Origin of the sequence: Flavobacterium pygoscelis, from assembly GCF_023162025.1 — a bacterium.
Classification (GTDB): domain Bacteria; phylum Bacteroidota; class Bacteroidia; order Flavobacteriales; family Flavobacteriaceae; genus Flavobacterium; species Flavobacterium pygoscelis.
The window spans coordinates 1-57,671 of sequence record NZ_JALNUB010000005.1 but is presented as its reverse complement, the minus strand read 5'-3'; the positions used below and the strand labels follow the sequence as shown (position 1 = coordinate 57,671).

54 protein-coding genes, 2 tRNA genes and 1 riboswitch (1 of these 57 running past the window's edge) are annotated in these 57,671 nt (G+C 31.9%); of the genes, 26 read left to right on the top strand and 30 right to left on the bottom strand.

Annotated elements, in window-relative coordinates; all coding sequences use genetic code 11:
• Positions 1-655, bottom strand: partial view of a DMT family transporter gene (locus MW871_RS09065; protein ID WP_248428316.1) — the 5' portion only. Its footprint begins 212 nt before the window's first position; only the first 655 of its 867 coding nucleotides appear in the window; the start codon lies at positions 653-655; its stop codon lies off the left edge, out of view.
• Positions 656-762: 107 nt separating this feature from the next.
• Between MW871_RS09065 and MW871_RS09060 the strand changes: the two genes are divergently transcribed.
• Positions 763-1,149, top strand: a complete 387-nt coding sequence (locus tag MW871_RS09060) for a heavy-metal-associated domain-containing protein (RefSeq protein WP_248428315.1) — start codon at positions 763-765, stop codon at positions 1,147-1,149.
• Between the two features lie 89 nt (positions 1,150-1,238).
• Here the strand turns inward: MW871_RS09060 and gldD are convergent, their stop codons facing one another.
• The 4 genes from gldD to mutY all read right to left on the bottom strand — a co-directional run bounded on the left by gldD (position 1,239) and on the right by mutY (position 4,689).
• Positions 1,239-1,778, bottom strand: a complete 540-nt coding sequence (gene gldD / locus MW871_RS09055) for a gliding motility lipoprotein GldD (RefSeq protein WP_449536177.1) — start codon at positions 1,776-1,778, stop codon at positions 1,239-1,241.
• Positions 1,779-1,842: 64 nt separating this feature from the next.
• The gene (gene gldE / locus MW871_RS09050) at positions 1,843-3,138 is read right to left on the bottom strand and encodes a gliding motility-associated protein GldE (protein ID WP_248428314.1); all 1,296 of its coding nucleotides are present in this window, start codon (positions 3,136-3,138) and stop codon (positions 1,843-1,845) included.
• 23 nt (positions 3,139-3,161) lie between these two features.
• The gene (locus MW871_RS09045) at positions 3,162-3,602 is read right to left on the bottom strand and encodes a single-stranded DNA-binding protein (protein ID WP_188048759.1); all 441 of its coding nucleotides are present in this window, start codon (positions 3,600-3,602) and stop codon (positions 3,162-3,164) included.
• 46 nt (positions 3,603-3,648) lie between these two features.
• Positions 3,649-4,689 (bottom strand): A/G-specific adenine glycosylase, encoded by a 1,041-nt coding sequence (gene mutY, locus MW871_RS09040; RefSeq protein ID WP_248428313.1) that lies wholly within the window; start codon positions 4,687-4,689, stop codon positions 3,649-3,651.
• Positions 4,690-4,792: 103 nt separating this feature from the next.
• Between mutY and MW871_RS09035 the strand changes: the two genes are divergently transcribed.
• On the top strand, positions 4,793-5,113 hold the full coding sequence (locus MW871_RS09035) for an HU family DNA-binding protein (protein ID WP_262487700.1): 321 nt from the start codon (positions 4,793-4,795) through the stop codon (positions 5,111-5,113).
• A 417-nt stretch (positions 5,114-5,530) separates the two neighbouring features.
• Positions 5,531-7,075, top strand: a complete 1,545-nt coding sequence (locus MW871_RS09030) for an Rne/Rng family ribonuclease (RefSeq protein ID WP_188048757.1) — start codon at positions 5,531-5,533, stop codon at positions 7,073-7,075.
• A gap of 179 nt (positions 7,076-7,254) precedes the next feature.
• Here MW871_RS09030 and rpe read toward each other — a convergent pair whose 3' ends face one another.
• The 7 genes from rpe to MW871_RS09000 all read right to left on the bottom strand — a co-directional run bounded on the left by rpe (position 7,255) and on the right by MW871_RS09000 (position 14,497).
• Positions 7,255-7,917 carry a ribulose-phosphate 3-epimerase gene (rpe, locus tag MW871_RS09025; protein ID WP_248428312.1) on the bottom strand — a complete coding sequence of 221 codons (663 nt, stop codon included), beginning with the start codon at positions 7,915-7,917 and terminating at the stop codon, positions 7,255-7,257.
• Positions 7,918-8,380: 463 nt separating this feature from the next.
• The gene (locus tag MW871_RS09020; protein ID WP_007137700.1) at positions 8,381-9,244 is read right to left on the bottom strand and encodes a sigma-70 family RNA polymerase sigma factor; all 864 of its coding nucleotides are present in this window, start codon (positions 9,242-9,244) and stop codon (positions 8,381-8,383) included.
• Between the two features lie 801 nt (positions 9,245-10,045).
• Positions 10,046-10,177 (bottom strand): hypothetical protein, encoded by a 132-nt coding sequence (locus MW871_RS16330; RefSeq protein WP_282454602.1) that lies wholly within the window; start codon positions 10,175-10,177, stop codon positions 10,046-10,048.
• Between the two features lie 114 nt (positions 10,178-10,291).
• The gene (locus MW871_RS09015; protein ID WP_188048755.1) at positions 10,292-12,433 is read right to left on the bottom strand and encodes a polyribonucleotide nucleotidyltransferase; all 2,142 of its coding nucleotides are present in this window, start codon (positions 12,431-12,433) and stop codon (positions 10,292-10,294) included.
• Positions 12,434-12,672: 239 nt separating this feature from the next.
• Positions 12,673-12,939, bottom strand: coding sequence for a 30S ribosomal protein S15 (gene rpsO, locus MW871_RS09010; RefSeq protein ID WP_188048754.1), 267 nt, complete (start codon positions 12,937-12,939; stop codon positions 12,673-12,675).
• 114 nt (positions 12,940-13,053) lie between these two features.
• Positions 13,054-14,013, bottom strand: a complete 960-nt coding sequence (locus MW871_RS09005; RefSeq protein WP_248428311.1) for an energy transducer TonB — start codon at positions 14,011-14,013, stop codon at positions 13,054-13,056.
• Between the two features lie 28 nt (positions 14,014-14,041).
• Positions 14,042-14,497: a GAF domain-containing protein gene (locus MW871_RS09000; protein ID WP_248428310.1), complete on the bottom strand. Its 456-nt coding sequence runs from the start codon at positions 14,495-14,497 to the stop codon at positions 14,042-14,044.
• Between the two features lie 76 nt (positions 14,498-14,573).
• On the opposite strand from MW871_RS09000, the gene xrtF reads away from it, so the two are divergent.
• From xrtF to MW871_RS08960, 8 genes are all read left to right on the top strand, one after another.
• Complete coding sequence (gene xrtF, locus MW871_RS08995; RefSeq protein ID WP_188048751.1) at positions 14,574-15,110, top strand: exosortase family protein XrtF; 537 nt, start codon at positions 14,574-14,576, stop codon at positions 15,108-15,110.
• Positions 15,100-15,540 carry an exosortase F system-associated membrane protein gene (locus MW871_RS08990; protein WP_248428309.1) on the top strand — a complete coding sequence of 147 codons (441 nt, stop codon included), beginning with the start codon at positions 15,100-15,102 and terminating at the stop codon, positions 15,538-15,540. Before xrtF ends, MW871_RS08990 begins: the two co-directional genes overlap by 11 nt.
• Positions 15,541-15,601: 61 nt before the next feature.
• Positions 15,602-16,432, top strand: coding sequence for a restriction endonuclease (locus tag MW871_RS08985; protein WP_248428308.1), 831 nt, complete (start codon positions 15,602-15,604; stop codon positions 16,430-16,432).
• A 39-nt stretch (positions 16,433-16,471) separates the two neighbouring features.
• A complete protein-coding gene (locus MW871_RS08980; RefSeq protein WP_188048748.1) occupies positions 16,472-17,827 on the top strand; it encodes an MBL fold metallo-hydrolase in 1,356 nt (451 codons plus the stop codon).
• A 52-nt stretch (positions 17,828-17,879) separates the two neighbouring features.
• Entirely contained in the window at positions 17,880-18,281 is a 402-nt protein-coding gene (locus MW871_RS08975) for an HYC_CC_PP family protein (protein ID WP_248428307.1), read from the top strand.
• Between the two features lie 77 nt (positions 18,282-18,358).
• On the top strand, positions 18,359-20,368 hold the full coding sequence (locus MW871_RS08970) for a TonB-dependent receptor plug domain-containing protein (RefSeq protein WP_248428306.1): 2,010 nt from the start codon (positions 18,359-18,361) through the stop codon (positions 20,366-20,368).
• Between the two features lie 29 nt (positions 20,369-20,397).
• A complete protein-coding gene (locus MW871_RS08965; RefSeq protein WP_248428305.1) occupies positions 20,398-20,739 on the top strand; it encodes a heavy-metal-associated domain-containing protein in 342 nt (113 codons plus the stop codon).
• Positions 20,740-20,882: 143 nt separating this feature from the next.
• Entirely contained in the window at positions 20,883-21,563 is a 681-nt protein-coding gene (locus tag MW871_RS08960; RefSeq protein ID WP_188048744.1) for a DedA family protein, read from the top strand.
• 153 nt (positions 21,564-21,716) lie between these two features.
• Here MW871_RS08960 and groL read toward each other — a convergent pair whose 3' ends face one another.
• From groL to miaB, 8 genes are all read right to left on the bottom strand, one after another.
• The gene (gene groL, locus MW871_RS08955; protein WP_188048743.1) at positions 21,717-23,345 is read right to left on the bottom strand and encodes a chaperonin GroEL; all 1,629 of its coding nucleotides are present in this window, start codon (positions 23,343-23,345) and stop codon (positions 21,717-21,719) included.
• Between the two features lie 84 nt (positions 23,346-23,429).
• The gene (locus MW871_RS08950; protein WP_007137725.1) at positions 23,430-23,705 is read right to left on the bottom strand and encodes a co-chaperone GroES; all 276 of its coding nucleotides are present in this window, start codon (positions 23,703-23,705) and stop codon (positions 23,430-23,432) included.
• Positions 23,706-23,843: 138 nt separating this feature from the next.
• Positions 23,844-24,173 carry a preprotein translocase subunit SecG gene (gene secG / locus MW871_RS08945; protein WP_188048741.1) on the bottom strand — a complete coding sequence of 110 codons (330 nt, stop codon included), beginning with the start codon at positions 24,171-24,173 and terminating at the stop codon, positions 23,844-23,846.
• A gap of 3 nt (positions 24,174-24,176) precedes the next feature.
• On the bottom strand, positions 24,177-25,037 hold the full coding sequence (locus tag MW871_RS08940; protein WP_248428304.1) for a tetratricopeptide repeat protein: 861 nt from the start codon (positions 25,035-25,037) through the stop codon (positions 24,177-24,179).
• Between the two features lie 61 nt (positions 25,038-25,098).
• Entirely contained in the window at positions 25,099-25,602 is a 504-nt protein-coding gene (locus tag MW871_RS08935) for an LptE family protein (RefSeq protein WP_248428303.1), read from the bottom strand.
• Positions 25,603-25,662: 60 nt separating this feature from the next.
• The gene (locus MW871_RS08930; protein WP_188048738.1) at positions 25,663-26,919 is read right to left on the bottom strand and encodes a sigma-54 interaction domain-containing protein; all 1,257 of its coding nucleotides are present in this window, start codon (positions 26,917-26,919) and stop codon (positions 25,663-25,665) included.
• A 70-nt stretch (positions 26,920-26,989) separates the two neighbouring features.
• Positions 26,990-27,361, bottom strand: a complete 372-nt coding sequence (locus MW871_RS08925) for a GxxExxY protein (RefSeq protein ID WP_210644447.1) — start codon at positions 27,359-27,361, stop codon at positions 26,990-26,992.
• Positions 27,362-27,513: 152 nt separating this feature from the next.
• Positions 27,514-28,959 (bottom strand): tRNA (N6-isopentenyl adenosine(37)-C2)-methylthiotransferase MiaB, encoded by a 1,446-nt coding sequence (gene miaB / locus MW871_RS08920; RefSeq protein ID WP_210644444.1) that lies wholly within the window; start codon positions 28,957-28,959, stop codon positions 27,514-27,516.
• A gap of 376 nt (positions 28,960-29,335) precedes the next feature.
• Between miaB and topA the strand changes: the two genes are divergently transcribed.
• The 7 genes from topA (at position 29,336) to MW871_RS08885 (ending at position 38,982) form a co-directional block, all read left to right on the top strand.
• On the top strand, positions 29,336-31,867 hold the full coding sequence (gene topA / locus MW871_RS08915; protein WP_248428302.1) for a type I DNA topoisomerase: 2,532 nt from the start codon (positions 29,336-29,338) through the stop codon (positions 31,865-31,867).
• Between the two features lie 73 nt (positions 31,868-31,940).
• The gene (locus MW871_RS08910) at positions 31,941-33,092 is read left to right on the top strand and encodes a formimidoylglutamase (RefSeq protein ID WP_248428301.1); all 1,152 of its coding nucleotides are present in this window, start codon (positions 31,941-31,943) and stop codon (positions 33,090-33,092) included.
• Between the two features lie 127 nt (positions 33,093-33,219).
• The gene (gene porK, locus MW871_RS08905; protein ID WP_188048734.1) at positions 33,220-34,617 is read left to right on the top strand and encodes a T9SS ring complex lipoprotein PorK/GldK; all 1,398 of its coding nucleotides are present in this window, start codon (positions 33,220-33,222) and stop codon (positions 34,615-34,617) included.
• 39 nt (positions 34,618-34,656) lie between these two features.
• Positions 34,657-35,304: a type IX secretion system motor protein PorL/GldL gene (gene porL / locus MW871_RS08900; RefSeq protein ID WP_188048733.1), complete on the top strand. Its 648-nt coding sequence runs from the start codon at positions 34,657-34,659 to the stop codon at positions 35,302-35,304.
• Between the two features lie 46 nt (positions 35,305-35,350).
• The gene (gene porM / locus MW871_RS08895) at positions 35,351-36,892 is read left to right on the top strand and encodes a type IX secretion system motor protein PorM/GldM (protein WP_248428300.1); all 1,542 of its coding nucleotides are present in this window, start codon (positions 35,351-35,353) and stop codon (positions 36,890-36,892) included.
• 46 nt (positions 36,893-36,938) lie between these two features.
• On the top strand, positions 36,939-37,829 hold the full coding sequence (gene porN, locus MW871_RS08890; RefSeq protein ID WP_188048731.1) for a type IX secretion system ring subunit PorN/GldN: 891 nt from the start codon (positions 36,939-36,941) through the stop codon (positions 37,827-37,829).
• 100 nt (positions 37,830-37,929) lie between these two features.
• Positions 37,930-38,982, top strand: coding sequence for an NAD(P)/FAD-dependent oxidoreductase (locus tag MW871_RS08885; RefSeq protein WP_248428299.1), 1,053 nt, complete (start codon positions 37,930-37,932; stop codon positions 38,980-38,982).
• A gap of 2 nt (positions 38,983-38,984) precedes the next feature.
• On the opposite strand, the gene MW871_RS08880 is transcribed toward MW871_RS08885, so the two are convergent.
• Entirely contained in the window at positions 38,985-39,368 is a 384-nt protein-coding gene (locus MW871_RS08880) for a DUF983 domain-containing protein (RefSeq protein WP_188048729.1), read from the bottom strand.
• A 73-nt stretch (positions 39,369-39,441) separates the two neighbouring features.
• Between MW871_RS08880 and MW871_RS08875 the strand changes: the two genes are divergently transcribed.
• The gene (locus MW871_RS08875) at positions 39,442-41,349 is read left to right on the top strand and encodes an ABC-F family ATP-binding cassette domain-containing protein (protein ID WP_188048728.1); all 1,908 of its coding nucleotides are present in this window, start codon (positions 39,442-39,444) and stop codon (positions 41,347-41,349) included.
• 32 nt (positions 41,350-41,381) lie between these two features.
• On the opposite strand, the gene MW871_RS08870 is transcribed toward MW871_RS08875, so the two are convergent.
• Positions 41,382-42,350 carry an App1 family protein phosphatidate phosphatase gene (locus MW871_RS08870; RefSeq protein ID WP_248428298.1) on the bottom strand — a complete coding sequence of 323 codons (969 nt, stop codon included), beginning with the start codon at positions 42,348-42,350 and terminating at the stop codon, positions 41,382-41,384.
• 64 nt (positions 42,351-42,414) lie between these two features.
• Here MW871_RS08870 and MW871_RS08865 point away from each other — a divergent pair, with 64 nt between their 5' ends.
• A complete protein-coding gene (locus MW871_RS08865; protein ID WP_248428297.1) occupies positions 42,415-43,290 on the top strand; it encodes a diacylglycerol/lipid kinase family protein in 876 nt (291 codons plus the stop codon).
• 6 nt (positions 43,291-43,296) lie between these two features.
• Here MW871_RS08865 and MW871_RS08860 read toward each other — a convergent pair whose 3' ends face one another.
• Complete coding sequence (locus MW871_RS08860; RefSeq protein ID WP_248428296.1) at positions 43,297-44,445, bottom strand: peptidogalycan biosysnthesis protein; 1,149 nt, start codon at positions 44,443-44,445, stop codon at positions 43,297-43,299.
• A gap of 96 nt (positions 44,446-44,541) precedes the next feature.
• On the opposite strand from MW871_RS08860, the gene MW871_RS08855 reads away from it, so the two are divergent.
• Both MW871_RS08855 and MW871_RS08850 read left to right on the top strand, forming a co-directional pair.
• The gene (locus tag MW871_RS08855; protein ID WP_210644424.1) at positions 44,542-44,820 is read left to right on the top strand and encodes a 4a-hydroxytetrahydrobiopterin dehydratase; all 279 of its coding nucleotides are present in this window, start codon (positions 44,542-44,544) and stop codon (positions 44,818-44,820) included.
• A gap of 314 nt (positions 44,821-45,134) precedes the next feature.
• The gene (locus MW871_RS08850) at positions 45,135-45,989 is read left to right on the top strand and encodes a leucine-rich repeat domain-containing protein (RefSeq protein ID WP_188048723.1); all 855 of its coding nucleotides are present in this window, start codon (positions 45,135-45,137) and stop codon (positions 45,987-45,989) included.
• A 214-nt stretch (positions 45,990-46,203) separates the two neighbouring features.
• On the opposite strand, the gene MW871_RS08845 is transcribed toward MW871_RS08850, so the two are convergent.
• From MW871_RS08845 to MW871_RS08830, 4 genes are all read right to left on the bottom strand, one after another.
• Complete coding sequence (locus MW871_RS08845; RefSeq protein WP_248428295.1) at positions 46,204-47,316, bottom strand: PKD-like domain-containing protein; 1,113 nt, start codon at positions 47,314-47,316, stop codon at positions 46,204-46,206.
• A 30-nt stretch (positions 47,317-47,346) separates the two neighbouring features.
• The gene (locus MW871_RS08840; protein WP_248428294.1) at positions 47,347-48,492 is read right to left on the bottom strand and encodes a YncE family protein; all 1,146 of its coding nucleotides are present in this window, start codon (positions 48,490-48,492) and stop codon (positions 47,347-47,349) included.
• Positions 48,493-48,516: 24 nt separating this feature from the next.
• Entirely contained in the window at positions 48,517-50,568 is a 2,052-nt protein-coding gene (locus MW871_RS08835) for a TonB-dependent receptor plug domain-containing protein (protein WP_248428293.1), read from the bottom strand.
• Positions 50,569-50,666: 98 nt separating this feature from the next.
• Positions 50,667-50,895, bottom strand: a riboswitch (cobalamin riboswitch).
• A gap of 253 nt (positions 50,896-51,148) precedes the next feature.
• Positions 51,149-51,847, bottom strand: a complete 699-nt coding sequence (locus MW871_RS08830; RefSeq protein ID WP_248428292.1) for a pseudouridine synthase — start codon at positions 51,845-51,847, stop codon at positions 51,149-51,151.
• A 552-nt stretch (positions 51,848-52,399) separates the two neighbouring features.
• Here MW871_RS08830 and MW871_RS08825 point away from each other — a divergent pair.
• From MW871_RS08825 to MW871_RS08810, 4 genes are all read left to right on the top strand, one after another.
• Positions 52,400-52,567, top strand: coding sequence for a hypothetical protein (locus tag MW871_RS08825; RefSeq protein WP_188048718.1), 168 nt, complete (start codon positions 52,400-52,402; stop codon positions 52,565-52,567).
• A gap of 198 nt (positions 52,568-52,765) precedes the next feature.
• Positions 52,766-53,278, top strand: coding sequence for a PRC-barrel domain-containing protein (locus tag MW871_RS08820; RefSeq protein WP_188048717.1), 513 nt, complete (start codon positions 52,766-52,768; stop codon positions 53,276-53,278).
• A gap of 381 nt (positions 53,279-53,659) precedes the next feature.
• Positions 53,660-55,672: a M13 family metallopeptidase gene (locus MW871_RS08815; RefSeq protein WP_248428291.1), complete on the top strand. Its 2,013-nt coding sequence runs from the start codon at positions 53,660-53,662 to the stop codon at positions 55,670-55,672.
• Between the two features lie 315 nt (positions 55,673-55,987).
• Positions 55,988-56,617: a hypothetical protein gene (locus MW871_RS08810; protein ID WP_248428290.1), complete on the top strand. Its 630-nt coding sequence runs from the start codon at positions 55,988-55,990 to the stop codon at positions 56,615-56,617.
• Between the two features lie 340 nt (positions 56,618-56,957).
• Here MW871_RS08810 and MW871_RS08805 read toward each other — a convergent pair.
• The 3 genes from MW871_RS08805 to MW871_RS08795 form a co-directional block, all read right to left on the bottom strand.
• Positions 56,958-57,030: transfer RNA gene (locus MW871_RS08805), tRNA-Met, on the bottom strand.
• 34 nt (positions 57,031-57,064) lie between these two features.
• Positions 57,065-57,137: transfer RNA gene (locus tag MW871_RS08800), tRNA-Met, on the bottom strand.
• A gap of 153 nt (positions 57,138-57,290) precedes the next feature.
• Positions 57,291-57,545, bottom strand: a complete 255-nt coding sequence (locus MW871_RS08795; protein ID WP_248428289.1) for a GIY-YIG nuclease family protein — start codon at positions 57,543-57,545, stop codon at positions 57,291-57,293.
• Between the last annotated feature and the right edge of the window lie 126 nt (positions 57,546-57,671).

Sequence of the window (57,671 nt, the reverse complement as noted above, 5' to 3'; positions counted from 1 at the left end):
TAATAAAAAGTACAGACTGTTGTACTTTGATTTCCTGAACCACTTCAAAGAAACCAGAGAAAAATAATAGGATAAAAGCTGGAATGAACAATATTGTAAAATTACCAGTTGTTATACTCAATGGGCTTAAATCGTGTAAATGTTTTTTTATTATATTAACGTTTAATGCATAACAAATTGAAGCAATTAAGACCAAAATAGCGTAATAATAATTTTGTTCAGGGTGATTAAGAGCGCCATTAAAAACCAATAAAATGCTTCCGGTTAGGCCAATTAATATTCCTAAAATTTGATTTCTTTTAAAATGCAATCCGAAAAAAAAGGCGCCTAAAAGTAAAGTGTTTAAAGGTGTAAGGGAGTTTAAAATAGAACTAACAGAACTTTCAATTTCTGTTTGAGCAATAGCAAATAAATAAACAGGCAAAAAAGTTCCGACTAATGAAGTCAAGGCAATATATTTCCATTTTCGAGCAGGAATTTTTGATAAATTTTTAAAACCAATTAGGAATAAAAAAAGAGCAGCAAAAATAATGCGTAGTGATCCCAATTGTAAAGCTGTTAAACCAATGAGTCCTTTTTTTATTAATATAAAAGAACTTCCCCAAACTAGGGCTAGAAGTGTTAAGTAGAGCCATTTTAACTGCTTTGATTTCATAAATCTGATTTTGCCCCAAAATTGTAATTATTTTATGAAATATTCCTTCTTTTTTTGATTAATTTTGAAGTATTAAATGAACTCTTAATCTCTAAAATTATAATATAATGAATTTCAAAAAATCAATGTTGACCTTCGCTCTTGCTAGTGTCTTATTTGTTGGATGTAAAGATAAAACCAATGAAAAAGATTTGAAAGGAACTGCGGAAGCTACTGAAAGTACTGTTCCAAAAGTAAAAAAAGAAATTGCAGCTGAAAATCTTCAGACGGCAAGTTTTGCTATAGAAGGAATGACTTGCGCTATAGGATGTGCTAAAACAATACAAGAAGACTTAAGTGGACTGGATGGTGTACGAGATGTTAAAGTAGATTTTGACACAAAGTTGGCTACAGTTACTTTTGACAAAACAGTTCAAGATCAAGCAAAATTGACTAAAGTGGTAGAAGCTGCTGCAGATGGTAAGACATACAAAGTTAAAGAGGTAAAAATCTAATATTTTTAAATTTCGCATAAAAAAAGCTTCTCAATTGAGAAGCTTTTTTTATAAATATGTTTCTTTAAAACAGTAATACTTTTAAAATATTATTTCCATTTTAAAGTTTCCATTAATCGTTGCATGTCATTTTTGATATAACTTGCCGCTGGCATTATAGAGTCGTAATTTGGTTTGGCATAAAAATAAATAGAAGCCGTTACAAAATGTTTAGTACTATCTGTAGCGTAAAATTGTGCGTTAGTAGCTGCGTTGCCTTCCACTTGATAAAACATACCGTAAACTTTTTTATCCGGATTCAAATAAGGTTGTTCTAAAATATCATCTGCTTTTATAACGTGTTCGTACGTCAATTTCTGTGCGTCACGTAACAGTTTGTCAATATTATTTATAACAGGTTTATAGGTCAAGTAAATAGTGGCCTTCATTTTAGGATAGGTAATTGTATAGTCACAATTCTTTTCCTTTTTTATGATAGCATCCGAATTCATTTCGAAAGCATAAGGACATTCATTTTCAAAACCAACATATTTTGCTTCGGGATAATCCAGTCGTAAGTAACTAGAAGGTTTAGGTAAAACCTCGTCTTTACAACTGTAATTTAATAGTGAAATTAGGATTAGTATCATGCAGGCAATAGTTCTTTTTGTCATTTTTTGTTCTTTTTATCTATTTCCAATCTTACGGAAAGATTTATTCTAGAGTCACTTTTATCTGTTTTACCCTTTTTTGATCTACTGTTTCTACTGTAAACAGACAGTTTTCAAAAGCTATTTTTTGATTTTTCTTTGGAAAATTTCCTAAAATTTCAAGAATAAATCCGGCTAATGTTTCTGCTTCTCCTTTTTTATTTTCGAATAATTCTTCATCCACATCAATAATTCTGTAAAAATCTTTCAAATTTATTTTTCCTTCAAATAGATAATTTTTGTCATCAATTTGAGAAAAGTTAATGTGTTCGTCATCAAACTCATCGCTAATATCACCTACAATTTCTTCGATAACATCTTCTAGCGAAACAAGTCCAGAAGTACCGCCATATTCATCTACAACAATGGCGAGATGGCTTTTCATACTTTGAAAATCTTTTAATAAGTTGTCTAGTTTTTTATTTTCAGGCACAAAAAACGGTTCTCTTAATAATGATTTCCAGTCGTATTCGTTTGTATTTATATGTGGTAATAAATCCTTAACATAAAGAACACCTTCTATTTGATCGATGTTGTCGCGATATACAGGAATTCTAGAGAATCCTTTTTCAATAATTTTAGGACAAATTTCAATAAATGGTTCTGTGATTTCCAATGCAAAGATATCAATTCTAGGACTCATCACTTGTTTTGTATCTGTGTTTCCAAAGCTAACTATTCCTTCTAGAATTTTTTGTTCCTCAGAAGAAGTGTCCTCAGAGGTTGTCATTTCTAGTGCTTGAGACAATTGATCGACAGAAAAATTTGTTTTCTGTTTGCCTAATTTGTTGTGCAAATAAATAGTGAATGCACGTAATGGTAAGCTGATTGGCGATAATAATTTATCTAAAAAAGCAATTGGAAATACAATATTTTTAGCAAATTTCACGTGATTTCTACTTGCATAAACTTTTGGTAATACTTCTGCAAAAAGTAAAATTAAAAATGCAATTATAATTATTTCGACGGTTAACTTTAAAAACGGATTGGAAATTGCTTCAAAAATATTTTCTCCAATAAATGCAAAAAATAAAATTATAGAGATATTAAGAAAGTTATTGGCAATCATAAGAGTTGCTAATAATTTTTTTGGTTTTTCTAAAAGTTTAGCAATAATTTTCCCCTTAGAATTATTTTCTTGAGATAAGCAATCAACTTCTTTTTGAGAAAGAGACAATAATGCTACTCCTGCACCGGAAATTAATGCGGAGAAAAATAACAAAACAACTATCGCTAAAAGACCCAATATTAAATGGGTATCGATAGTGTTAATAAAAGACAAACTGGGCTCTGGGTCCAAATTAGTAAAGATTAGTTAAACAATCAAAATGGCAAGTCGTTAATAGGCAAGTCATTTTTTTCTGAGGCAAAATTAGTGTTTTTTGCAATATCTGTTGCAGGAAATTGTTTGTTACTTTCGCTATCTTTTTTGGTTGTTAGAAAAGTAAATTCGGTCACTTGAATTTCGCTGGTGTGTTTAGTACTTCCGTCTTCAGCTTGCCATTGGCGCGATTTGATTCGGCCTTCGACGTATATTTTGTCTCCTTTTGAAAGGTATTTTTCACAAAGTTCGGCGGCTTTATTTCGTACAACCAAGTTGTGCCACTCTGTAGAGGTGATTTTTTCGTTTGTGGTTTTGTTTATATAGACTTCGTTCGTGGCGAGTTGAAATCTACCAATGCAGTTTCCTCCATCAAAATAGTGCATTTTGATGTCATCGCCAAGAAAACCAATTAGCATAACCTTATTTAATGTTCCGTTCATCGTAGATTGTGGTATTTATACCAAAGATACATTTTTTTAGAAATATTTAATTTAATTCCTTTTCAATAAAATTATGAATCACAATCGGGAAAGGGAATGACCTTAATGTGTCTTGATCTATTCCTTCCTTAATAGTACCGTTTATAATGACTTTCCAAAACTTAATATGCAAATGCTGGTGTGATAGTTTATGTACAATACTTTTGTTATTGTTTTCTGAGATACTCGAAATCTTATTTTCTTTAAAATATTCGTTTTGTATTTGTTCGGAAACAAAACTAAAATCTTCCTCTTTTTCTGTTTCTAATAAAGGAAATTCATATAAGTTGTGCCAAATTCCTTTATCAGTTCGTTTTTGTATGATCGTGTTTTGGTTCTCATCTGATGCTACTATATAATTAAAGTATCGGTTTCTAACTTTTATTTTTTTAGACTTTACGGGTAATTGGTCTACTTTCTTCTTTTGTAAAGCGGCACAACTTTCGTTAAAAATACAAATACTGCAATTAGGACTTTTAGGAACGCATTGCAAAGCGCCAAATTCCATTATTGCTTGATTGAAAAGAGCAGGATTGTCTTTAGGTATTAATTCAAAAGCCAAAGCAGTAAACTCTTTTTTGGCGGAAGCCTGCGCAATATCAGTTTCTACATCAAAATAACGAGATAATACTCGGAAAACGTTTCCGTCAACAACAGGTACTACTTCATTATGAGAAAAAGAAGCAATCGCGGCGGCTGTATATTCTCCAATTCCTTTTAGTTTTAGTAAGTCATTATAGTTATCAGGAAATATACCGTTTAAATCAGAAGCTATATATTGAGCGGTTTTATGTAAATTTCGAGCTCTAGAATAGTACCCTAAACCTTGCCAAAGTTTAAGTACTTGTTCTTCACTTGCTGCGGCGAGATCAAAAATGGTTGGAAAAGCGGTTGTAAAAGATAAAAAATAAGGTGTTCCTTGCGCTACTCGGGTCTGTTGTAACATGATTTCCGAGAGCCAAATAGGGTAGGGATCTGTGGTGTTTCGCCAAGGTAAATCACGTTTATTTTGTAAGTACCATTTTATCAATAAGTTAGAAAAATTCATGTTTAAATATTAGACTGCAAAAGTAAAAGTTTATGTGATTAAAATTTAATGAATTAGGTTGATTAATTGTTTTTTAAATTCATATATTTGCAACCTCAAAAAAATAGTACAACATAATATAATAGGAAAGAAAATGACGAAAGCAGATATCGTAGCAAAAATTTCAGAGAAACTAGGTCTTGAAAAGGGAGATGTTCAGGCAACTGTAGAGACTTTTATGAATGAAGTAAAAAATTCATTAGAGACTGGTGACAATGTATACTTAAGAGGTTTTGGAAGTTTTATTGTAAAAACTAGAGCTGAGAAGACAGGTAGAAATATCTCAAAAAATACAACAATAAAAATTCCTGCTCACAATATCCCTGCATTTAAACCTGCAAAAGTTTTTGTAGAAGGAGTTAAGATAAATAACGAAGCAAAATAATAATATTAATTAATCATAAAATCGATACGATATGCCAAGTGGTAAAAAAAGAAAGAGACATAAGGTAGCAACTCACAAACGTAAAAAAAGAGCGAGAGCTAACCGTCACAAAAAGAAAAAGTAGTTTATAACTACTTTTTTCTTTTTAAAAGTTCATTGAAATCGAAACGGAATGATTTAAGAATTAAGATTAACGATTGTAGACTTCAGATTTTATTAAAATCAGAAATCAGAAATCAAGAATCAGAAATTGAGAATCTAAAATCTATAAGTTTCCCCGGGTACAATACCTGTTAAAATATTGTTTAATCCATCCTTACAATTCAGTTATGAGTTTTATGATATAAGTTCTTAAGCCTTGGTTTGAGGGCTAAAATTTTAAACTTGTTACTAAAAGTTCGGATAAAAATTTACAGTGTGAATAAAGAATTAATCATCCGATCGAGTTCTGAAGCCGTAGATTTTGCCTTATTAAAAGATGGAAAACTAATTGAATTACACAAAGAAGAAGAAGAAAGCAACTTCCAGGTTGGTGATATTTTTATCGCCAAAATAAGGAAGCCAGTTGCTGGACTTAATGCAGCTTTTGTAAATGTTGGCTTCGAAAAAGACGCCTTTTTACATTATCATGATTTAGGTCCTAATTTAGCTTCCCAACTGAAATTCATAAAACTTGTAAGCGCAGGTAAATTAAAAGATTTCTCCCTAAAAACCTTTCAGTTTGAAAAAGAAATAGACAAAGATGGTACCATTACTGATGTATTGAGTGCCAATCAATCTGTTTTAGTACAAGTTGTCAAAGAACCTATATCTACCAAAGGACCGAGAATTAGCGCTGAGCTTTCTCTAGCTGGAAGATTTATAGTTTTAGTTCCATTTTCTGACCGCGTTTCTATTTCACAAAAAATAGAAGACAAAAAAGAAAAAGAACGCTTGAAACGATTAGTACAATCCATCAAACCAAAAGGATTTGGTGTTATTGTTCGCACAGTAGCCGAAGGCAAAAATACAGCCGAATTAGAAAAAGATTTGCAGAACCTGCTCAGCAGATGGACTGCAATGTGTAAAAAATTACCAACTGCTCATCATCCGTCCAAAGTATTAGGAGAACTCAACAGAGCTTCTTCAATACTAAGAGATGTGTTTAATGATACCTTTAGTGGTATTCAAATTGATGATGAAGAGTTGTACAACCAAACAAAGGATTATTTGCAAGAAATTGCACCATCCAAACAATCAATCGTTAAGTTTTATCAATCTAAGGACACTCCAATTTTTGAGAAATATAACATAGAGAGACAAATCAAAACTTCTTTTGGAAAAACAGTATCCATGAGTAAAGGAGCATATCTTATTATTGAACATACTGAAGCGTTACATGTTATCGACGTGAACAGCGGAAACCGTTCTAATAAGGCCACCAACCAAGAAGATACCGCCATGGAAGTCAATATGATTGCTGCTGCCGAAATTGCTAGACAATTGCGTCTACGTGATATGGGCGGAATCATAGTCATTGATTTTATTGATATGTCTAATCCCGAAAATCGTAAAGTCTTGTTCGATTTCTTGAAAGAGGAAATGAGCGATGATAAAGCAAAACACAAGATCTTACCTCCGAGCAAATTTGGATTAGTTCAAATTACTAGACAAAGAGTAAGACCAGAAGTTAATATTAAAACTAGAGAGGAAGATCCTAATAATGAAAGTGGCGAAATTGAAGCGCCAATACAAATCATTGACAAGATTACTTTTGATCTAGAAAGAGTATTAAAAAACCACAAAGATGTTGTGCTTAATGTACATCCATTTGTGGCTGCATACCTTACCAAAGGTTTTCCATCATTACGTTCAAAATGGTTTCTTGAACATAAAAAGTGGGTGAAAATCATACCTCGTGATGCTTACACGTATTTAGAATATCATTTCTATGACAAAAAAGAAAATGCTGTCATAGATTAAAATAAAAACCGCCTTTCGAAAGATTGGCGGTTTTTTTGTGCCTTTTTGTTATCTTTTTTTTATAAAGCTTCTAGCCTTTTGAAGGCTGGAAGCTTTGTGTTAGTTTGTAATAGAGCCGGAAACTTTGAATTATATAGGAAGCTATTATTAATAAAAAATGGCGCTAAAGGCGCCATTTTCTAGAAACTTGTTAGCTTCTTTAAATCGTGTATGGTTTGTACTGGATTTTCAGCTTTAAAAACAAAACTTCCAGCAACTAGAACATCTGCTCCAGCTTCAACAAGTTGTTTTGCATTTTTGTTCGTAACGCCACCGTCAACTTCTATTAGTGTTGTAGCTCCCGTTCTATTAATTAATGCTTTTAACTTTTTAACTTTTGCGTAAGTGTTCTCTATAAAAGATTGACCTCCAAAACCTGGATTTACACTCATGACACAAACCAAGTCAATATCATTTATTACATCTTCTAATAAATCAATATTAGTATGTGGATTAATTGCTACTCCAGCTTTCATCCCTTCAGCTTTTATAGCTTGTAAAGTTCTATGCAAGTGGGTACAGGCTTCATAATGTACGCTAAGTATATTGGCGCCTAATTCAGCAAATGTTTTGATGTAACGATCAGGATCGATAATCATTAAGTGAACGTCTACTGTTTTTTTTGCGTGCTTTGTAATTGCTTCTAAAACGGGCATTCCGTAAGAGATATTAGGAACAAAAACACCATCCATAATATCAATATGAAACCAATCCGCTTCCGAATTGTTAATCATTTCGATGTCGCGTTGTAAATTTCCAAAATCAGCTGCTAATACTGAGGGTGCAATAAGTGTATTTTTCATTTGTGTTGTTGTTTAATCTAAATCTGGTTTAGACTATTATGTTGTAGTTTCTGCAAAATTAGTTTATTTAATATGATTGCGAAAGTTTTTTTATGAAGACAATTGGTGAGTTTTTAATTCCGCTTTGCGTGAGGGAGTGAAGTGGAAATCCTTTTTTATTTTATGTAGCGTAGCACAATAAAATAAAAAAGATTGTAACGAAAAGCCCGGCCCGAAGTTTTTACGAAGGGACACGCCCAAATCAATTGCAATGTCTAAAAGCAGTATTTTTATAATTCCCCCTTTGGGGGTTAGGGGGATAAAAAAGCAAAACTCCGGAAACCCGAGCTTTTGCGAACAGACCGGATTTTTGCTGAAAAAGCAAAACTCCGGTAATCAGCCGGAGTTTCAATCATCAATCAAAAAACGAACAGTCAATCAAACTGTTGTTTACTGTTCAATTCCTATCAGTGGAATTTATATTTTATCCTAAATAAGTTTTAAGGATTTTACTTCTTGAAGTGTGTTTTAATCTGCGAATTGCTTTTTCTTTAATCTGACGCACACGCTCACGAGTTAGGTCAAAAGTTTCTCCAATTTCTTCAAGAGTCATTGGGTGTTGATCGCCTAAACCAAAGTACAAGCGTACAACATCAGCTTCTCTTGGAGTTAATGTCTCCAATGAACGCTCAATTTCAGTACGTAATGATTCGTGTATTAATTCTCTATCTGGATTTGGAGATTCACCCGAACGTAAAACGTCATAAAGGTTAGAATCTTCTCCTTCTACAAGCGGTGCATCCATTGATAAGTGACGACCAGAGTTTTTCATAGACTCTTTTACATCATTCACAGTCATGTCTAGTTCTTTTGCAATTTCCTCAGCAGATGGTGGACGTTCATTAGATTGCTCTAATAAAGCGTACATTTTGTTGATTTTATTGATAGAACCAATTTTGTTCAAAGGCAAACGAACGATACGAGATTGTTCAGCAAGAGCTTGAAGAATCGATTGACGAATCCACCAAACTGCATACGAAATGAATTTGAAACCACGCGTTTCATCAAAACGTTGTGCTGCTTTAATCAATCCTAAGTTTCCTTCGTTAATTAAATCAGGAAGCGTTAATCCTTGATTTTGGTATTGTTTAGCCACCGAAACAACGAAACGTAAATTAGCTTTTGTCAATTTTTCTAGGGCTTTTTGATCCCCAGCCTTAATTTTTTGAGCCAATTCTACTTCCTCGTCTGCTGTAATAAGATCAACTTTTCCAATTTCTTGTAAATATTTGTCTAATGATGCAGTTTCACGATTCGTTACCTGCTTGGTGATTTTAAGTTGTCTCATGTTTTTGTCTCCTCAGTTTTAAGTGTACAAATAGTTATACGTAGCGAGTTACAAAAAAGTTACAATAATTTGAAAAGATTTTTTAAATTACATACATACTGAATTTAAATTGTGGCATTCCCTGCGGTCGGGCTATTCGCACTCGCTTTATTGTTTCGCTTTACTTCACAATAAGAGCTCAAACAATTGCTACTATCCCTAATGCAGTTTATTGCTCAAAAGATTTTTTAAATTAATAATTCGTAAAACTAACATTTTCTCAGAGGTTTCTAATAGAAGCAAATTCAGAATGAATTAAATAAGCTCTATTTTAGAAAGCATTGTTTTCTTATTTCTTTGTGATACGCTGCATTGTCTTTTGGTATTACCCCATTAAATAACTAGTTTATATCAAGACTATTATTAATTGCGGTTCGTATTAAGAACGTGTTATTAAAAATGAATTTTCCCAATCTTGCAAGATAATTTCTGAATTCAATTAAATAATTCTTCATCAATAGCTTTCATTAAAATCATAATTTTAAATACTCTTACAATAACGTAAATGCAAAAAGGATATGCTTATGCATAGCTGTTTTTTCATTTTTTTTGTTGTTTAATTGTAATAGTTCGTTCAGCATTTTTAGATTAAGAATTATCTCGCCATATTTATCTTTATTTACTTTTTATAAGTTCTGTAATGTCACCACTTACATATCGTGTATTTTGTAATGAATAACCTATTGAGTAAAAACGGTTTGTGATTTGTTTAATTTTTTTACTCAATAACAACTCGAAAGTTGCTCTTTTTTCTTCAATATTTTAGGTGTCTACAAGTTCAAAATACAATCTATTAGTAAGGTCCAGACCTATTTTTAAAAGTCTAAAGATTAATTTATCTTTCTCGGCACTTGGTAGTTCTTGCAATGCTTTTTTGAATTCTTTAGAGAACATGCTTTTTTATTGTAGTAATCAAACATAATATTTCTTGATTAAAACGAAAACCCCAATTCAACTAAATGAATTGGGGTTTTCTATAAATAAACCTTTAGTAAACTTAAGATCTGATTACTCTTTTCTTTCCTCACGTGGAGGTCTTGGTAAAAGTGCTTTTCTTGACACTTTTTCTTTTCTAGTTTTTGGATCCATACCTAAGTATTTCACTTCAAAAATATCGCCCATGTTTACTACATCAGCAACATTTTCAGTACGTTCCCAAGCTAACTCAGATACGTGTAATAAAACTTCGTTTCCTGGAGCGGATGTATATTCTACAACTGCACCAAAATCTAGCATTTTAATTACTTTCACTTCGTAAGACTCATTCATTTGAGGTTTGAAAGTGATTGACTTAATTTTAGCTAATACTGCTTCAATTCCAGCAGGATCAGTACCTAAGATTTCAATAACTCCTTCTTCAGTAATAGGATCTTCATTAATAACAATTGTAGTTCCAGTAGCTTTTTGTAATTCTTGAATTACTTTTCCACCAGGTCCGATTAAGGCACCAATGAATGCGTTAGGAATTCTTCTTGTAATGATTTTTGGAGCATACGCTTTAACATCTGCTTTCGGAGCTGCTAAAGTTTCGATTAATTTTCCAAGGATATGCAAACGACCATCTCTAGCTTGAGCTAGCGCCGCTTCCATAATCTCGTATTTCAAACCGTCAATTTTGATGTCCATCTGACAAGCTGTAATTCCTTCAGAAGTTCCAGTTACTTTAAAGTCCATGTCTCCTAAATGATCTTCATCACCTAAAATATCAGACAATACAGCATAACGATCTCCGTCAGTAATTAATCCCATTGCAATTCCAGAAACAGGACGAATCATTTGAATACCAGCATCCATTAATGATAATGTTCCAGCACAAACTGTCGCCATAGAAGAAGAACCATTCGATTCTAAAACTTCAGAAACTACACGAATAGTGTAAGGACAATCAGCAGGAATCATATTTTTTAAGGCTCTTTGCGCTAAGTTTCCGTGACCAACTTCTCTTCTTGAAGTTCCTCTTAAAGGACGAGCTTCGCCAGTTGAGAAAGGAGGGAAGTTATAGTGCAAGTAGAATTTTTCTTCCCCTTGTTCAGATGGAGAATCAATTTGGTTTGCTTCTCTAGAAGTTCCTAAAGTTGCTGTTGCCAATGCTTGCGTTTCTCCACGAGTAAATAATGCAGATCCGTGAACTGATGGTAAATAATCTACTTCACACCAAATATCTCTAATCTCAGTAGTTTTTCTTCCGTCTAAACGTGTTCCTAAATCTAAGGTTACGTTACGAACTGCTTCTTTGTTTGTTTTTTTGAAGTATTTAGAAACTAAATCTCCGTTTTCTGCTAATTCTTCTTCAGTAAATAAAGTTTTTACTTCTTCTTTTACTTCTTCAAATGCTGCAGTACGTTCTTGTTTAGATGAACCTTTGCTTGCAATAGCATAAATTTTATCATAAGATGCTGCTTTTACTTTTGCATAAATAGCTTCGTCTTCTCTTTCTCCTTCGTAGGTACGAACTTCTTTTTTTCCAAAAGCAGCTTGCAAACGCAATTGAGCAGCAATTTGGTTTTTGATGTGTTCGTGTGCAAATTTGATTGCTTCAAGCATTTCTGCTTCTGAAATTTCTTTCATTTCTCCTTCTACCATTGCGATAGAATCCATAGAAGCTCCAATCATCATATCAATATCTGATAATGCTAATTGAGCACGAGATGGGTTAATGATGAATTTTCCATCAATACGACCAACTCTAGCTTCAGAAATTAAAGTTTCGAAAGGAATGTCAGATAGAGCAAGTGCTGCCGAAGCTGCTAAACCTGCTAATGCATCTGGCATAATATCTTCGTCATAAGACATTAACTGAATCATAACTTGCACTTCTGCATGGTAATCATCTGGGAAAAGTGGACGCAATACACGGTCAACTAAACGCATTGTTAATACTTCACTATCGCTTGGGCGTGCTTCTCTTTTGAAGAAACCTCCTGGAAAACGACCTGCTGCAGCAAATTTTTCGCGGTAATCTACCGTTAATGGTAAAAAGTCGATACCAGGACTTGCTTTTCTTGAGGAAACCACTGTACCTAAAATTACAGTTTTTCCAATTCTTACTACTACAGAACCGTCCGCTTGTTTTGCTAAACGACCTGTTTCGATTGTGATGTTTCTGCCATCACCTAAATCGATAGTTTCTACAAATAATTGTGGAATCATAAATTTAATTTTTTTAGTTAAACATGGGTTTTAGTTGTGTTGTAGTTGTTGTTTTGCGTAGTTAATGCCTAAAACCCAATGAAAAACCAAACTTTTTTTATTGTCGATTACTTTATGGTAGTAATCATTTTTTGGAGAAGTTTTAATTCTAATCCCTTTTGTGTCAGGACTGAAGTAGAATTTTTAAACTCTAAATTGTAAAATAAAAAAGAGGCACTTTCGCACCTCTTTTTTATTGATTATTTTCTGATATTCAATACTTTGATAATTTCACGGTATCTGTTGATTTCAGTCTTTTTCAAGTAGTCCAACAAAGATCTTCTTTTACCTACTAACAATACTAATGAACGCTCTGTATTATAATCGTGACGATTTTTTTTCAAGTGCTCCGTTAAGTGGGTAATTCTATACGTGAACAAAGCTATTTGAGCTTCTGATTTTCCAGTGTTTGTTTTTTCTCCGTGTTTAGCGAAGATTTCTTCTTTAATCTCTTTAGTTAAATACATTCCAATATTTGTTTAATGATTTTTATGTATGTCATACAGCTATTGTAAGACGGTTGCAAAAGTAATATAAAATTTTGAATTGACAAATACAATTCATTTGTTTTCTTTGATAAACTATTTATTTGATGGTAATGTAATTGGAATGCGATATTGAACTCTTACTGGCAGTCCTCTAGAATATCCGGGCAACCATTTATTATAGGTTTGTATTGTTCGTATTGCTTCCTGATCTAATTTTTCGTTTATTCCTTTTATTATAGCGATGTTATTTACGGTGGCATTTTTTTCTATGGTAAATTTTAAGTGTATTTTTCCAGAGGTATTCTGCCATTCGGTTTCATTTGGTCTTACAAAGTTATAACGTACATAATCGTAAAAATGTTTTAATCCTTTTTCTGGTTTTGCTTTTTCAAATAATAACGTATAAGGTATTTCGATACCGTTAGAATCTGTAGTGATACCAGAAATTAATTTTCCTTTTGCATAATTTTCGATAAATTTTATAGTGTTGGATTTATTGTATCCTTCCCATTTCCCTTCTCTAAGTCCGTTTGCAATTATGCCATTAACAATGTAATGCTCATTTTCAAATGATTCGAATTTGCCATTGCCATCAAATATCACTTGTTGGTTTTCTTTATTCCATGCTTGTAACACTTTGTAGTTTACTGCGAATTCGTCTTCGTTCTCTAGATATTCAATTTCTGATTGAATATTTCCGGTGTCGTAATAATTGAAAGACTTACCAGTTGTTTTTTTATTTTTATAATTTGAAATAGATTCTTTTTTCCCGTTTTCAAAATAGGTAATATAAGTCCCGTCTATCTCTAAATAGTCTTTATTTTTAGTGATTCCGGTGCTTTTTATGTTTCCAGATTTATAATATTCTGTAAATTCGTAACTTGTTCTGTCAGAAAAATAATTTTTAATAATTCTAGAGTATAAATGTTCCCCTTGTGATGTTTCAGTGTCTAATGAATCCAGAAAAATCATCCGACTAATAGGTTTGTTGGCCTGAGAATAGGAAAAAAACGTAACTAATATTGCAATAATTGTATATAATTTTATTTTCATTTAAGATAACGAATAAGAGTAATTTAGTTTAATAAAGTTTTGCAATTTCTAAATTTACAAATTCTAAAAAACGCTCGTCTTCCTCTGTAAAAGGATCAATTACATGGCTGTCAATATCAATTTGTCCTATGTTTTCTCCATTTACAAATAGTGGAACCACGATTTCGGATTTTACGGTAAAACTACAAGCAATATAATTGTCTTGAGCAGCAACATCAGGAACTACAAAATTATTGTTAGATACTGCTACTTGTCCACAAATTCCTTTTCCGAACGGAATGACAGTATGATCTGTTTCTGCTCCCACATACGGGCCTAAATGTAATGTTTGAGTTTCATGATTAGCAAAATAAAACCCTACCCAGTTGTAGTAGGAAATAGAATCGCTAAGTAGTTGACAAATTGTTAAAAGCTTTTCATCACGAGAAAGGCTAGTATTCAAAGTTATTTGAGTTACTTTTGGTTGTAGTTCTTGAAATGTCATCGTTTTGTTTTTATTTTGTAAAAGTATTTAAAGTAATTTCAAAAAATAAATTAATTTGTTTAAAAATATATAGATTTTGAAAAAATATTTTATTCAGTATAAACCTTTCTTAATTTTTTTGGCTAGTTTTTTTTTAACTTATTTCATTCTTACTTTTATTTATCAGCAATATTTAGGCAGTTTAGAAAAGAATAAAACGGATGCTGTTACAAAGTTTGTGAGTAAGAATACCGAACAGATTTTGCTATTTTTTGGTGAAGAAGTTTCGGTAGTAGAAAGCGATACAGGATCCTACATGAAATTATTTTTTCATAAGGAATATATTGCCCGCATCGTAGAGGGTTGCAATGCAATAAGCATTATAATTTTGTTTGTTTCGTTTGTAGTAGCTTTTTCAAGCAAATTAACACCAACTCTTCTCTTTATTTTTTGCGGAAGTATAATTATTTATCTCTTAAATGTTTTTAGGATAGCAGCATTAACTGTATTGCTGTTTTATTTTCCAAAACAAGAAGTGATATTGCATGAAGTTCTTTTTCCATTATTTATTTATAGTGTTGTTTTTTTATTATGGTTAATCTGGGTGCGTAAATTTTCAAAATATGTTTCGTAAAATAGTAAGTAATAAACTTATCATATTGCAAATTCTTTTTTTGGTTCTTTTTTTGGTTCTAATTCGTGCCTTTGAAAATGAATTATTCTATGATCCTTTTTTAGATTTTTTCAAGAAAGACTTTGCTAATTTGTCCTTGCCAGCTGTTAAGTTCTTTCCTCTAATTACAGGGTTGTTTTTCAGATATTCACTAAATACTTTTTTTTCTCTTTGTATTATTTATGTAGTCTTTAAGGAAATTTCACTCCTGAAATTTGCCGCTGCGTTGTATTGTTTTCTCTTCCTTCTTTTTATTTGTATCTTTATTTATATAGTGTTTTTTGCTGTTGGAAACTACAATTGGATACTCTTTTATATCCGAAGGTTCTTAATTCAGCCTCTTTTTTTATTGCTATTTGTTGCAGGATTTTATTATCAAAAACAAAAATAGAGTAGCTTTTAATGCGTATCTTTATTTAATATTATTGAGTTGGTATTAAAATTATTCAAGCATGAAGATAGTAAAACATTCGGGTCTTATCGTCGAGTTTAATCCTGTTAAACTGAAAAGTTCATTACTAAAGTCTGGAGCAAGTGTAACAGTTGTAGATGGAATTATGAAGCAAATTCAAAACGAAATTTACGAAGGTATTTCAACAAAAAAGATTTACAAAATGGCATTTGCATTGTTAAAGAAAACAGCTAATTCTCATGCAGCTCGTTATAATCTTAGAGAAGCTATTCGTTTATTGGGTCCTGCTGGCTTTTTCTTCGAAAAATATACTGCTCGTCTATTTGCATCAGAAGGATATAACGTAATTACTAATTTAACTTTATCAGGTAAGTGTGTTTCTCATGAAGTAGATGTGCTTATTAAGAAAAATGAAGTTATAGCAATGGTAGAGTGTAAATTTCATATGGGTAGAGAAGCAGCTTCAGATGTAAAAGTTCCTATGTATATTTTATCACGATTTAATGATTTAAAGGAAAGAAAACATCCTGTTTTTACAAAAGAAGATGTAATTTCAAAATGTTGGATTGTTACCAATAATCGCTTTACTAAGGACGCAATGGATTTTGCGAAATGTTCTGGAATCAATTTGATGAGTTGGGATTATCCTTCAAAAGATAATTTAAAGACCAAAAATGATGATAATGCACTGTATCCAATTACTTGTTTGACAACATTGACTCTTGCTGAAAAAGACAAACTATTGGTAATGGATGTGATTTTAGTTAAAGAAATAGTAAACAACACTACTGCTTTAGAAAAAATAGGAATCAGTTCCAATCGTATAAGAAATGTTTTAAAAGAAGCTGCAGAGCTGTGCGAATGTAATTAAAGAATAGAGGTTTTAATTAATTTTAAAAAAGCAATAAAGATGAAAGTTAAATTTATAGGAGGAGCGGGAACTGTAACTGGTTCTAAAACATTAGTTGAAAGTAATGGAGTGCGTATTTTGATTGATTGCGGATTGTTTCAGGGAATTAAACCGCTAAGAGAAATGAATTGGGATCCATTGCCAGTTTTGCCTTCTACAATAGACTATGTACTCTTGACTCATGGTCATTTAGATCATTGTGGCTGGTTACCAAGATTAGTAAGCCAAGGTTTTAATGGGAAAATTTATTGTACTGGTCCAACTAAAGAAATTACGAAATTAATTCTCCTTGACAGTGCTAAAATTCAAGAAGAAGAAGCTAATAAAGCCAATCAAGGAAAGTATTCTAAACACGAAATTGCTGAGCCTCTTTATACAGTAGAACAAGCGGAAAAAGTTTTTCCTCTTTTCAGTGTGGTTGGCATTGGTGAAGCTGTTTCTTTAAATGATTCAATTCAAGCTGTTTTTACTACTGCAGGACATATTTTAGGAGCCTGCACAATTGCCATAACCTTAGAAGATAAAACTTTGGTTTTCTCTGGCGATATTGGAAGAAATGATGATGTTTTAATGTTTCCGCCGACTAAACCTAAAAAGGCTGATTATGTTTTTTTAGAAAGTACTTATGGCAATAGGTTGCATCCACATTTAGATATTAAATCAGAGCTCGAAAAGTATGTGAATCATACAATTAATAGTGGTGGAACGGTTATTATTCCGAGTTTTGCCGTAGAACGAGCTCAAACTATTATGTATTTGTTATGGCAATTAAAACAAGAGAAAAGAATTCCTAATGTGCCGTATATTATTGATACACCAATGGGAATTAATGCCTTAAATATATTTCGAGAAAACCCAAAATGGCATAAATTATCGGTTGAGGAATGTGATAAAGTGAGTAAAATGTTCCTATTAGTTTCTGAACACAAGGAAACAAATGAGATAATTTTGGATAGTCGCCCAAAAGTAGTTATTGCTGCTAGCGGAATGATTACTGGAGGTCGAGTTTTGAGTTATTTAGAGCATTATATTGTGCAGCCAGAAACCACTATAATTATGGTTGGCTATCAAGCTGAAGGAACACGTGGCCGAAAAATGTTAGATGGAGCAAAAGAAATTAAGTTTTTTGGAAAATACTATCCTGTAAATGCAAAAATTGTAGAAATAGGAGGTCTATCAGCTCATGGTGATCAAAATGATTTAGTGAATTGGTTATCGGATCTACAAAATAAACCTACTAAAGTATTTTTAGTTCACGGAGAAAATCAGCCAGCGGATGAACTACGTATTAAAATTCAAGAAAAATATGGGTTTAATTGTAAAATTCCATTAATTGGTCAGGAATTCGAATTATAAGTTTTAACACTATTTTGATTTTAATGCTGTGTTTATTGTCTAATTTTGCAACATGAATTTAAAAAGATGCACTAGTATAATTTTAGCATTTCTACTATTGGTTTCCAATGTAGGGATGGCTTTTAATGTGCATTACTGTGGAGACGAAATTGCCTCTATTTCGGTAAATAGAATTGCTCCTCAACAAATTGAAAAAGGGTGTTGCGAAAAAACAGTAACTAAAAAAGACAGTTGTTGTAAAGATAAAGTAGTCAACTTTCAAAAAAAATCAGATAACACAATTCTTAAAGTGTTTTCTTTTTCTGCTCCTTATTATTTTGTTATTAAGCAAGTACAAACCATTTCTTTTTTTTCGATTGAAAATCTTAAAAGTATTGAAGTCACTTCTTATTTTTGCGAGGCAAATGCGCCACCACTCTTTAAATTGTACAGCCAATATATTTTCTACGCTTGATTTTAATGTTTTTTATAAAGTCAGATCACTTCTTTGTGGTTTGAGTCTACTTTTAATAAACATTAAATAAATTTATAATGAATAAAAAAGCAATACTTCTGATTGCTGTTTTTCTTTCGATTCCTATGTTATCTCAAGAGAATTTGAAAGAAGTAAAAATCACAAAAAAGCAAAAAGGAATTCAAAAATCATATACGGTTACAGGAAACACCACTATAATTACCAGCAAAGAATTACTTAAAGCAGCTTGTTGTAACCTGGCAGAAAGTTTTGAAACAAATCCATCAATTGATGTCAATTTTACAGATGCTTTGACGGGAACAAAACAAATCAAAATGCTTGGACTAACTAGTCCGTATTTGATGATAACCGAAGAAAATGTCCCTTCTGTTCGAGGTGCTTCTCAAGCCTATGGTTTGTCATTTACACCAGGGACTTGGGTAGAGAGTATTCAAATCACTAAAGGAGCAGGAAGCGTAGTGAATGGTTACGAGAGTATTTCGGGCCAAATAAATACGGAGTTAATTAAGCCGATTAATGATATTCCATTTTTCTTAAATGCTTACGGTTCTACCGATTCTCGTTTTGAATTAAATACCCATTTTAACACTAAACTCTCCGATAAATGGAGTAGTAGCTTGTTTTTGCATGGCAATGCAAGAGTTTCTAAAATGGATAAAAATAAAGATGGCTTTTTGGATAATCCGTTGGCAAAACAAATTAATGTTCTTAACAGATATCAGTATTATGATGAAGAAAAAGGTTTAGTGAGTTTTATCAATTTCAGATACATGAATGATAAAAAACAAACAGGACAATTAGATTTTAATACCAATAAAGACAAAGGGACAACTAATTTTTGGGGTTCAGAAATTAATACAGAACGTTTGGATATTTCTACAAAAATAGGTTATGTTTTTAAAGACATGCCTTATCAAAGTATTGGTTTTCAAAATGCATTTAATATTCATGATCAAAATTCTTATTTTGGTTTAAACCAATATAATATTAAACAAAGCAGCTATTATTCGAACTTGATTTTTAACTCGATTATCAGCAATACGATGAATAAATTTGCTACAGGTTTGAATTTTACTTACGACAAATACCAAGAATTTGTAAATATCAATGACTATAGTAGAGCAGATACTTCTATAGGTGCTTTTTTTGAATATACTTATGACAATGCAGATAATTTTAGTTTGATTCTAGGGGGTAGAATTGATAATCATAACCGTCTCGGAACATTCGTAACACCACGATTACATGCGAGGTATAATCCTTGGGATAAGGCAGTTTTGCGATTTTCAGCAGGAAGAGGAAAACGTTCTGCTAATATTTTTGCAGAAAATCAACCTTTATTTGCGAGTTCTAGAACTTTTGATATTTTAGATTCTAATGGAAAAATTTATGGATTAAATCCAGAAATTGCATGGAATTATGGAATAAGTTTTGCTCAAAAGTTCTCGCTCTTTGGCAAAAGTGCCGATGTTGGTTTTGATTTTTATAGAACTGATTTTCTAAATCAAGCGGTTGTCGATTTGATGCAAAGTCCACAACAAGTTTTGATTTATAACTTGAAAGGAAAATCCATTGCCAATACAATGCAGTTCGAATTTAACTATGAATTGGCGCAACATTTCAATTTGCGATCTGCTTATAAATTTTACGATGTTAAAACAGATTATCTTTCTGGAAACTACCAGAATCCGTTGCAAGCGAAGCACCGTTTTTTTGGTAATTTAGAATATGCAACACACATTGGTGAGAAAGGGAAACAATGGAAATTTGATTACACTTTCAATTGGATTGGTCAGCAACAATTACCTAATACGGTGTCAAATCCAGTAAATGATAGATTGACGGAATTTTCAAAATCTTATTCTGTGATGAATGCTCAAATTACTAGAACTTTTTCTTCTACTTTCGAAATGTATGTTGGAGGAGAAAATATTGGAAATTACAAACAAGATAAAGCAATTCTGGGAAGTGAGAATCCTTTTGGTCCCAATTTTGATGCGTCAATTGTTTATGCACCTGTTTTTGGACAAATGTATTATGCAGGATTGCGATTTAAAATAAAATAATTAGTTTAAAATAAAATAAAATAGAAAAAATGAAAAATTTAAGTATAGTTCTTTTACTTTTTTTAGTTGGCTTTGTAACTCAAGCACAAGAAAAAAAGAATAAAAATGCAAAATATGTTACAGAGGTAAATGGGAATTGCGAACAATGTCAAAAGCGCATTCAAAAAGCGGCATATTCGGTGCCTGGAGTAAAATCGGCTTCATGGGATGTTGCAACACATCAACTTAATTTGATAATTAACGAAGAAAAAACAAGTCCGTTAGCTGTAAAAAAAGCAATTGCAAAAGTAGGACACGATACAGATGACGTAAAGGCTACAGCCGAAGATTATGAAAGCCTACATCATTGCTGCTTATATGAAAGAAATTAGTTTTAAATTACATGGGAATTAGCATTTGATTTTTCTTTAATTTAATTAAGTTAATTAAACTTTAAAGTGGAGTTTTAAATTGTTGATGATATAAATTATTATTACTTTCACGAACTTATACACGTTAACAAAAAAAGACATTTATGAATAATTTTGACTGGACTCAATTGATCAACCCAGAGTTTTATATTACATTGAGTATTGGTGGAGTTCAAATAGGCTTGTACATTGTTTTATTCATAGTTTTTGCTGAAACAGGACTTTTTGCAGGTTTTTTTCTTCCAGGAGATAGTTTACTTTTTCTAGCTGGAATTTATAGCGGCGAGTTAATGGCCAATGTTATTCATATTCCTAATGATTTTATGAATGTCCTTTTGCTTTCACTTTCAGTCACAGCAATGGGTATTTTAGGAAACATGGTTGGGTATTGGTTTGGTGCTAAAAGCGGCTATTACTTATTTAAGAAAGAAGATACTTTTTGGTTTAAGAAAAAATACCTACTTCAATCAAAGGATTTCTTTGAAAAATATGGTGGAAAAGCTATTATTTTCGCCCGTTTTCTACCAATATTTAGAACGTTTGCTCCTATAATCGCAGGAATTGTATCGATGGATAAAAAGAAGTTTATGTTCTTTAATATATTAAGTTCATTCTTATGGTCTTTTATCTTAATTTTTGCAGGTCATTATCTTTACGGTATTTTCTTAAAGCAAGGCATTGATTTAAAACACCACATCGAATATATTATTATTATCATTGTCTTGATTTCTACTTTTCCAGTATTGATCAAGTTATTAAAGAAAAGACCAGCTGATAAAGAATAGCCTATATAAAAAATCCGAAAATTTAATTTTCGGATTTTTTTTTGTCTCTATTAAAAATATAGTTTGTCATTGCCATAATTTATAATTATTGCTATTAAATAAAAAATCCGTTTACTTTTGGTAAACGGATTTTTATTTTGTTTCGGATAGATATTACATCATTCCTGGCATACCACCACCCATTGGGTTTCCGCCACCATTTTCTTCTTTAATATCGATCAAAGCACATTCAGTAGTCAAGATCATTCCAGCAACCGAAGCTGCATTTTCTAAGGCTACACGAGTTACTTTTTTAGGATCAATAATCCCTGCTTTCAGCATATCAACATATTCGTCAGTTTTGGCATTGTATCCAAAGTCTCCAGTTCCTTCAGCTACTTTTGCAACCACAACAGAACCTTCAAGACCTGCATTTTCAACGATAGTTCTCAAAGGAGATTCTACGGCACGAGATACGATTTGGATTCCTGTAGCTTCGTCAGCATTATCAGCTTTCAAAGTACTTAATACATTTTTAGCTCTCAAAAGTGCTACACCACCACCAGCAACGATTCCTTCTTCAACTGCAGCACGAGTTGCGTGAAGTGCATCATCAACTCTATCTTTTTTCTCTTTCATTTCTACTTCAGAAGCAGCACCAACATAAAGAACAGCAACTCCACCAGCTAATTTAGCTAAACGTTCTTGCAATTTTTCTTTGTCATAATCAGAAGTTGTAGCTTCCATTTGACCTTTAATTTGGTTCACACGATTTTTGATCATGTCAGCTTCACCAGCACCACTTACAATTGTAGTATTGTCTTTATCGATAGTTACTTTCTTAGCAGTTCCTAACATCTCTAAAGTTGTGTTTTCTAACGTATATCCTCTTTCTTCAGAGATAACAGTTCCACCGGTTAAGATAGCGATATCTTCTAGCATTGCTTTTCTTCTGTCTCCAAAACCAGGTGCTTTTACAGCAGCGATTTTCAAGGCTCCACGTAATTTATTTACAACCAATGTTGATAATGCTTCACCATCAACATCTTCAGCAATAATTAATAATGGTTTTCCAGATTGAGCAACTGGCTCAAGTACTGGTAATAATTCTTTTAGTGAAGATACTTTTTTGTCATACAAAAGGATGTAAGGACTTTCTAATTCTACTTCCATCTTTTCTGAATTAGTAACAAAATAAGGAGAAAGATATCCTCTGTCAAATTGCATTCCTTCAACAACATCTACGTAAGTATCAGTTCCTTTAGCTTCTTCAACAGTAATTACACCTTCTTTTCCTACTTTTGCGAAAGCAGTAGCAATTAATTCACCAATTACTTCGTCATTATTAGCAGAAATAGAAGCAATTTGTTTAATTTTTTCAGAATCACTTCCTACCACTTTAGCTTGTTTCGCTAAGTCAGCAACAATAGCTTCAACCGCTTTGTCGATACCGCGTTTCAAGTCCATAGGATTTGCTCCAGCTGCAACGTTTTTCAAACCTTCTTTTACGATTGCTTGCGCCAAAACGGTAGCAGTTGTAGTTCCGTCTCCAGCTAAATCATTAGTTTTAGACGCTACTTCTTTAACCATTTGAGCACCCATATTTTCCAATGGATCTTTCAATTCAATTTCTTTTGCAACAGTAACACCATCTTTCGTAACATTTGGTCCACCAAAAGATTTTCCAATAATTACATTACGACCTTTTGGTCCAAGAGTTACTTTAACTGCATTTGCTAATGCGTCAACACCACGTTTTAATCCGTCACGTGCTTCAATATCAAATTTTATATCTTTTGCCATTTCTGTTATGTTAAATTTTGTTTCAAGTTTAAGGTTTCAAGTTTCTAAAAACTCAAGAATTCTCCCTTCGGGGGTTAGGGGGATTTAAATAATCGCAAGAATATCATCCTCACGCATGATCAAATAATCTTTTCCTTCTAATTTTAATTCAGTTCCAGCGTATTTTCCGTAAAGTACAGAATCTCCGATTTTCACAGTCATTGTATGTTCTTTTGTACCATTTCCAACGGCAACAACAGTTCCTTTTTGTGGTTTTTCTTTGGCTGTATCTGGAATAAAAATCCCTGACGCAGTTTTTGTTTCAGCCGCAACTGGTTCGATAAGAACTCTGTCTGAAAGTGGTTTGATGTTTAAAGCCATGATTTTATATTTTTTTTATTGTTTTTATGAATGCTTATAGGATTTCAGAAATTATGCCATCCTATATAAACTGACACATTTTCTTATAAAAAATGCCAGCTTTGACAAGCTGGCATTTTAAAAATAGGTAAAGTATTTTTATTTTGCTGGATTAGGTACAGCAGGTGTATTTTGAACAGGAGCTACAGGAGCTGTACTTGTTTTAGTATCAATGATTTTAGAATCGTTATCGCTCAATGATCCAGTAAAACTTAAGGTAGAAAGAAGTATTAGCGCAATTAAAATTGTTGCTAATGTCCAAGTGCTTTTATCTAAAAAGTCCGTTGTTTTTTGTACTCCTCCCATCATTTGAGAACCGCCTAAAGTAGAAGATAATCCACCACCTTTAGGGTTTTGAACCATTATAACTACGATTAATAGAAAACAAACTATAGTTATTAAAACTAAAAAAATTGAAAATGTGCTCATTGTTTAATTATTGTTATGTTGTAAAATCTTAATATCCGATATGCGGTCTGCAAAGAAACTACTTTTTTCTGGATATTTCAAAATTAATATTTCATATGCTTGAATCGCTTTTTGATATTTTTTTTGTTCTAAGTAAACTCTAGCTAAAGTCTCTGTCATCAAATAAGTATTGTCCTGAGAATTTACATTGAGATTGATAGAAGAAGGCACTCCGTGTTTTACAGGTGAGATTTTAGGACTGGTTTCAATAAATTTATCAATCAGTTCTGTTTTTTTTCTTTTATCTGCATCTTCTAAAATTATAGGTTCCGCTATAGTCTCTTCAGATTCTCTTTTTATAGGTTGCGAGCGAGAAAGTTGTAACCATTCTTGAAAAGAATGTTGTTCTTTTTTGGAGAAATCTAGAGGTTGACCAATAGCTAATTTTTCTTCAATTGTTTCTGTAGGTTCAATAGTAGCAACAGATAGGACATCTTGTGTAGTAGTTAAAATCGATTCTTCTATTGTATTAGATTTTAAATCGACTTCTTCTTGTTTTTGTTCTACTTTTAAAAATTTTATATCTTGATTCGGAACATCAAAGGTTTCAATTACTTTTATCACATTTGATGTTTTATCAATCGAACTAAAAGTATCGGATGTGATAAAATCAAATAAGACAGCTCTGTCTGTTGAATGTGACGCTGTTCTTTTTAAAGCAGCATTATATTTAAAACTATTTTGACTGTATAAACCTTTCAGATAAACCGCTCTAGCACTTTGGAAATAAGGAAACTCTTCTATTACCTTTTCCAAAGCCTCTGTCTGCTTTTCATTGATTGCATCAGGTTTGTTAATCAAATAAATAAAATTAGTTACATTCATACAAGATAATAATTTGAGTGTTGTTTTTTTTGTTTAATCGAAATCTAAAACCAATGATTTACTACCATTTGGCTAAGGATTCATTAAAAATATTCTGTGTAATTCTTTCAAAAATATCTTTTAAAGCGGAGTTTAATGTTGATCCTGCTAATTGTTGTTCTGCAGGATAATCATAGAAAAAAGTAAACTGTTTTTCAAAATCATCAGTTTCTTTCTTCTTGTTAGTAAAACGAACATTTACTCTAATAGTCAAACGGTTTTGCGCTGCTCTTTGATCAGCTGTTGCAGTCATTGGACTAATTCTATAATCTGTTATTTCTCCTTCATAGGATAAATCAGCGCCGTTTTTAACTAAGTTTAGGTTAGTCTGGTTCTGGATTAAATCTTGAAGTTCTAATGTAAATCTTCTGTCAATTCCAGGTTCTATAAGTTCCGCATTGTTTTGAAAAAAGCCTACTTGAAATGTTTTTGCATCAATTTTCCCTGTTCCTGTAAAGTTATATACTGAACAACTGTTTGTAGCGAAAAGAATAATTAGTGCCGCTAATAAATATATTTTTTTCATATTAGTTTAATAAAAGTAAGTGATTTAATTTACTTCTTAATAGTATTTTTTTAATTTTAACTACAAGTCGAATTGCTTTATTTTTCGATATAAAGTTCTTTCGGAAATCCCCAATTCATCTGCTGCCGCTTTTCTCTTTCCTTTGTTTTTTTCAAGAGATTTTTTAATCATTTCAATTTCCTTTTGCTCCAATCGTAACGTTTCTTCTTCCTCTATGGTTTCAGCAAAAAGATAATTATCATCGTTTTCTTGATACAAATCATCATTGTTTTGCGATGTGATTAATGCAGATCTTGGTTCTTCTTCAAAATCAATCTCACTATCATTATCTTTTGAACCGTATATTTTTTTTATCAAATGTTGATTGGTTTCTTGCACTTTAGAACTTCCGTTTTGAATGAGTTCCAATGTTAATTTTTTCAAATCATTCAAATCACTTTTCATGTCAAAAAGGACTTTGTATAAAATCTCTCTTTCTGTACTAAAATCGTTTTCGCTCTTTTTGTCCTTAATTACAGACGGCAAATTGCTTCCTTGCTCTGGTAAATAAGATTGCAATGTAGTTACAGATATATCTCTGTTGGTTTCTAAAACGGAGATTTGTTCCGCAACATTTCGCAATTGTCTAATATTACCACTCCAGCGGAATTTTTGTAATACTGGTATTGCGTTTTCATCCAATTTTAAAGGTGGCATTTTATATTTATGTGCAAAATCGGCAACAAATTTTCTAAACAATAGATGAATGTCGTCTTTTCGCTCCCGTAATGGTGGTAAAACAATATCTACGGTACTTAATCGATAATATAAATCCTCACGAAACTTCCCTTTTTCTATAGCGTCGAATAAGTTGACATTCGTAGCTGCTACAATACGGACATTTGTTTTTTGAACTTGAGAAGATCCTACTTTGATGAATTCTCCGTTTTCTAGAACACGTAATAGTCTTACTTGAGTAGTAAGTGGTAATTCACCTACTTCATCTAAGAAAATAGTTCCTCCATCAGCTACTTCAAAATAACCTTCACGGGTATTTGTAGCGCCAGTAAAAGCACCTTTTTCATGTCCAAAAAGTTCACTGTCAATAGTTCCTTCCGGAATCGCACCACAGTTTACAGCGATATATTTTCCGTGCTTTCTGTGTGAAAGAGAATGTATGATTCTTGGAATGTTTTCTTTACCTACACCACTTTCTCCTGCAACTAATACCGTAATATCTGTTGGAGCAACCTGAATGGCTTTTTCTATCGCACGATTAAGCTTTGGGTCATTCCCAATAATCTCAAATCTTTGTTTTATGTTTTGAACTGTTTCCATAAATTTTAGCCACGAATTTCACGAATTAGCACTAGTTATTAAAACTTAAATTATTTTCACAAATTTTAAATTATAGTACTAATCTTTTTTGTTGTAATGATTTTAAACTGAAATTAGCAATAATACCAAGTCCACTTTTAGTTATTGACATATAGTTTAGAGTTTGCGCAATGTTATCATCAACTATTATTTTTATTGCTTTTACTTCTAGTATTATAGTATCGTAAACTACAAAGTCTGCATAAAACCTTTTTGATAGTTGATGTTCTTTGTAGTCTATAATAAATTCTTTCTCTCTTTCGTACGGGATGTCATGGCTTTTAAATTCTATTTCTAAAGCTTCTTTATAAACAGCTTCTAAAAGGCCGCCACCTAAAACACGATGTACTTCCATGCAAAGTCCTATAATTTTATAATACTCTTCTTGTTTGTACAACTGCATATTAGATTATTTATTAAAGATTTACACTAATGCCCAGAAAAAAATGTAATCATGAAATGTTTTATTTACAGCATTTTTTATTAAAAAATTAATTCGTGAGAATTCGTGGAATTCGTGGCGACTTTTTTTAAATTAAATTTGCGGCAAAAAATCTAATTCATCTCAGAATATCCAATCGCTTCACCTTTTAAAGTGCCACTTGTGCAACTTGTAATTTTTACATGTACAAAATCTCCTATTTTATAATTCTCTTTTGGGAAAACCACGGTAATACTTTGTGAATTTCTTCCAGAAAACTCCTCAGTAGATTTTTTTGAAACTTTCTCTACCAAAACTTCCACCGTATTTCCAATAAATTCTTCAGAACGAAACCAAGCATGTTTTTGTTGCATGTCAACAATTTCTTGTAATCTTCTTGCTTTTGTTAGTTCGGGTACATCATCTTCTAGTTTTCTTTCTGCCAAGGTTCCAGGACGTTCCGAATAGCTGTACATATAGCCAAAGTTATACTTTACATATTCCATTAAACTTAATGTGTCTTGATGGTCTTCCTCTGTCTCCGTTGGAAATCCTGAAATCATATCTTGCGAAATGGCACAATCCGGAATAATAGAACGGATTTTGTCAATTAAATTCATGTATTCTTCTCTGCTGTGCAAACGATTCATTTCCTTTAATATTCGATTGCTGCCTGATTGTACTGGTAAATGAATGTGTTTACAAATATTTGAATGTTTAGCAATAACATGCAAAATGCTTTCATGCATATCCTGTGGATTTGAAGTCGAAAAACGAATGCGCATTTTTGGAAAACCAACCGCTACCATTTCTAATAATTGATCAAAATCTACCGCAGTTGCTTTTTGCATTTCGGAAGCATTAGAAAAATCTTTTTTCAGTCCACCGCCATACCATAAATAACTATCTACGTTTTGACCTAAAAGCGTTATTTCCTTAAAACCTTTATTCCACAAGTCCTGAATTTCATTCATAATACTTTGTGGCTCTCGGCTGCGTTCTCTTCCACGAGTAAACGGTACTACACAAAAAGTACACATATTGTCACAACCTCTGGTTATCGAAACTAAAGCAGTAATTCCGTTGCTCATCAATCGAACAGGTGAAATATCACCGTAGGTTTCGTCCTTTGAAAGAATTACATTAATAGCATCTCTTCCGTTTTCAACCTCATTAAGTAAATTGGGTAAATCCTTGTAAGCGTCTGGCCCTACAACAAGATCAACGATTTTTTCCTCCTCCAGGAACTTACTTTTCAAACGCTCCGCCATACAGCCCAAAACTCCAACCTTCATTTTTGGATTGATGCGTTTTACCGCATTGTATTTCTCCAGACGTTTTCTAATTGTTTGCTCAGCTTTATCCCGAATAGAACAAGTATTTACTAATACTAAATCGGCCTCTTCCAGAGTTTGAGTAGTGTTATATCCATTGCTAGATAATATAGATGCTACAATTTCACTATCCGAAAAATTCATTGCGCATCCGTAACTTTCTATAAAAAGTTTCTTTGTATTCTCGGGTTTATGTTCTAGAACAAGACTTTCGCCTTGTTTGCTTTCTTCAATAATCTTTTCCATCAGCTAATTTAAAGTGCAAAGATAAGTGAATTCAAATAAATATGACAAGATGTCAGACTAAGAATTAACAATGTTTTAGTTTTTTATGTTTTGTATAAGGTTTTTGTTCAGAATGAATAATAATTTTTAACTGTAATAATAAGTTATGATTTTAAAGTCATTCTCTATTATTTTTTTGAATTTTAAAAAGAGTGCAAAAGATGCAATCTTTTTTCTAAATCTTATTTTGTAAATAATAACTTGCTTTATTTTTTTAAATAGTATTATTGAACTTTCTTCTTTGTAGTGTCTTACAAAGGGAATTTTGACTTTTAAATTTTAAAAAACTTTAAATTTAAAAAAAACTTCTACTTTTGCCGACACAAACAATCGGGATATGGCAAAGAATTTAGTAATAGTAGAGTCACCAGCAAAGGCAAAAACAATCGAGAAATTTTTAGGAAGTGATTTTCAAGTAGAGTCTAGTTATGGACATATAGCAGACTTACCTTCTAAGGAAATTGGGGTAGATGTAGAAAATGGTTTTAAACCTAAATATGAAGTTTCTGCTGATAAAAAGGCTTTAGTTACTAAATTGAAAGGATTAGCTAAAAAAGCCGATATGGTTTGGTTAGCAAGTGATGAGGATCGCGAGGGTGAGGCTATTTCTTGGCATTTAGCCGAAGAATTAAAATTAGACAAATCAAAAACAAAACGAATTGTATTTCACGAAATTACAAAAAATGCTATTTTAAAAGCAATTGATAATCCACGTGAAATAGATTATAATTTAGTAAACGCACAACAAGCAAGACGTGTACTTGACCGATTGGTGGGTTACGAATTGTCTCCAGTTTTATGGAGAAAAATTAAAGGCGGACTTTCTGCCGGACGTGTACAATCCGTTTCTGTTCGCTTGATTGTGGAACGCGAAAGAGAAATTCAGAATTTTAATGCAGTAGCAACTTATTCTGTTGTGGCTGAATTTACTAATGAAAGTGGTAAATCATTTAAAGCAAAACTGCCTAAAAATTTTAATACTAAAAAAGAAGCGGAAGATTTTTTAAGTAAAAATATTGGCTCTACATATAAGGTATCGGATTTAGAAACAAAACCAACCAAAAAATCTCCAACAGGACCTTTTACCACTTCTACTTTACAGCAAGAAGCAGCGCGTAAATTGTATCTTCCAGTTGGAATCACCATGCAGTTGGCACAACGTTTGTACGAAGCTGGACTTATTACTTATATGAGAACTGATAGTGTGAACTTATCAAAGGATGCGATGGAAGCTGCTCAAGCTGAGATTATTAAATCGTATGGTAAGGAATTTTCTAAGCCAAGAACTTTTGTTAATAAAAGTAAAGGAGCTCAAGAGGCGCACGAGGCCATTCGTCCTACTGATATGTCACGTCATACTGTAAACATCGATCGCGATCAAGCCCGTTTGTACGATTTGATTTGGAAAAGAACTTTAGCTTCGCAAATGAGTGATGCGCAACTAGAGCGCACCAATGTGAAAATTGAAGCTAATAATCACGGTGAAATTTTTACAGCTTCTGGTGAAGTATTACTTTTTGAAGGTTTCTTAAAAGTTTACTTAGAAGGAAATGACGATGACGATGAAGAGCAAGAAGGTATGTTGCCTGCTATGAAAGTCAACGAAAAATTACAAAATAACTACATTACAGCTACGGAACGTTATTCTCGTGCTGCTGCAAGATATACTGAGGCTTCTTTGGTTAAGAAGTTAGAGGAATTAGGTATTGGTCGTCCTTCTACTTATGCGCCAACAATTTCTACAATTATCAACAGAAATTATGTTGAAAAAGGAAATCTTGATGGTCAAGAACGTAATTATACCCAACTGACTCTACAATCTGGAAAAGTAGGAGAGAAGTTGCTGAAAGAGAATACAGGTTCGGATAAAGGAAAATTAGTTCCTACAGATATTGGAACAATTGTTACTGATTTCTTAGTAAAGAATTTTGGTAACATATTAGATTATAATTTCACTGCTAAAGTGGAACAAGATTTTGATGAAATTGCCGAAGGAAATATTGAATGGGCAAAAATGATGCAGGAATTCTACGATCAATTTCACCCTAATGTGAAAGATGTTGAGGCCAATGCTGAAAGAGAAAGTGGTGAGAGAATTCTGGGAACAGATCCAAAAACAGGAAAACCAGTTTCGGTACGTTTAGGTAAATTTGGTCCAATGGCTCAGATTGGAGCTGCGGATGATGAAGAGAAAAAGTTTGCTAGTTTAATGAATGACCAAAATATTGGTAACATTACTTTAGAGGAAACGTTGAATTTATTTTTGTTGCCAAAAAATCTTGGGAATTATAAAGACGAAGAAGTTGAGGTGAGTAATGGTCGTTTTGGACCGTATATTCGTCATGGTGCGGCTTTCGTTTCTTTGCCGAAAGGTGAAAATCCTTTGGATGTAGATTTTGAAAGAGCTAAAGAATTAATTGACGAAAAAGCACTTGCAGATGCGCCAATAGCTGTTTATAAAGGGCTAGGTGTTCAAAAAGGAGTGGGGCGTTTTGGAGCTTTTATTAAGTGGGACGGTTTATTTATTAATGTAAGTAAAAAATATGACTTTGATAATTTATCACAATCTGATATCGAAGCCTTAATTGAAGATAAGTTACAAAAAAATATTGACAAGGTTTTGCACAATTGGGAAGACGAAGGTATTTTAGTAGAAAAAGCGCGTTGGGGTCGGTCGGTTATTACTAAAGGCAAAATCAAAATTGAATTGAGTAAGGATGTTGATGCTACAAAATTGACACTTGAGGAAGTTCAAGAAATGATTGCCAAGAAAACGCCCGCTAAGAAAGTAGCTGCAAAAAAAGCTCCAGTAAAGAAAGCCGTTGCAAAAAAACCAGCAGTAAAAAAGGCAGTTGCAAAAAAGAAATAGTAAAATCAAACAACATAATATCTCGTCTCCCTCTCCTTTAGAGAGGCTGGTTAGAGGATAAAAAAAGAATAGAATGGAATTTGATTTTTTAAAACCTATAGACATTGAAGTTTTAGATCATATTGGTACATTAACTTCGCAGCAATTAGGGAGTAAAATTGTACTTCATACACAGGAGCAATTCCCTGATCTAGATCAAATTAAAATTGCTATAATTGGCGTTTTTGACAATAGAGGTGATGCAAAGGCAATTTCTGATATTGATTTAATTCCAGTGAGAATGGAATTGTATAGTCTGTTTCCTGGGAATTGGAATACTTCAATTGCTGATTTAGGAGATATTCTGCCTGGAAATTCTATTGACGATACCTACTTTGCAGTAAAAAAAGTAGTAGCAAGTTTAATTAAGAAAAAAATAATTCCAATTGTAATTGGGGGTTCTCAAGATTTAACTTATGCTCTTTATAGGGCTTATGATGATTTAGAGCAAATGGTTAACTTAGTTGCTATTGATAGTAAGTTTGATTTTGGAAAAGAAGAGGAAGAAATGTCGGCATCTTCTTATCTAACAAAAATAATTATTGATGAACCTAATAATTTATTTAATTATTGTAATTTAGGATTTCAAACTTATTTTAATTCACAAGAAGAAATAGATTTAATAGAGAAATTATATTTCGATGCCTATAGATTAGGAGAGGTTTGTAATAATATTGTGATTTCGGAGCCTGTTTTTAGAGATGCGGACTTGGTGAGTATTGATTTAAATTCAATTAAGTCTTCAGATTCAGGTAATTTTGTTTCATTTCAGCCTAACGGATTTAATGGTAAACAAATTTGTTCGCTTTCTAGGTATGCAGGGATAAGTGATAAAGTATCTTCTTTTGGGATATTTAATCATAATAATTCAGCACAAGAAGCTGTAATTATTGCTCAAATAGTTTGGTATTTTATAGAAGGATTTCACTATCGTTCAAATGAATACCCTTTTGGGAGTAAAAATAATTACTTAAAATATATTGTTCCTTTAGAAGAAGAAGAGTTGATTTTTTACAAAAGTGACAAAACAGATCGATGGTGGATAGAAATTCCATTTGTATCAAATGTTAATAATAAATTAAAAAGAAATACGTTGTTACCCTGCTCTTTTGACGAATATTTACTGGCTTGCAACCAAGAGCTACCCGAAAGATGGTGGAAAGCACAACGTAAAAACATACTGTAACCCCCTTTTTTACTGGATATTTAGCTTTAAAAAAAAAAAAATTGTTTAGTGCTAAAAAAATTGTTTTTGTTAAAAAAAATAAATAGGTTTACAGCCTTAAAAATAATGAATAGATAACCAAATTTACATGAAGAAGTTCATAGCTTTTGCAACAATTTTAACCCTTCTAGTTAGCTGTGGTAAATCAAGCGATAAAGGAGAATTAGTTGGTATTAATGGAGGAAAATGGCATCCTGAGAAGCCATATGGAATGGCATTAATACCCGGGGGTGCTTTTATTATGGGTAAATCAGATGCTGATTTAGCCAATGTAGAAGATGCTCCTACAAAAACAGTTACTGTTCGTGCTTTTTACATGGATGAAACGGAAATTACTAATAGTGAGTACCGACAGTTTGTAGAATGGGTAAAAGACTCTACTGTTAGAGTTCGTTTAGCTATTTTTGCAGATTTAAATGGGCAAACTCCTGGAACGGGTAAAGGTAAAAATGCCACTAGTATTGGTGATTTTGCTTTTAACGATTCGGACCCTGCTAAGATGTCGCCTTACGATAAATACATGTATGATAACTATTATAGTGTAGGAACTTCTGATGATCAGTATGCTGGTAGAAAATTAAACAGAAAAGTAAAATTGATTAAAGATACAAAATTGTATCCAGATGAATATTACACTGAAGTTATGGATTCTATGTATATTCCAATAGCGGAATCATATAATGGTTTGCGTACTATGGATGTCAATAAATTAAAATTCAGGTATTCTTGGATGGATATTCAGGCTGCTGCTAAAGCAAAAGTGGGTAACAGAAAAGATTTTATCAAAACTGAAGAAGTAAAGGTTTATCCAGATACTACAGTTTGGATTAAAGATTTTGCTTATTCTTATAATGAACCAATGCATAATGACTACTTCTGGCATAAAGCCTATGGTGATTATCCTGTTGTTGGTGTTAAATGGACTCAAGCTAAAGCATTTTGTGCTTGGAGAACTTTAAATAAGAATACTTATGTGAAAGCAAAGAAAAAAGGTCATGATTTAGTAAATAGTTTCAGATTGCCAACTGAGGCAGAATGGGAATATGCTGCTAGAGGTGGTTTAGAATCTGCTACTTATCCTTGGGGTGGTCCTTATACAAAAAGCGATAGAGGTTGTTTCTTAGCAAACTTTAAGCCTAATAGAGGTGATTATGCTGCAGATGAAGCTCTATATACTGTAGAAGCTAAGTCTTATGATCCAAATGGTTATAACTTATATAACATGGCAGGAAATGTTTCTGAGTGGACTGATTCATCTTATGATTCAAATGCTTATGAATATGTATCTTCTATGAATCCAAATGTTCAAGACGGTTCAAATAAACGTAAGGTTTTGCGTGGAGGTTCTTGGAAGGACGTTGCTTACTTCCTACAGGTAAGTACAAGAGATTATGAATATGCTGACTCAGCAAGAAGTTATATCGGTTTTAGAACGGTTCAAGATTATATGGGAACTAAAGCTACTGGTAACGGAAAAAAGAAATAAAAATAAACCAAATCTACTAAATATTAAAAAAAAATTATTATGGCATTATTAAGCAAAAAAGTGATGAATTTCTCATATGGTATGGGAGCGGCAGTTGTAATTATTGGGGCATTATTTAAAATTACCCATATTGAATTTGGAGTTATAACAGGGAACTTGATGCTTACAATTGGTCTTGTAGTGGAGGCACTTATTTTTGCACTTTCTGCATTCGAACCAGTTGATGATGATTTGGATTGGACTTTAGTTTATCCAGAATTAGGGAACGGACAAGCTAAAACAGCGGTTAAAAAAGTAGAAAATACTACAGAAGCACAAGGTTTATTATCTCAAAAATTAGACGCAATGTTAAAAGATGCGAAAATTGACGGTGAGTTAATGGCTAGTTTAGGAAATAGTATTAAAAACTTTGAATCAGCAGCTAAGAGTATTTCTCCTACTGTAGATTCAATTGCTTCTACTAAAAAATATAGTGAAGAGTTGACATTGGCAGCTGCTCAAATGGAATCATTGAACAGTTTGTACAAAGTACAATTACAAAGCGCATCTAGAAATGCTCAAATAAATGAAGAAGTTGCTGAAAACAACTTAAAATTAAAAGATCAAATGTTATCATTGACTTCTAATTTGTCTTCTTTGAACAACGTTTATGGAGGTATGCTTTCTGCAATGAATAATAAAGGATAATTAGTTTCAAACTATAAAAAAATAATAAACTAATTATTTAGAAAATATGGCAGGAGGAAAACTAACCCCTAGACAGAAGATGATTAACCTAATGTACTTGGTTTTTATCGCAATGTTAGCATTAAATATGTCCAAAGAAGTGTTGTCTGCATTTGGATTAATGAATGAAAAATTTGAAAGTTCTAATGCTTCGGCTGAATTGTCTAACACTCAAATGTTGGCTGGTTTAGATGCAAAAGCTTCAGAAGCAGGTGGAGAATTTACTACAGCTTCAGCTACTGCACATAAAGTAGAAGGTATTACTAAGACTTTTTATGATTATATTGGTAAAATTAAAACAGATGTTTTAAAGGGTACTCAAGTTAAACCTGAGACTGGTAAATTACCTTATGAAGAAATGGATAAAGGCGACAACTTAGACCAATTGTGGTTTAGTCCAGCTGGGTATTCTGCAAAAGGTAAAGAAGTTATTGCAACTGTAGAAAAATACAAAGCAGACATGAAATCTGCTTTAGGTAATAACCAAAAATTAGCTTCAATTTTAGCTGAAGTGAATAGTAAATTTGATTTATCTAAAGTTAAAAATAAAGACGGAGTAGGGATTGATTATTTAGATTATCATTTTAAAGGTTTCCCAGCTGTTGCATCTTTAGCAAAATTATCTGCTTGGCAGAATGATGTTAAAAAATCTGAAACTGATGTTTATAATACTTTATTAGGTAAGGCTGCTGTTGCTGCTGCCTCTTACAGCAATTATGAAGCGATAGTAGTATTAGATAAAAGCGCTTATTTTCAAGGAGAACAAGTTACAGGTAAAGTGGTTTTAGGTCGTTATGACAAAAATACAACACCTACTTCTTTTTCTGGTCCAGGTAAAATTGTAAACGGTCAAGCGGTTATTGCTATGACAGCTGGAAGTGTTGGAGAGCAAGCTATTAATGGTCAATTTACTTTTATGGAAGATGGAAAATCTATTCCATTAAAATTTAAAGGAAATTATGTTGTTGTTCCTAGACCTAATTCTGCTACAATTTCTGCTGATAAGATGAATGTAGTATACAGAGGTGTTGTCAATCCTATGACTATATCTTTTGCAGGTGTATCTAGTGATAAAGTTACTGCTTCTGCTCCAGGATTAAATTCTGCAGGTGGTGGAAAATACAGTATGAGTCCAGGTGCAGGAAATGAAGTTGTCATTAATGTAAGTGCTACTCTTAACGATGGTTCTAAAGTTTCTGATAAAAAAGCTTTTAGAATTAAAGGTATTCCTGGTCCAGCTGGTACAATTAGAGGTGAAATGGGTGTTGTAAAAGGACCTAAATCAAATCTTGAAATTGCAACAATCGGTGCTAAGTTAGTTGATTTTGATTTTGAAGTTGGCTTAGATGTTGTTGGATTTAATCTTAAAGTTACAGGACAACCTACAGTAGTTGTACAAGGAGATAAAATGAATGCACAGTGTAAAGCAGTGCTTGCAAAAGCAGGAAGAGGTGACCAAGTTACTATTTCTGAAATTAAAACTAAACTTATTGGAGCTGGTAGTTATTTATTGCCAAGAACTGCACCAGTAATTTTTGAAATACAATAACTAGTAGTTTTTTTAATCTACTTAATTATCTTATAAAGATACAATGATGAATGTAAGAAATTTTTTAATCGCTATTATCTCTATTACGGGAAGTTTTTCAACTTTTGGGCAATCTAATTTGCTTAATGCTAAAACTCCGGACCAAATAGGACTTAAAACTGCTGCACAACTTATTTCAGATAATGATAAGCCATTAGCTTACGGTTATGTGCATGATAGAGATGTTTTGATGGGAAAAACAACTTGGGAAATTATTGACTTAAGCGAAAAGATTAATTTTGCTTTATATTTTCCAATTGATACTGCTAATGTAGGATCAGATAGAAGATCTTTGTATGATGTTCTAACAAAAGCAATGAAAAATGGTGCAATTACTGAAGTTTATACTGATAGTTATTTTAACACTAAAAAATCTTTAGGAGATATTCAAGCTTCTCTAACTCGTATCGATACTACTGATGCAGGTAGAGAGCAAATTAATGCTGGAAATAAAATTTCAGAAGAATATATTTTAAGACAAGATCTTTCTGCAGCTGATGTTACTGAATATAAGATTAAAGGATATTGGTATTTTGATAAACGTCAAAGTGAATTAAAGTATCGATTATTAGGAATTTGTCCTGTAACTCCTGATGTCTATTCTATGAATAGTGATGAGAAAGATTATATCGAACTTTTTTGGATATTTTTCCCAGCAGCAAGAGAAGTTTTGCATGATGCTAAAGCTTTTAATGATAAAAATTCTGCATTACCAATTTCATTTGATCAAATTTTAAATTCAAGGCGTTTTAATAGTGTTATCTATAAAGAAGAAAATGTGTACGGTGATAGAAATATTGACGAATACATGAAAGATAATGCTCAAAATCAGTTGCTTGAATCAGAAAGAGTAAAAGATAAAATACGAAATTTCGAATCGGATATGTGGAATTATTAATTCTGATATATATCAAAACAAAAAAAACTCTTACTCTTGTAGTAAGAGTTTTTTTGTTTTAATAGACTTATATTTGCTTTTTTAATAGAACGTATCTCAAATGGTTGATTACTTAATTGTAGGTTGTGGATTAGCAGGAATTTCATTCGCAGAAATAGCATTGAAAAATGGAAAAACTATATTTGTTTTGGATGATGACTCTCAAAATTCTTCTAAAATTGCTGGTGGACTTTATAATCCAGTTATATTAAAACGTTTTAGTGAAGTATGGAAAGCAAAGGAACAGTTGGAATTGATGGTTGATTTTTATGATACTATTGAAAAAAAAATAGCCTGTAAAGTCGATTTTAAAACTCCCATATTAAGGAAGTTTTTTTCAATAGAAGAACAGAATAATTGGTTTTCAGCCTCAGATAAAATTGCTTTGACTCCTTTTTTATCTACTCAATTAATTTCAAAAAAATATGAGAGTATAGATTCGCCATATGGATATGGTGAAGTTTTAGAGACGGGTTACGTTGATACTTCATTGCTTTTAAATAAATACAGAGAATATTTAAAATCAAATAATTTGTTTCTTAAAGATAAATTTGATTACAAAGCTTTGCAGGTTGAATCAAGTTATATTAGTTATAAAGATATTCAAGCAAAGCATATTATTTTTGCTGAAGGTTTCGGTTTACATTCCAATCCGTATTTTAATGATTTGCCCTTAGATGGTACCAAAGGGGAGCTTTTTATCATAAAAGCGCCAGAACTATCTTTAGATGTAATTGTTAACACTAGCGTTTTTATTTTGCCTTTAGGGAACGATTTATTTAAAATTGGTGCTACTTACAATTGGAAAGATAAAACTGATTTGCCAACAGAAGAAGGAAAGTTAGAGTTAATAGAGCGAATTAAGGAAATTATTACCTGTGATTTTGAAATTATATCTCATTTTGCAGGTGTTCGTCCTACTGTAAAAGACAGAAGACCACTTTTAGGAACGCATGCTGAATATAATTCAATTCATATTCTTAATGGATTAGGAACTAGAGGAGTAATGCTAGGTCCAGCGATGGCGAAAGGTCTTTTTGAGTCTATAGAATTAAAAAAACCTTTAGATACCGAAGTCGATATAAAAAGGTTTAACAAGAAGATTAAAAAATAATATTATTTTAAATTTGTTTTTGGATCATAGGAAACAAACATGTTAATGTAAATGTTCCTAGACCAACGCAAAACAAATGGAAATGATAAAACAATAGCTGCAATAATTACTATAAAAGCTACTTTTAGACTGGAGCTAAAAAACAAAAATGAAATGATAAAAGCAGCGATTCCGATGGCGACGTTTAGACCATAACTAACATACATTGCGCCATAAAAAAAAGAGGGTTCGATTTGATATTTTAATCCACAATGACTGCAAGTATCGTTCATTTTTAAAATTTTATCCAAATGAAGTATGTTTTTGTCGAAATACATACTCTCATTCTGACATTTAGGACAAGTTCCTGTTAAAATGCTATATAATTTGGATCCTTTTTTTAACATTTGCAAAAAATTTAATTTTTCCTTTTTTGGAGTTACAAATTTACATATTCAAAAAGGAATAAAACCATAATACATGCTTAATATACACAATTTATCTGTTTCCTTTGGCGGTTCTTATTTATTTGAAGAAGTTACCTTTCGATTGGGTGCTGGAGACAGAGTTGGTCTTGTTGGAAAAAACGGTGCTGGAAAATCAACAATGCTTAAAATTCTAGCTGGAGATTTCAAACCCGATTCTGGTCAGATTGCAACAGAGAAAGAAGTTCAAATGGGATTCTTACGTCAAGATATCGATTTTGAAGAAGGAAGAACTGTCTTGGAAGAAGCCTATGAAGCATTTACAGAAATTAAAATTGTAGAAAAAAAGCTTGAACAAATTAATCATTTATTGGTTACTCGTACAGACTATGAAAGTGAAGAGTATAGTCAAATTATAGAAGATTTATCTGATTACACCCATCGATTTGAATTGCTTGGTGGTTATAATTATGTAGGTGATACAGAGAAAATCTTACTGGGTTTAGGATTTAAACGTGAAGTTTTTGACAATCAAACCGAGACTTTTTCTGGTGGATGGAGAATGCGTATTGAATTAGCTAAGTTGTTGCTGCAATCTAATGATATCTTATTGCTGGATGAGCCAACCAATCACTTGGATATTGAGAGTATTATTTGGTTAGAAAGTTTTTTGCGTAATTATGCGGGAGTTGTAGTGATTGTATCTCACGATAAAATGTTCTTGGACAATGTAACTAATAGAACTATCGAGATTTCATTAGGAAAAGCATACGATTTCAATAAGCCTTACTCAGAATATTTAGAATTGCGTCATGAAATTCGTGAAAAGCAATTGGCAACACAAAAGAATCAAGCCAAAAAAATTGAAGAAACGGAGAAGTTAATCGAAAAGTTCCGTGCGAAAGCTTCTAAAGCTTCTATGGCACAGTCTTTAATAAAGAAATTAGACAAAGTAGAGCGCATAGAAGTTGATGAAGATGATAATTCTGTGATGAATATTACATTCCCAGTTTCAAAAGAGCCAGGAAGAGTAGTGATAGAAGCAGAAAATGTTACTAAAAGTTATGGTGATAAAACCATTTTAAAAGATATTAATCTTTTAGTAGAGCGCGGAAGTAAAATTGCTTTTGTGGGACAAAATGGTCAAGGTAAATCTACTTTTATCAAAGCTATTGTAGATGAGTTTGAATACCAAGGAAATATAAAACTAGGGCATAATGTACAATTGGGTTATTTTGCACAAAACCAAGCAGAATATTTGGATGGCGAAATTACCTTACTTCAAACGATGGAAGATGCAGCTGCAGATACAAATCGTATGAAAGTACGTGATATGCTGGGTTCTTTCTTGTTTAGAGGTGATGATGTAGAAAAGAAGGTAAAAGTGCTTTCTGGAGGAGAAAGAAACCGTTTAGCGCTTTGTAAATTACTTTTGCAACCAATCAATGTATTGTTGATGGATGAGCCTACGAATCACTTGGATATAAAATCTAAAAACGTATTGAAAGCAGCATTGCAAAAATTTGGTGGAACTTTATTGTTAGTTTCTCACGATAGGGATTTTTTGCAAGGAATGTCAAACTTAGTGTATGAGTTTAAAGATCAAAAAATAAAAGAATATTTAGGAGATATTAATTATTTCTTAGAACAGCGCAATATGGAAAATATGCGTGAAGTAGAGAAGAAAGATGCTCAAAAAGCGACTTCGCCCAAAGAAAGTAATAAAGCCTCTTATGAAGATCAGAAAAAAGGGAAGGCTTTGCAAAATAAATTAAGTAAAGTTGAAAGTCAAATCAAACAATTAGAAAGAGATATTCAGCAAGATGATAAAATGCTAGCTTCTAATTATGACAAACACATAGAAGATGCTAAGTTTTTTACTGCATACAATAAGAAAAAAGCAGAATTAGACAAACTACTTCTCGATTGGGAATTAGTTCAAGAAGAGATAGACAATGCCTAATAAAAAAAGAGTCCTAAAACGGACTCTTTTTTTTATTCTATTATTCCAATAGCTTTTGAATGTGCAATAGCTTCGCTACTGTCTTTGAAATAGCACACTGAAACATCTAAAGTTTCTAAATTTTTTAAAACAGTGATTACTTTTTCTTTTTTAACGCTTCCGGTTTGCCTAATGTAAACTGCTTTTACAGTAACGGGAAATATTTTGCATATTGCTTCATATAAAAAAGCATCTTGCTGGGAATCATCACCTAGAAGTATATATTGTAAATTGGGGTAAAATTCTAATAAGTGTTTTACCTTTTCAAATTTGTGATTGTGATCTCCTCTACCAGTCCATAAAAAATCTTTTAAACTTGTTTTAATGTCTTTTAGAAGTAAAACTGCTTTAGGTAAATTATGAATTTGGGTGAATTTTTTAATAAAATAATATAAGTTCCATTCACTACTAGATACATAGAAAAAAACATTAAATTCATCTTTGTTTTCTCTTTTGGCTGTGCTTAAAGCTTGATAATGAGTTACAACATCGGTATAAACTTTCCTTTTATCTATATTTTTAAATAATAAAATGTATAATTTTTTTAAAGGGCTTTTGGTGTGAGAAATCAAAAAGGTATCATCAATGTCCGAAATAATGCCTAAATTCCCTTTGTGTGGTCTAATATAGCTTTCAGTTGTGCTAATGACCTCGTTATTATAAATGATGCTTACTTCATAATCAATCCAGCCATACGCATTATTTTGATCTAATGGAACGCAAAACTTAAAGTAGCCATCTTTTAGCGTTTTAGTGTGAATTTTAGTATTACAGTGATTCAAATAAACATCTGCATTGCTTTGTGTTTTAATTCTAAATAATCGGATAATAGATCTCGCATTTTTGAATTTTTTTTTTTGAAAATTATATTCTTCAGTAGTTGTAGGTTTAAAAACATGACCCATAACAATTAATTCTTGTTCATTTGCGTAACCTCGATATAATTTTAAAATTGGTTTCATATATTGTAGTACTTTTGAAAGTAGATGAATTTAAAGATTTTTAATCAATAAAGCAGAATAAATTTTGAAAAATAATTGTATCCTAGTTGTAAATCCTATTTCAGGAGGTATTGATAAGACTGAATTAATTAATACCATAACTGCTTTTGCAGAAAAGGAAAATTTTAATATCCACATTTTCAAAACTTCTGGAATATCAGATAGTGATCGCCTAAACGAATTTTATAAGACATATAAAACGGAGCGAGTAATAGTGGCTGGAGGTGATGGAACTATAAAAATGGTTGCTGAAGCTCTAGAAGATGAAGATATTATTATTGGCATTTTGCCTGCAGGTTCTGCAAATGGTCTAGCAGTAGACTTAAATTTGCCGACTACAATTGAAGAGAATTTGCCAATTGCATTTTATAATCACTATATGGAAATGGATATGATTTCCATCAACGGAAAAAAAAGCATTCATTTGAGTGATCTTGGTCTCAATGCCGAAATGATAAAGAACTATGAAAACAGCAGTATCAGAGGAAAATTGGGTTATGCTTTGCAAACAGTAAACACCTTAATTGATTTAGACGATCCATTTACCGCTACTATCACAGGTGATTTTCCAACAGTAGAATGTGAAGCAAGAATGATTGTTATTGCCAATTCACAAAAATACGGCACAGGCATTTCTATAAATCCAAACGGAATAATGGACGATGGAAAGTTTGAATTGGTAATTTTAAAGAATATGGATTTGGTTGTTTTGGGCAAAATTATTACTGGAAATATGCCTTTGGATAATAATGATGTCGAAATTATTTCTACTGCTAAAGCAGTAATTGCTACTAATGTGCCTGTTAGTTTTCAAATTGATGGTGAATATTGTGGAGCTGAAACTAAACTCAATATCGAAATTTTACCAAAACAAATGAAAGTCGCAATTCCCGTTGTATAAATATTATTATTTAAAAGGATTTCGCTCTTGCCAAATGGTTTCAGGTTCTAAATACTTGAATATTTTTGACATATATGAATTTACTATCGAATTATTATGCGATATAATTCCGTACATTTTTACGGGTTTAGCACCTACAGAACTTTTAATTTCTAAAGCTGTTCTTGCAAAAACAATTTCATCAAAATCTTTTTTGATAGAATAGGCAATCATGTCGTAGAGCATATTTAAATACAACATCTTTTCCCTTTGAATGGTATCGTTGTATCCAAGAAAATAAGTGTCCATCGTTTTTCCGTTCTTTATTAAAGTATTAAATCCAATTAATTCTTCATTTAAAAAATAACCGTAGAAAAGAAATTGGTCCTTAAAAATTTCTTTAAAAATTCTGAAATGATTTTTTGGTAAGAAAAAAGTATTAAAAGGAGCATTTTTTGCCACATGAAAATACAAGTCATAAATAGCATCTTCTAGCAAAATTATTTCTTCTAGATGTAATTTTCTTTTTTCAATACCTACTGCTTTTTTGCGAGCTCTTTTATATTGATCTCTGTATTTTTTTGAAAGAGAATCTATGTAATCTTGTTCTATTTTCCAATTTTCGTTAATATAAAAAATCATATTAGGTTGTGTCGAAAATTGATAATCATTCTTAAACTCGCAAGTTTCAAAGTTTTCAATTTGCGTTTTACTAAAATCCTTATAAGTAGTAATGTGGATCGTGATCCCTTTTGATTTGTATTGTTTTTTTAATTCTTTAGTAGCTTCGTGTAATAATGCAATTACGGTTTTCTCCTCTATTTCGTTTAGTAAAGCATATGCGTTTTGGCCAGTCAACATGTTATTTCCAACTACTAATACTTGTGAGGCAAAGTTTTTGAAAACTAGATTTCTAACGGTAGTTTTAATGCATTTATCTCGCTCTCCAAAAGATTCTAATTTGTTTAAATCAAGAAATTGACAAAGGGCAATACTAACTAATTTTTCTTTTTTAAAAATACCAATATAATGACAAATCATGTTTTCAGGAGATGATTGTTCTAGTACTTTTAAATAGTTTTTAGATAAAAAAACACTTGAGACTGCTATGCTGTCCCAGTTTGAAGGAAGTTGTTCAGTAGAATTATAAATTGTAAAAGAGTACTCTGTATTCAAGTTGTAAAAAGATATTTTTCAAAATTAATCAATAAAGTTAATATATTTCTGATTCTTTAAAATTTAACTAACTTTATAAAAATTAAAAAATGCATTATGAAAACGTATACAGAAAAATCAATACAAAAAGAGTTATCAGAACTTAAAGACTGGAAATTTATTAATAATGGTATAGAGAAAAATTTTAAATTTTTAGATTTTTCAAAAGCTTTAGGTTTTATAGTTCAAGTTGGACTTTTTGCAGAGAAAGCCAATCACCATCCTGAATTATTCAACGTCTACAATAAAGTAACTATTCGTCTAACTACACATGATGAAGATGGTGTTACCGATAAAGATATTGATCTTGCCAAAAATATTGAAAGCATTTTATAAAAGTTGAATTTCTTATTTATTAGTGTAAATTAATATTATTTCATGACAAATCTTTTTCCTTTTATATACAAGCAGCATTGAAAACTAATGAGTTTTTTAATTTTTTTTGAATGAAATTATGACAAAAAATAGTTTTAATAAAATGCTAGTAACGCAGAGTTTACATGTATTAGTTCAATTAAAATAAAATAAAGCATATATAAATGTAAGATTTTTATTTTTGTTAATTATTTAATTGTGTATTTCATCGATTTTATTTGTTGATTAGCGATAATGATGTTATTTTTAAATGTGTTAAAGAAAACATCAAGATCATGAAAAAACTATACAGCTTATTATTAATCGCATTATTTTCCTTTTCAATGTTTGCTAAGGTGTCTCCTGCAGAGCAAAATGCATTGATAAAATTGTATGAATCTACAAATGGAAAACAATGGAAGACAACGTGGGATTTGTCATCACCAGTTTCTAGTTGGAATGGTGTTACAGTACAAAATGATAAAGTGGTTGCGATTCATTTAGAAAACAATAACTTAGTTGGTGCACTTCCAGTTGAGATTGTAAATTTGGTTAACCTTGAGGTTTTAGATTTACATAAAAATCAAATTTCAGGAACCATACCTACTTTTATTGGAAAATTAAAAGAATTGAGAGTTTTAGATTTGTCTTTTAATAAGTTTTTAGGTGAAATTCCTACTTCAATATGCGAATTATCTAATTTAAAGGATTTGCAATTGTATATGAATGGACTTTCAGGACAACTTCCTGAAAATATTGGTAACCTAAGAAATTTAGAAACACTTTCATTATTTAACAATCAAATTGAAGGATACATTCCCAATTCACTTTATGCGATTACAAGCATTAAAACCTTGCTTCTAAATAGTAATAACTTCGTAGGTGAATTAAGCAAAGATGTTAAAAATTTAGTTGCACTTGAAAATTTCAGCTTGTTTGATAATAAAATGAATGGTGGCGTACCACTAGAATTAGAAAAATTAAATAAATTAAAAGAAATGAATATTTCTTACAATAGGTTTAAAGGTTTTGTTTCTAAAGATTTAGCTCTTTTAGACACTCTAAATATGACTATGCTTAATGATCAGGGACTTGCTGTATTATTAAATGTTAAAGCCGATAGAAATACTGCTATTGTATCAGAAGATTAAGAATTACATTATAATTTAATAATTGTTTGTTGGTTTAGTATCGTTTTTAGTGAACTTAGTTAAAACCTGTTGGCTCATTTGCTACAGGTTTTTTTATTTAATCATTTCACTTTAATTTGAAACGTTTCAAAAGTTATAATTAATTACTTTATTTTAATATATAAGAAAAGCTTCAGTTTTTCTGAAGCTTTTTTTATTTGATATAGAGTGAAATTTATTTTAAATTTAAATCAGTAAATCCAGAAACTTCTGTTGAAACTTCTCCAGTTGAACTGTTTTCTGCACGATTAGAGCTATATACTTTAATAAAGTCAATTGCAGCTAATTTTACAGGTTTTCCATTTTTATCAACAGCCCAACTAATATCAATTTGAGCTTTCTCATCCATATTTGACCAGTTATCCGCATATCCCCATTCGTAAGCAGGAGTAACCCAAAATGACTTTTTCTCTAAATTAGATTTTAAAAAAGTTCCTTTGAATGTCACTGTCGCACCTTTCCATAAAGGGTAATAACTTTGCTTGTTGTATTGGTTTTTAGAAATGTATCCAGTTTGGTTTTGATTATCTGTCCATTTGATGTAATTAAGTTCAGTTGGGCTTACTGGCTCACTTTCTGGTTTGTAATAGGTGATTTCATAGTTTTTTATCGTGGTCGGTTTGTTGTATTCTGAACCGGCAATTTCATACCATTCATCGTCAGCTTTACCGTTTCCGTTTGCATCGTAAGAAACCATAATAATGCCTGGTTCTGCATTATTTTCAAAAGCATTTCCTAGAACAATAAAATCATTTCCTTCTTTATTGATTATGGTATGGTCAAAACCAAAAGTTACATATCCACCAAAACCACCAAGACTAATCATATTATTCGCTGTTAATTTTGTTTCCGCTGCAAGACGCATGGTTTCATCAGTGTCGTTAGCAGTTGCAGTAGGAAGTTTGTTAATGGATTGTCCAGGTGCAGGTAAATAATCAAATACACGAGTTATTTTATTAAAATAGCTTTTTTCGTTTACCGTTATTGTAAAAGTTTTGGAGGTTTCTGCACCTTCATTTTTTACTTTAAAAACTAGGTTATGAGATCCAGCTTCTGAAAAAGTATAAAGTAAATTGACTGTGTTTGCAATTTCTTTACCATCTAGAGACCAAGTATATGTTGCGTTGTCGGCGTTTTTTAATTCCGGTGCGATTCTTAGCCATTGCATTTTATCAACTGCAAAACCACCACTAGGTGTTGTGATTTCAATTTCTGGTGAGGCTATTTCGTCATCAGAGCAAGCAGCCAACGTAAAGATTAGGGACAAAGCAAATAGAATTTTTTTCATTTTTAGAATTACTTAAAGGGTTATTAATTGTTATTTGAATTTTTGTTTGAAAGCAATATGAGCTGGAATGTCACCGGTAGTCACCGTAAATTTTGTGTTTCCATCTTTATCAAGACAGTATAATTTTCCTGGAGACACATAATCTCCTGCATCGGTGATATAAATGTTAAATGATATTGGATCTACCGCAATTCCGTAGGGAGTTGTTATTAAATCGCTAACAGATTTTGGTAAAAAAGATTGCGGTAAAAGGGTTTCTGTTTTTGTGTTTATGAGCGAGTAAGTAATTACATTCTCGAAAGTAGTGTAGTTAAATTCTGAACCAATTACATAGGCTTGATCTCCGGCAATCCATAAATTTGCGCAGGCAATGTCAAATGTTTTTTTTACTAAATCAGTTTTTGTATCAATCACAAATAATTTGGAGGCAATAGAATAATAATCTCCACGAGAACTTACATAAATATCCCCATCACTATCTACTTTTAGACGATTTAAGTTAATAGCCACATCAATATCTTTTGTCTTTGTAAATGTTTTTAAATCAATTACAGATACGGTTCTCTCATAATTAGTAGGATTGTATCCTCCAGAATTAGCAACATATAGTTTCTGTCCCACTACGGCTAATCCTTCCGGTTGTCGGCCTACTTTTACTGTTCTGCCGATGTTTAGTGAGGTCGTGTCAATCTCAGCAACAAAACCATTTGGAGTGTTGTTATCTAAACCTATTTCGCCATCATAAGAGCTCACATATACTTTTCCGTTACCAAAAGTCACGTAACGTCCGTTCTTTATATCAATAACCTTTAGACGCTTTGTAGTTTTTGCGTCCATCACTTCAACCTTATTTGAGTTGTTTATAACGGCATAAATTTTACTACCATAAACAGCAATGTCATTTCCTACATCTCCTAACCCTAACGTAGCTTCTGGATTGGCTTGACTGTAAATGTTTCGTTTATAAACTCCTGTTTTGTAATCATAATAATCTAATGAAGCTTTATTAGAACTCATGTTTCCTTCGTTCAAAAGATAGAAACCCTCAACCGCTGTCGGTGTTTGTGAAGGAAGTTCTACTATTTCTTCTTTAATTATAGGATCATCACCTTGACAAGAAGTAAAACTGCTTATTACGACTATCAGAAGAATTAAATTTTTTTTTGTTGTTTTCATAATTTGACTTTTTAGGTTGTTTTTTTAAAAATTAATAGCGAGGTTTAATCGATAATTTCGTCCAGGCATCGGAAAATTTAAGACTACATCATAATATTGATTCATTAAATTGTTTACTTCAGCTCCAATTTTTATACGTTTTTTTAAAATTCTAGTATCCCAAATTACAGCCATATCACTGGTGTACCATGGTTGAACATAGTTTACTGGTATATTTGCTTTCTGACTGTAGCGTTCACCAGTATAAATAAAACTATAATTTAGTTGCCATTTTTTCCAGTTAATGCTGGAGGTTAGTGTTCCACTATTTTTTGGTATATAAGGAATTTGGTCTCCGTAGGTGCTACCTTTTGGAGTAATGTCCCTTGCGATTTGATAAGTGTAAGAGAGGCCTAGATCTAGTGCTATTTCTGCAGGTAGTTTGAAAATCATATTAAAATTGATGTCTAATCCCTTGATTTCAACTTCTCCTAAATTCATCATTGTCCATCGAAATAAATTAGAAGATGGCATAGCAATTATTTTATCCTTTACACGATTGTAATAAACATCAGCTTGAAAAGAGGCAGTTTGTAAAAATTTTCTAGGCTCAAGCAAATAAGTGGTTCCAAAATTATACTGTGTTGTGAATTCTGGTTTCAAGGAACTGTTACCAATGAAAGTATAATACAAGTCATTGAAAGTTGGCATTCTAAAAGATTCCTTATAAAAAGCACGCACTCTGAAATTCTTATTTTCTAAGGGTTGATAGGAAGCGGAGAGTACCGGACAAAATACATTCTGATTTTTTCCTTGTTGATAATATTTGACTTGCTCATCTACATAAGCATCCAAAAGACTGGCTTGAATGTCTAGACGATTCCAATGCATCTCACTGGATAAAGCACCGAGATAGGAATATCGGGTAGGATAGGGGAAACGATATAAATTAGCCTCTAAAGTGTTAATTGAAAAATCAGTTGCTAGCGCTATTTTCCACCATTTATTTATCTTGTACAGATTTACAATTGAGGCATAAAATTCATTTTGATAGTATTTGTTGTCTAAAGCACCTTCTAGCGTTTTGTAGTCTGGATCCAGATAACGACTAAAGTCTTTGCTAAATTTCACATTGGCTAGTAAATCATATGCATCCGAAAATGAGTTTTGATAAGAGCCATGAATAAAAAAATTACTATCCCATTGTCTCTGAATATGGTCGTAGTTATTAGCTACAATCGCCCCAGGTAATCCTCGTTCTGAGTTATAAAAGTAGGCTTTCAAGCTTGCTTTTGCTGTTTCGCTAATCTTTGAGTTGAATGAAATTTCCCCCCTAAAGGCTGCAACGTCGCCATTTTGTCTTACAGCTGTTGTGTCATAACCGGCTTTTTTTTGATAACGGTATTTATAATGTCCATCTGCTTTTGTCCATTCTACACTCGTAGTAAAAGAGGTTTTTTGAGAAAGCTTTTGTTCTAGCAGTACAGAAGGGTTAAAAAGTCCAAACGAGCCTGTTTTTAATGCAGTACGCACATTTGTATTTTTATCCTTTTTAAATTCTGGTGTTTTCGATCTAAGAAAGAGTGTGTTAGAGGCAAAAAAACCTCTCGCTGGTTGAAAAATAGAGGATTTTTGTCCGTTATATAATTCTATGGCTTCTATATTATCAAGGGAATATTTGCCCAAATCTACTTGTCCGTTTTGCGCATTACCTACTGTCATTCCATCATAAAAAACCGCCGTATGTGCACTCCCTAAACTGCGAACATTGATTGTTTTTAATCCGCCAATACCGCCATAATCTTTAAGTTGAACACCGGAAAAATATCGAATAGCATCAGCAACAGAAAGGCTATTTAGTTTTTCTAATTGCTTGCCGGATAAAATTTGAACTGGCATAGGCGATTCGATTTTAAATTCTCGCTTATTTAAATACAGTATCACCTCACTCAAAGGATGTGGTTTTAAAGAATCAGATTCTTTTTTAGGTACAGGAAGATTATTTTGTGCAAGGACTGGATTAGAAAATATAATCCATACGAACAACAATAATCCACCATGTAACAGACGATACAATCTTAATTTACATAAGTGCATAACAATGTGGCTATTTAAAAAAAATAGATGTAATTGAATTCATTAAAATCAAATATGATTCTGAATTTTTGTGTTTGAAAGCTCTGGTCCGCGAAAGCTTCAATTTATTTACAGTGGTAGGTCTCCTGACTTGTTCCCATTTTGAACCGCCTTCCCATTATATCATGCAGATAAAACAGTGGCAAAAGTTAAGATTTACTATTAAAAGAAATCTGTCAAAATGTTGCATGGAACTTACAGTAACGGGCTTGTTCAGGATTTACACCTGATTCCCTCTTAGTTAGCTATACCGAAAAGTATAGGTAAACCATTGCGAAGGCAAAAGTAGATAAACTTTTCTTACTTATCAGGCTGTTTCGTTTTAAATTAAATAATGATTGTTGTTCTCTTCTGTATATTTTTTAGAAAAATGTAATAATGCAGATTATTTTGAGGAATTGCATGGAATAAAAAAGACACTATTTATAAGTTACTTTTTTTAATTTTTGGGGAATAGATATTGAATCAATTTTCAGTAATATTAGTATTTTGGCGTGAGTTTTAAACAATACAATATGAAAAACACCTAAAAATTATGATTCTATTGATACTGACTTAAATCTAGATTTAAAATGGTTCCTACTCTACTAAACTCTTCATTAATCTTGGCATTCAAGATAATTTGTTCGTTTTTTATAGGATGATTAAAAATTAACTGATGTGCATGAAGCATCATTCCTTTTAATTCATAATTCTCCAACCATAATTTATTCTGTTTGTTACAACCATGAGGACGACTTCCTAAAATGGGATGAAAAATATGCTTGAAATGTTTTCGCAATTGATGCATGCGTCCCGTTTCTGGAATCGCTTCTACCAAACAATAGCGTGAAGTTGGTTTGTTATTAAATTCTAAAGCAATTTCAGTATTTTGTAAACGATGAAAGTAGGTTACTGCATTTTGTGTAATGTCATCGTCGTTGGTTAAGTCATAATCAATTGTTAGTTCTTCAGGTGACCAACCGCGTAAAATGGCTAAATATTTTTTTTCGACTTCACGCGTGGCAAAACTATCATTCATAATTTTTAAAACCTCTTTATCTAAAGCAAATAACAAGACACCAGATGTTTTGCGGTCTAAACGATGAATAGGATATACGTGTTGCCCTCCAATTTGATTTCTCAATTCTTGAATGGCGTACACTTTAGCATCGCGTGCATAAAATGATTTGTGAACCAGCAATCCACTGGGTTTATTAATGGCTATAATATATTCGTCTTGGTAAAGAATTTCTAACATTTGGTAAAAGTAAAAGAGATTTCGATTTAAATAACTTTTACGACTTGTTTATTTCTGTTGTTTTAAAAAAGTTCCTATGAATTGCTTTACGAGAATCTTTTGATTTTGTGCGCATAATTTTATTTGGTGAATAAAAATTGATTGATTTAAGAGTGTTTATAGGCAATAAATTGAGTTTAAAACGATGTGCTTTAAGTGCATCTTTCTTTGGGTTTAAAATTTTTAGCCGCAGCTTAATATGATTAAAAAGATTTAATCTGTGAAAATTAATTTAATCTGTGGCTATTTTTTTGTAATTCAACCTTGTAAACTCATAGTTGGTATGTTATTTTATATGGGTTTTTAATTTCAATCTTTGTTTAAGATTAAAATAACTTTGATGATAATTTTTGATTCTCACCTTTAATTTTCCAAAAATATATTAAATAGTTAATTTTTAGGTTGCTGGGAATTATGTAATTTATAGTTGAAATTAAATACTTAGTAATTCATACTCATTTGTACCTTTAGTTTAAATAAAAGTTGAATATTAATAATTATAAAAAATTAGTTATGGCAGAAATTAAAATTGAGAAAAAGAAGCCGATATGGCCGTGGGTTATAGCAATAGTGTTAATAGCAGCGCTTGTATATTTCATCTTTTTGAAAGATAATGGAACTCAGGTTCAAAACACAACAGTGATCGAAAACACTACAAGTGTAGATACTACAGCAAATTAATTAGGAAAGTTGTGGAAATAAATCACTCTATATAGTGTGAAATTTTATAGTTAATTAATAGCTGCTTTACTTGTATTATGCTAAAGAAAAGAGGCAGAAAAGGTTCTCTGAAATTATCAACAGAGTAATGATTGCATATTAATTTCTGTAAAAAGATTTAGAGAATAAATAAATTGATACTATTAAAAATAAAGAGATATGGAAAATAAAGTTAAAAATTTATACCGACTAGATGAACTTTCTGATTATAAAGTGTCTTCAGACTATTCGGACGTAAGAGGTTGGAAAATTGTAGATGCAGATAACCGCACTATTGGTAAAGTCGACAATCTATGGGTAAATAAAGATATGCAACGCGTAGTTTATTTAGATGTCAATGTCGATAAAGGATTAATAGAAGACAGTAAAAATGAAGTTCATGAAGCTATAACAAACGAAAGTGTAAATGAATTTATGTATAAGGATGGAGATAGCCATATTATTATACCTATTGGATCTGTAACCATAAATAAAGACACAAAAATTGTCATGGCTAATAGTATAGATTATAATACTTTTAGAAAAACAACACGATATAATCGAGAGCAAAATTTTGACAGGAACTATGAAAAAAAAGTATTTGATTCCTATTATCCTGATGAGAAGTCTCGCGATGATTCTGACAGTGATAATGATGCTTTTTATAACCGCAGAGAATTTGACGGTCACTAATTATCCCTATAATTTACAAGATTAAATTGCTTATATTTAAGTATCCAAAAAAGATCAAACATTTAATAATGTTTGATCTTTTTTTGTATTATTACAGAATTGGAACTTTTCGAAGGGTTTCTTTCAGTATTTATGAAGCTTTGTGAGTTTATGATTACTCCACATTAGTAATAATAATCGATGAAATTTTTTTTTAAATAAATACAAATAAAAAGCCTCAGATTTATCTGAAGTAAATGGGAAGCATTCTAACAAAAAACTTTAGAATTAAAAACTGAATTCGTATATTGTTCTGCTAAAATTAGCTATGCTAAGCATAAACATTTTAAAATATCAGCCTTCAAGCGTTTTTAGTACACTTTAATAGAAATAATCTAGATTATGAAAAATTCATTACTTCTCTTCATTGCATTCTTAGCTTTTACAGCGTGCTCAAAACAGCAAGGAAAAAAAAATAGTGCTATCACTGGAATAGATTCCACATTGCGACCTGGTGATGATTTCTTTAAATATGTAAATGGAAAATGGTATGATTCTGTAAAGATACCTGCATCTCAATCCGGAGTTGGTACCTATATGTTTATGAATTACCCACAACGAATGCGTCTGCAAGGAATATTGGATAGTATTTCGCAAAGCAAGAATTCAGCAGGAAGTATAGCGCAGAAGGTTGGAGATTTTTATGCATCAGGTATGGATACAGTAACGATTGAAAAACGCGGTTATACACCTATCAAGCCTTTACTTGCCAAAATTGATGCAATTAGTGATTTACCGTCTTTAATGAACTTTGTAGTTGATCAAGTAAAAGTAGACAATTCTTCTATTATAGGTTTTGGTGTGTCACCCGATGAAAAAAATAGTAGTATGAACATAGCCCAAATCTATCAAACGGGTATCGGTTTGCCTGACAGGGACTATTATTTTAAATCAGATTCATCAACTGTTGCCATACAGGAAGCGTACAAAAAATACCTTTCTACATTATTTCAACAAACAGGTAGTAATGCTATAGAGGCTAAAAAGAATGCTAATTTGGTTTATGACATCGACAAACAACTCGCCGTTTCGCATAAAACAAAAGTGGAACTTCGAGATGTGCAAGCAAATTATAATAAAATGGCTGTCACAGATCTTGTAAAAAGACATCCCAATATTGGCTGGACTACTTTTTTAAACAATTTAGGTGCAAAAACCGATTCTATTAATGTAGGTCAACCTGCCTATTATGATAACCTTAATAAGTTATTAAAAACCATACCCATTACTAATTGGAAAATTTACTTAAAAGCAAATGCTATAGAAAGATATTCAGATGATTTAAGTAAACCTTTTGTAGATGCTTCATTTGAATATACTAAAGTGCTTTCGGGTCAAGCTGTTCAAAAAAAACGTGGAGAAAAAATGGCTAATGTCGTTGACAATTACTTAGGTGAAGCGTTGGGTGAATTGTATGTAAAGAAATATTTTTCAGAAGATGCTAAAAAACGAATGTTAGTCCTCGTGAATAATCTCCAAAAAGCGTATGCCAAAAGGATTGATAAATTAGAATGGATGAGTCAAAGTACGAAGCAAAAAGCTAAGGAAAAATTGTTTGCCATTACTAAGAAAATAGGATATCCTGATAAATGGAAAGACTATAGCAAAGTAAACATAGCTAGAAATACTTATTTTGAGAATATGGTTTCGGCGGCTTCAGTTGCAAATCAATTTCAATTGGCAAAATTGGGCAAAGCAGTCGATAAATCAGAATGGTTTACTACAGTTCCAACAGTTACGGCCTATAATAACCCTACTGCAAATGAAATTGTTTTTCCTGCAGGTATTTTACAACCCCCATATTTTGATAATAATGCAGATGATGCGCTTAACTACGGAGGTATTGGAATGGTTATAGGTCACGAAATAACCCATACTTTTGATGATCAAGGTGCTCAATATGACAAGAATGGTAACTTAAAAAACTGGTGGACAAAAGAGGATTATGCTCAGTTTAAGGCAAGAATACAACAGGTTATCAATTTGTATAGTACTTATACCGTTTTAGGCGATTTACATATTAATGGTGCAATGACAGTTGGCGAAAATACGGCAGATATTGCTGGAATAGCAGTTGCTTATGATGCTTTTAAAATGACTGAAGAAGGACAAGGAAATACAAAAATTGATGGTTTTACTCCAGACCAGCGCTTCTTTATTTCTATTGCGAAAATATGGAGAGTAAAAATGAAAGACGAGTTCCTGCGTTTGTGGATTAACAATAATCCTCATTCTCCACCAAATTGGCGTGTTAATGGTCCTTTAATGAATACTACTCCTTTTTACGAAGCATTTAATGTGCAAGCTGGAGATAAAATGTTTTTGCCGAAAAAAGATAGAATAACAATTTGGTAATATTCTTTATTCAAGTCTTCTCATAAAAACTGCGCAAATGTCTCTGTGGACTTTGCGCATTTTTTTTTGGTTTCTTATAAATTGTGAATTTTTAGAAGTCTCTTGAGCTTTTTTAATTTTTAGCTTGAACCATAAAAAAAGTTATAGATTTCTCTGAGGCTTTTCTATCAGCAGGAAATCTTGAAAAATCTAAAGCTTTTATCAATGATTTTTATAAGATTGTTTATGTTTGCGATTATCTTTATAAAAAACATCTTATGTTGATAAATTATAAGCATTTAAAATTAGAAAGAATATCAAGAAATAATAAATAAAATGGACAATAAAGATTCTCTCGTTTTAAATTTACAAAATAGAATAATTGTTTTAGAAAAAGCAAGAAAATCAGATAGTGAATTTGTAAAGTATACAACATACACAGCAAAAGAAACGGAAAGACGATTAAATGGTTTAGAAGTGAGTAAAGATTCATTTTCTAAGTCCGATTATATAAGTTTTGTAGCAATGCTAATTGCTTTAATTTCGGCAATTTGTACTGGTTTGTATTTTATTTACGGTGTTTTTAAGAAAAAGCAAGTTAAGAAAAGGGAGTTTTTCAATGGAGCATGGGGTTCAGAAGGAGATATTATAAATCCACAGCCTTTACCATATTTATCTTTTGTTATTGAAACTAATTTAGATGATGGAAAAATTACAGGAACGTACTATCCAAATAATAAATCCTACCCCGTTGCCCTTTCTATAAATGGTCAGCTAAAATCTGGTAAAGCCAAAATTAAAATTACACATATTAGCCAACAAAAAGAATTTGTTTATGGTAAAGTAGAGTTAGAAATTAGAGAAAAAATTATGAATTGGAAAACTATATCTGGTGAAAAGGAATTGTTTCCTAAACTATCTAATGCTTGGAAGGTTAACCATGACCCTTCATTTTTTACATTTTAATTTTTCTAATAATATATTTTCTAATATTTAAAAAATAAGGAAAGTTTATTTAGCTTCTTAAAGTAAACAGTGCTTATTAAGAAAGAGGAAGTATAACAAAAAGGTAAGTTATGTACCTAGATTATCCAGTATCCACTAGTATGTAAAAAAATAATTAGAATTTTGGACCTATCTTCCCCAGCTCTCCCACGTGTTATTATGAAACGCTTTGCGAATGTCTCCTGACTTCGCACTGACAATCTAAATTAAGTAATTTAAATCAAATTAAATTTGGAGGAAGTTTAATTTTAAAAGTAATATAAACAAAAAAACTTCAGATTTCTCTGAAGCTTTTTCTTAGTAGCGGGAACAGGACTCGAACCTGTGACCTTCGGGTTATGAGCCCGACGAGCTGCCTACTGCTCTATCCCGCGATGTGCGTTTTGTAATCTCAATAAGGCTACTTAGTAGCGGGAACAGGACTCGAACCTGTGACCTTCGGGTTATGAGCCCGACGAGCTGCCTACTGCTCTATCCCGCGATGTGGGTGCAAAGGTACATCTAAATTCGAGAATTGCAACTAAAAACTTTAAAAAATGTTTTATTTCTTGTAGTAGCTTGATATAATTAGCTTTGAGGAATAAAGTTTATTAGAATCTTTGCTCAATCTCAATAATGGGAGTTAATTAGGTTATTAGTTGTGGATTAAATTTTTAATAAATTCTCTTCCAATTCCAGTTTTTAAATACTTTTCTCTTTTCATTGCTTCGGCTTTAGAAGGGAAAAATTCAACATAAATAACTTTCCAAGGTCTGAATTTTAAAGTATGACCTTTTGTCCCAAGAAAATTATGAGATTTAAATCTTTCTATTAAATTGGAAGTAAAACCAGTATAATTTTTATTGAATTTTTCAGAATAAAGGATATAAACAACAAATTCTTCCATCATAAAAAGAGAATAAAATAAAAAAATAGTAACGTGTGTGGATTTCTTTGTTTAGTCCGCGGCGGCGGATATGATCTCGACGAGCTGGCTACTGCTCTATCCCGGGATGTGCGTTTTGTAATCTCAATA

What these genes read in the sequence shown, in the direction of transcription:
- MW871_RS09060 (WP_248428315.1), top strand. Translation starts at nt 763, where the DNA reads ATGAATTTCAAAAAATCAATGTTGACCTTCGCTCTTGCTAGTGTCTTA.
- gldD (WP_449536177.1), bottom strand. Translation starts at nt 1,778, where the DNA reads ATGATACTAATCCTAATTTCACTATTAAATTACAGTTGTAAAGACGAG.
- MW871_RS09045 (WP_188048759.1), bottom strand. Translation starts at nt 3,602, where the DNA reads ATGAACGGAACATTAAATAAGGTTATGCTAATTGGTTTTCTTGGCGAT.
- mutY (WP_248428313.1), bottom strand. Translation starts at nt 4,689, where the DNA reads ATGAATTTTTCTAACTTATTGATAAAATGGTACTTACAAAATAAACGT.
- rpe (WP_248428312.1), bottom strand. Translation starts at nt 7,917, where the DNA reads ATGAAAAATACACTTATTGCACCCTCAGTATTAGCAGCTGATTTTGGA.
- MW871_RS09020 (WP_007137700.1), bottom strand. Translation starts at nt 9,244, where the DNA reads ATGAGACAACTTAAAATCACCAAGCAGGTAACGAATCGTGAAACTGCA.
- MW871_RS16330 (WP_282454602.1), bottom strand. Translation starts at nt 10,177, where the DNA reads ATGTTCTCTAAAGAATTCAAAAAAGCATTGCAAGAACTACCAAGTGCC.
- MW871_RS09015 (WP_188048755.1), bottom strand. Translation starts at nt 12,433, where the DNA reads ATGATTCCACAATTATTTGTAGAAACTATCGATTTAGGTGATGGCAGA.
- rpsO (WP_188048754.1), bottom strand. Translation starts at nt 12,939, where the DNA reads ATGTATTTAACTAAAGAGATTAAAGAAGAAATCTTCGCTAAACACGGA.
- MW871_RS09005 (WP_248428311.1), bottom strand. Translation starts at nt 14,013, where the DNA reads ATGAAAATAAAATTATATACAATTATTGCAATATTAGTTACGTTTTTT.
- MW871_RS09000 (WP_248428310.1), bottom strand. Translation starts at nt 14,497, where the DNA reads ATGACATTTCAAGAACTACAACCAAAAGTAACTCAAATAACTTTGAAT.
- MW871_RS08990 (WP_248428309.1), top strand. Translation starts at nt 15,100, where the DNA reads ATGTTTCGTAAAATAGTAAGTAATAAACTTATCATATTGCAAATTCTT.
- MW871_RS08985 (WP_248428308.1), top strand. Translation starts at nt 15,602, where the DNA reads ATGAAGATAGTAAAACATTCGGGTCTTATCGTCGAGTTTAATCCTGTT.
- MW871_RS08980 (WP_188048748.1), top strand. Translation starts at nt 16,472, where the DNA reads ATGAAAGTTAAATTTATAGGAGGAGCGGGAACTGTAACTGGTTCTAAA.
- MW871_RS08975 (WP_248428307.1), top strand. Translation starts at nt 17,880, where the DNA reads ATGAATTTAAAAAGATGCACTAGTATAATTTTAGCATTTCTACTATTG.
- MW871_RS08970 (WP_248428306.1), top strand. Translation starts at nt 18,359, where the DNA reads ATGAATAAAAAAGCAATACTTCTGATTGCTGTTTTTCTTTCGATTCCT.
- MW871_RS08965 (WP_248428305.1), top strand. Translation starts at nt 20,398, where the DNA reads ATGAAAAATTTAAGTATAGTTCTTTTACTTTTTTTAGTTGGCTTTGTA.
- MW871_RS08960 (WP_188048744.1), top strand. Translation starts at nt 20,883, where the DNA reads ATGAATAATTTTGACTGGACTCAATTGATCAACCCAGAGTTTTATATT.
- groL (WP_188048743.1), bottom strand. Translation starts at nt 23,345, where the DNA reads ATGGCAAAAGATATAAAATTTGATATTGAAGCACGTGACGGATTAAAA.
- MW871_RS08950 (WP_007137725.1), bottom strand. Translation starts at nt 23,705, where the DNA reads ATGGCTTTAAACATCAAACCACTTTCAGACAGAGTTCTTATCGAACCA.
- secG (WP_188048741.1), bottom strand. Translation starts at nt 24,173, where the DNA reads ATGAGCACATTTTCAATTTTTTTAGTTTTAATAACTATAGTTTGTTTT.
- MW871_RS08940 (WP_248428304.1), bottom strand. Translation starts at nt 25,037, where the DNA reads ATGAATGTAACTAATTTTATTTATTTGATTAACAAACCTGATGCAATC.
- MW871_RS08935 (WP_248428303.1), bottom strand. Translation starts at nt 25,602, where the DNA reads ATGAAAAAAATATATTTATTAGCGGCACTAATTATTCTTTTCGCTACA.
- MW871_RS08930 (WP_188048738.1), bottom strand. Translation starts at nt 26,919, where the DNA reads ATGGAAACAGTTCAAAACATAAAACAAAGATTTGAGATTATTGGGAAT.
- MW871_RS08925 (WP_210644447.1), bottom strand. Translation starts at nt 27,361, where the DNA reads ATGCAGTTGTACAAACAAGAAGAGTATTATAAAATTATAGGACTTTGC.
- miaB (WP_210644444.1), bottom strand. Translation starts at nt 28,959, where the DNA reads ATGGAAAAGATTATTGAAGAAAGCAAACAAGGCGAAAGTCTTGTTCTA.
- topA (WP_248428302.1), top strand. Translation starts at nt 29,336, where the DNA reads ATGGCAAAGAATTTAGTAATAGTAGAGTCACCAGCAAAGGCAAAAACA.
- MW871_RS08910 (WP_248428301.1), top strand. Translation starts at nt 31,941, where the DNA reads ATGGAATTTGATTTTTTAAAACCTATAGACATTGAAGTTTTAGATCAT.
- porK (WP_188048734.1), top strand. Translation starts at nt 33,220, where the DNA reads ATGAAGAAGTTCATAGCTTTTGCAACAATTTTAACCCTTCTAGTTAGC.
- porL (WP_188048733.1), top strand. Translation starts at nt 34,657, where the DNA reads ATGGCATTATTAAGCAAAAAAGTGATGAATTTCTCATATGGTATGGGA.
- porM (WP_248428300.1), top strand. Translation starts at nt 35,351, where the DNA reads ATGGCAGGAGGAAAACTAACCCCTAGACAGAAGATGATTAACCTAATG.
- porN (WP_188048731.1), top strand. Translation starts at nt 36,939, where the DNA reads ATGAATGTAAGAAATTTTTTAATCGCTATTATCTCTATTACGGGAAGT.
- MW871_RS08885 (WP_248428299.1), top strand. Translation starts at nt 37,930, where the DNA reads ATGGTTGATTACTTAATTGTAGGTTGTGGATTAGCAGGAATTTCATTC.
- MW871_RS08880 (WP_188048729.1), bottom strand. Translation starts at nt 39,368, where the DNA reads ATGTTAAAAAAAGGATCCAAATTATATAGCATTTTAACAGGAACTTGT.
- MW871_RS08875 (WP_188048728.1), top strand. Translation starts at nt 39,442, where the DNA reads ATGCTTAATATACACAATTTATCTGTTTCCTTTGGCGGTTCTTATTTA.
- MW871_RS08870 (WP_248428298.1), bottom strand. Translation starts at nt 42,350, where the DNA reads ATGAAACCAATTTTAAAATTATATCGAGGTTACGCAAATGAACAAGAA.
- MW871_RS08855 (WP_210644424.1), top strand. Translation starts at nt 44,542, where the DNA reads ATGAAAACGTATACAGAAAAATCAATACAAAAAGAGTTATCAGAACTT.
- MW871_RS08850 (WP_188048723.1), top strand. Translation starts at nt 45,135, where the DNA reads ATGAAAAAACTATACAGCTTATTATTAATCGCATTATTTTCCTTTTCA.
- MW871_RS08845 (WP_248428295.1), bottom strand. Translation starts at nt 47,316, where the DNA reads ATGAAAAAAATTCTATTTGCTTTGTCCCTAATCTTTACGTTGGCTGCT.
- MW871_RS08840 (WP_248428294.1), bottom strand. Translation starts at nt 48,492, where the DNA reads ATGAAAACAACAAAAAAAAATTTAATTCTTCTGATAGTCGTAATAAGC.
- MW871_RS08835 (WP_248428293.1), bottom strand. Translation starts at nt 50,568, where the DNA reads ATGCACTTATGTAAATTAAGATTGTATCGTCTGTTACATGGTGGATTA.
- MW871_RS08830 (WP_248428292.1), bottom strand. Translation starts at nt 51,847, where the DNA reads ATGTTAGAAATTCTTTACCAAGACGAATATATTATAGCCATTAATAAA.
- MW871_RS08825 (WP_188048718.1), top strand. Translation starts at nt 52,400, where the DNA reads ATGGCAGAAATTAAAATTGAGAAAAAGAAGCCGATATGGCCGTGGGTT.
- MW871_RS08820 (WP_188048717.1), top strand. Translation starts at nt 52,766, where the DNA reads ATGGAAAATAAAGTTAAAAATTTATACCGACTAGATGAACTTTCTGAT.
- MW871_RS08815 (WP_248428291.1), top strand. Translation starts at nt 53,660, where the DNA reads ATGAAAAATTCATTACTTCTCTTCATTGCATTCTTAGCTTTTACAGCG.
- MW871_RS08810 (WP_248428290.1), top strand. Translation starts at nt 55,988, where the DNA reads ATGGACAATAAAGATTCTCTCGTTTTAAATTTACAAAATAGAATAATT.
- MW871_RS08795 (WP_248428289.1), bottom strand. Translation starts at nt 57,545, where the DNA reads ATGATGGAAGAATTTGTTGTTTATATCCTTTATTCTGAAAAATTCAAT.